This is a genomic window from Methanohalophilus sp. RSK, from assembly GCF_003722075.1.
Lineage (GTDB): Archaea > Halobacteriota > Methanosarcinia > Methanosarcinales > Methanosarcinaceae > Methanohalophilus.
Window position 1 is genome coordinate 1 of the sequence record NZ_RDSK01000004.1, and the last position, 46317, is coordinate 46317.

General features: G+C 42.0%; 37 protein-coding genes. 20 read left to right on the forward strand and 17 right to left on the reverse strand.

Features of this window, described 5'->3' with window-relative positions:
• Positions 1 to 72 precede the first annotated feature (72 nt).
• The 5 genes from EFE42_RS02305 to trxA are packed head-to-tail and all read right to left on the reverse strand — an operon-like array spanning position 73 to position 3018.
• Positions 73 to 504 (reverse strand): molybdopterin dinucleotide binding domain-containing protein, encoded by a 432-nt coding sequence (locus EFE42_RS02305; protein ID WP_370448647.1) that lies wholly within the window; start codon positions 502 to 504, stop codon positions 73 to 75.
• A complete protein-coding gene (locus EFE42_RS02310) occupies positions 501 to 1742 on the reverse strand; it encodes a formylmethanofuran dehydrogenase subunit B (RefSeq protein WP_123135738.1) in 1242 nt (413 codons plus the stop codon). The genes EFE42_RS02305 and EFE42_RS02310 overlap by 4 nt, the downstream gene beginning before the upstream one ends.
• 16 nt (positions 1743 to 1758) lie before the next feature.
• Positions 1759 to 2220 carry a (Fe-S)-binding protein gene (locus EFE42_RS02315; protein WP_123135739.1) on the reverse strand — a complete coding sequence of 154 codons (462 nt, stop codon included), beginning with the start codon at positions 2218 to 2220 and terminating at the stop codon, positions 1759 to 1761.
• Positions 2221 to 2255: 35 nt separating this feature from the next.
• A complete protein-coding gene (locus EFE42_RS02320) occupies positions 2256 to 2576 on the reverse strand; it encodes a ferredoxin-thioredoxin reductase catalytic domain-containing protein (RefSeq protein WP_123135740.1) in 321 nt (106 codons plus the stop codon).
• A gap of 16 nt (positions 2577 to 2592) precedes the next feature.
• On the reverse strand, positions 2593 to 3018 hold the full coding sequence (trxA, locus tag EFE42_RS02325; protein WP_123135741.1) for a thioredoxin: 426 nt from the start codon (positions 3016 to 3018) through the stop codon (positions 2593 to 2595).
• A 146-nt stretch (positions 3019 to 3164) separates the two neighbouring features.
• Here trxA and hdrA2 point away from each other — a divergent pair, with 146 nt between their 5' ends.
• From hdrA2 to EFE42_RS02360, 7 genes are all read left to right on the forward strand, one after another.
• On the forward strand, positions 3165 to 5519 hold the full coding sequence (gene hdrA2, locus EFE42_RS02330; RefSeq protein ID WP_123135742.1) for a CoB-CoM heterodisulfide reductase HdrA2: 2355 nt from the start codon (positions 3165 to 3167) through the stop codon (positions 5517 to 5519).
• Positions 5516 to 6829, forward strand: a complete 1314-nt coding sequence (locus tag EFE42_RS02335; RefSeq protein ID WP_123135743.1) for a 4Fe-4S binding protein — start codon at positions 5516 to 5518, stop codon at positions 6827 to 6829. Before hdrA2 ends, EFE42_RS02335 begins: the two co-directional genes overlap by 4 nt.
• A gap of 51 nt (positions 6830 to 6880) precedes the next feature.
• Complete coding sequence (gene gatE / locus EFE42_RS02340; RefSeq protein ID WP_123135744.1) at positions 6881 to 8782, forward strand: Glu-tRNA(Gln) amidotransferase subunit GatE; 1902 nt, start codon at positions 6881 to 6883, stop codon at positions 8780 to 8782.
• Positions 8783 to 8790: 8 nt separating this feature from the next.
• Positions 8791 to 9888 (forward strand): DPP IV N-terminal domain-containing protein, encoded by a 1098-nt coding sequence (locus EFE42_RS02345; protein WP_123135745.1) that lies wholly within the window; start codon positions 8791 to 8793, stop codon positions 9886 to 9888.
• A 95-nt stretch (positions 9889 to 9983) separates the two neighbouring features.
• Positions 9984 to 11081 carry a glutamine-hydrolyzing carbamoyl-phosphate synthase small subunit gene (carA, locus tag EFE42_RS02350; RefSeq protein WP_123135746.1) on the forward strand — a complete coding sequence of 366 codons (1098 nt, stop codon included), beginning with the start codon at positions 9984 to 9986 and terminating at the stop codon, positions 11079 to 11081.
• On the forward strand, positions 11081 to 14317 hold the full coding sequence (gene carB, locus EFE42_RS02355; protein WP_123135770.1) for a carbamoyl-phosphate synthase large subunit: 3237 nt from the start codon (positions 11081 to 11083) through the stop codon (positions 14315 to 14317). Before carA ends, carB begins: the two co-directional genes overlap by 1 nt.
• A gap of 51 nt (positions 14318 to 14368) precedes the next feature.
• A complete protein-coding gene (locus EFE42_RS02360) occupies positions 14369 to 15553 on the forward strand; it encodes an argininosuccinate synthase (RefSeq protein ID WP_123135747.1) in 1185 nt (394 codons plus the stop codon).
• Positions 15554 to 15567: 14 nt separating this feature from the next.
• Here EFE42_RS02360 and EFE42_RS02365 read toward each other — a convergent pair whose 3' ends face one another.
• The 8 genes from EFE42_RS02365 to EFE42_RS02400 all read right to left on the reverse strand — a co-directional run bounded on the left by EFE42_RS02365 (position 15568) and on the right by EFE42_RS02400 (position 25888).
• A complete protein-coding gene (locus tag EFE42_RS02365; RefSeq protein WP_123135771.1) occupies positions 15568 to 15891 on the reverse strand; it encodes a multidrug efflux SMR transporter in 324 nt (107 codons plus the stop codon).
• A gap of 663 nt (positions 15892 to 16554) precedes the next feature.
• Positions 16555 to 18987 carry a vWA domain-containing protein gene (locus EFE42_RS02370; RefSeq protein ID WP_123135748.1) on the reverse strand — a complete coding sequence of 811 codons (2433 nt, stop codon included), beginning with the start codon at positions 18985 to 18987 and terminating at the stop codon, positions 16555 to 16557.
• The gene (locus EFE42_RS02375) at positions 18987 to 20861 is read right to left on the reverse strand and encodes a BatA and WFA domain-containing protein (protein WP_123135772.1); all 1875 of its coding nucleotides are present in this window, start codon (positions 20859 to 20861) and stop codon (positions 18987 to 18989) included. The genes EFE42_RS02370 and EFE42_RS02375 overlap by 1 nt, the downstream gene beginning before the upstream one ends.
• On the reverse strand, positions 20861 to 21745 hold the full coding sequence (locus EFE42_RS02380; protein ID WP_123135749.1) for a DUF58 domain-containing protein: 885 nt from the start codon (positions 21743 to 21745) through the stop codon (positions 20861 to 20863). The genes EFE42_RS02375 and EFE42_RS02380 overlap by 1 nt, the downstream gene beginning before the upstream one ends.
• A gap of 31 nt (positions 21746 to 21776) precedes the next feature.
• Positions 21777 to 22745: a MoxR family ATPase gene (locus EFE42_RS02385; RefSeq protein ID WP_123135750.1), complete on the reverse strand. Its 969-nt coding sequence runs from the start codon at positions 22743 to 22745 to the stop codon at positions 21777 to 21779.
• 18 nt (positions 22746 to 22763) lie between these two features.
• On the reverse strand, positions 22764 to 23660 hold the full coding sequence (locus EFE42_RS02390; protein ID WP_123135751.1) for a hypothetical protein: 897 nt from the start codon (positions 23658 to 23660) through the stop codon (positions 22764 to 22766).
• 6 nt (positions 23661 to 23666) lie between these two features.
• On the reverse strand, positions 23667 to 24503 hold the full coding sequence (gene pheA / locus EFE42_RS02395) for a prephenate dehydratase (protein ID WP_123135752.1): 837 nt from the start codon (positions 24501 to 24503) through the stop codon (positions 23667 to 23669).
• 83 nt (positions 24504 to 24586) lie between these two features.
• The gene (locus tag EFE42_RS02400) at positions 24587 to 25888 is read right to left on the reverse strand and encodes a sulfatase-like hydrolase/transferase (RefSeq protein WP_158599178.1); all 1302 of its coding nucleotides are present in this window, start codon (positions 25886 to 25888) and stop codon (positions 24587 to 24589) included.
• A gap of 629 nt (positions 25889 to 26517) precedes the next feature.
• Between EFE42_RS02400 and mtaA the strand changes: the two genes are divergently transcribed.
• From mtaA to EFE42_RS02455, 11 genes are all read left to right on the forward strand, one after another.
• Positions 26518 to 27537 carry a methylcobamide:CoM methyltransferase MtaA gene (mtaA, locus tag EFE42_RS02405; RefSeq protein ID WP_123135754.1) on the forward strand — a complete coding sequence of 340 codons (1020 nt, stop codon included), beginning with the start codon at positions 26518 to 26520 and terminating at the stop codon, positions 27535 to 27537.
• 53 nt (positions 27538 to 27590) lie between these two features.
• Positions 27591 to 29222: a methylamine methyltransferase corrinoid protein reductive activase gene (locus EFE42_RS02410; RefSeq protein ID WP_123135755.1), complete on the forward strand. Its 1632-nt coding sequence runs from the start codon at positions 27591 to 27593 to the stop codon at positions 29220 to 29222.
• A gap of 18 nt (positions 29223 to 29240) precedes the next feature.
• Positions 29241 to 30314 carry a GTP-binding protein gene (locus tag EFE42_RS02415; RefSeq protein ID WP_123135756.1) on the forward strand — a complete coding sequence of 358 codons (1074 nt, stop codon included), beginning with the start codon at positions 29241 to 29243 and terminating at the stop codon, positions 30312 to 30314.
• 195 nt (positions 30315 to 30509) lie between these two features.
• Complete coding sequence (locus EFE42_RS02420) at positions 30510 to 33641, forward strand: PAS domain S-box protein (protein WP_123135757.1); 3132 nt, start codon at positions 30510 to 30512, stop codon at positions 33639 to 33641.
• Between the two features lie 69 nt (positions 33642 to 33710).
• Positions 33711 to 34475 (forward strand): methanol--corrinoid protein MtaC, encoded by a 765-nt coding sequence (gene mtaC, locus EFE42_RS02425; protein ID WP_123135758.1) that lies wholly within the window; start codon positions 33711 to 33713, stop codon positions 34473 to 34475.
• Between the two features lie 13 nt (positions 34476 to 34488).
• Positions 34489 to 35874 carry a methanol--corrinoid protein co-methyltransferase MtaB gene (gene mtaB, locus EFE42_RS02430; protein WP_123135759.1) on the forward strand — a complete coding sequence of 462 codons (1386 nt, stop codon included), beginning with the start codon at positions 34489 to 34491 and terminating at the stop codon, positions 35872 to 35874.
• A gap of 495 nt (positions 35875 to 36369) precedes the next feature.
• Complete coding sequence (gene mtaC, locus EFE42_RS02435; protein WP_123135760.1) at positions 36370 to 37140, forward strand: methanol--corrinoid protein MtaC; 771 nt, start codon at positions 36370 to 36372, stop codon at positions 37138 to 37140.
• A 13-nt stretch (positions 37141 to 37153) separates the two neighbouring features.
• Entirely contained in the window at positions 37154 to 38536 is a 1383-nt protein-coding gene (gene mtaB / locus EFE42_RS02440) for a methanol--corrinoid protein co-methyltransferase MtaB (RefSeq protein WP_123135761.1), read from the forward strand.
• A 219-nt stretch (positions 38537 to 38755) separates the two neighbouring features.
• Positions 38756 to 39352, forward strand: a complete 597-nt coding sequence (locus EFE42_RS02445; RefSeq protein WP_123135762.1) for an acetate uptake transporter — start codon at positions 38756 to 38758, stop codon at positions 39350 to 39352.
• A gap of 48 nt (positions 39353 to 39400) precedes the next feature.
• Positions 39401 to 40279: a cation diffusion facilitator family transporter gene (locus EFE42_RS02450; RefSeq protein ID WP_123135763.1), complete on the forward strand. Its 879-nt coding sequence runs from the start codon at positions 39401 to 39403 to the stop codon at positions 40277 to 40279.
• Positions 40276 to 42201, forward strand: coding sequence for a hydantoinase/oxoprolinase family protein (locus tag EFE42_RS02455; RefSeq protein ID WP_123135764.1), 1926 nt, complete (start codon positions 40276 to 40278; stop codon positions 42199 to 42201). The genes EFE42_RS02450 and EFE42_RS02455 overlap by 4 nt, the downstream gene beginning before the upstream one ends.
• Positions 42202 to 42237: 36 nt before the next feature.
• Here the strand turns inward: EFE42_RS02455 and EFE42_RS02460 are convergent, their stop codons facing one another.
• Both EFE42_RS02460 and EFE42_RS02465 read right to left on the reverse strand, forming a co-directional pair.
• A complete protein-coding gene (locus tag EFE42_RS02460) occupies positions 42238 to 43380 on the reverse strand; it encodes an MFS transporter (protein ID WP_233564691.1) in 1143 nt (380 codons plus the stop codon).
• 158 nt (positions 43381 to 43538) lie between these two features.
• Positions 43539 to 43760 (reverse strand): hypothetical protein, encoded by a 222-nt coding sequence (locus EFE42_RS02465; RefSeq protein WP_123135765.1) that lies wholly within the window; start codon positions 43758 to 43760, stop codon positions 43539 to 43541.
• A 143-nt stretch (positions 43761 to 43903) separates the two neighbouring features.
• Here EFE42_RS02465 and EFE42_RS02470 point away from each other — a divergent pair, with 143 nt between their 5' ends.
• Positions 43904 to 44245: a shikimate kinase gene (locus EFE42_RS02470; RefSeq protein WP_123135766.1), complete on the forward strand. Its 342-nt coding sequence runs from the start codon at positions 43904 to 43906 to the stop codon at positions 44243 to 44245.
• Positions 44246 to 44257: 12 nt separating this feature from the next.
• On the forward strand, positions 44258 to 44437 hold the full coding sequence (locus tag EFE42_RS02475) for a hypothetical protein (protein ID WP_123135767.1): 180 nt from the start codon (positions 44258 to 44260) through the stop codon (positions 44435 to 44437).
• Here EFE42_RS02475 and EFE42_RS02480 read toward each other — a convergent pair.
• Positions 44427 to 45788, reverse strand: coding sequence for a PFL family protein (locus EFE42_RS02480; protein ID WP_123135768.1), 1362 nt, complete (start codon positions 45786 to 45788; stop codon positions 44427 to 44429). The two genes, EFE42_RS02475 and EFE42_RS02480, sit on opposite strands and share 11 nt — an antisense overlap.
• A gap of 22 nt (positions 45789 to 45810) precedes the next feature.
• Positions 45811 to 46089, reverse strand: a complete 279-nt coding sequence (locus tag EFE42_RS02485) for an ACT domain-containing protein (RefSeq protein ID WP_123135769.1) — start codon at positions 46087 to 46089, stop codon at positions 45811 to 45813.
• Positions 46090 to 46317: the final 228 nt, after the last annotated feature.

The window sequence follows — 46317 nt, forward strand, 5'->3', positions numbered from 1 at the left end:
AGATAACTGTTTTAGTGAGAAACATATACTGTCATATTCACACGCAAAATATAAATATTTTACTGTGAATTATTAGACGCATTCCTCCCCTACCTCACGGAAGGGGACTCCTGCTTTATTAGTTGAACTTTCCTTTGATTTTTTCATTTTTGCTTCTATATACTTGAACGCAGGTACTCCTGTACCGCTTGTTTCAGCAGATACAAGTGCATTTACCCAGGGTCCATTTATCATATAAGCGGTACCCGGATGAGGTTCTTCATAGGTAGATTGGAGGGCTTTTACAACCACTTTCCCTGCATTGTTCTCAAGTGCTACAAGACTTCCTTCCTTCAGTCCAGCCTTTTTCATGTCCTGTTTATCAAGCCGTATTATTGCTGTGAGGTTTGCGTAATCATCTGAGAAACGGCTATCACTATTTGCTGCACTCTGGAAGATATCACGATGAGTGATAATGAGGATTTCCATTTCAGGAGATGAAAGGAACTTATCAAAACCCATCATATGGCCTCCATTATTTTTTCAACGATATCTGCATCGGTCATCTTGTCTGACTTTCGCATTTGTTTGAGGGTGACTTTAACCCCGTCCATCCGGATTGCTTCCCCTTTGCACTCCACACCCGTAACAGCTGCCGGGAGTGTCACATTTGCAGTTTGGGAAGTAAAGGTTTTACAGGGGTCAATTACAATGGTTGGAATTTCTTTGAGATTTGCAGCTATACTTCCGGGCAGGCTTGAAAGGGGGTCTGAACCGATGATAAGAGCAGCATCGACCTTTTCCCCTTTCAAAACTTCCACAACTGAATATTGGGGGCCATGACCTATGTCATCCCCTTCAAAACTTACCCTGTTAATATAGCCTGTTTGGTCAAACAGAGTATGGTTGAAGCCACGCATGTTATACTGCCCGACCATAGGCATCAAATGGAAGTCTGTCTTCTTGTTCAGTACTTCCAGAAGTTTTTCCATGGGTGATATATCAGGTATGGAATAGACCAGCCCCAATCCTGCAAATATAACACCGAATTCTGCCTTTTTCAGTACATTTGCAAGTTCAAGGATTTCTTTTGGTTTCATACCAAAGGTTACCTTCGGTACTTTTCCTGATAGGGCATCCGTCAGGGCGTGGGCAAATTCTGCATCTGCTTTTGGAGGAATCTGGTGAAAATCATCTTCACATATTATTGCTGTATCTGATTTGCGTACATCAATTGCTATTGCCGTCCTGTCTTCTTCCCACCCCCTCTGGCGCATTTTTCCCCTGGGGAAATAAGAATATTTAGAAAGATGCCTGGGATGGGAATTTGAAGGATCACATCCCCAGTATACAATTACATCAGCCTTGTCCCTTACCTCATCCAGTGTACAACTTTTGATTTTATCATTGAGAATTGCTTCAACAAAAGGACCCTGGCAGAACGACGAGGTATCATCAATGCAGGCATTGGTTTTTTTTGCCAGTTCAATAGCTTTTTCCTGGGCGGTAAGACTTGAATTTCCCATACCGAAGATGAGGGGATTTTTGGCATTTTTCAGAATTTCAGCTGCCTTTTCAATTGCATCCTGGGTTGTGGTATCTTTTGCATCCACAGTACACTCTAAAGGATGCTGGCAATTTTTTATCCAGGCAGCCCCTTTGCGACAGGCACTATCTATAATGGTCTTGTTTTCTACTTCCCTCAGTTCGATATCGTCACACAAAAGAGCGCATCCTGTACAAACATGGTATTTTCTTTCCAAAGGCTTCCTCCTAAAATCAGACAAATTCAATTGCTTTTGTGGGGCAGGTAACTATGCAACCGCTGCAAAGTCTTTTATTCTCTCCGAATCTGCGGCAATCTTCCACGTTGGATAGACGTACAATACCGTCTTCAACTTTCAGGATCACCCTTTCGTTAGTAGGTGCATTTCCACTACCTGCACCTTTAGGATCTTCTGCGACATTTACGGGACAGGCGACAACACAATTGCCACAACCTATGCATCTGTCCTCATGTACAATCATACCGGTTTCTGATGCTTGCTCTGCAGGTGAAACCAGGCCTTTAAGTTTTGTATAATTTTCACTGTATTTTTTCTCTTCCAGCATCGGAGTACATTCGTCAAGGTTTTTCTCCCGGGAAAGCAAGGCTGCAGCAAAGGCCATACATGAGGATTTGCCACATTTCTTGCAGTTAGTCTTCGGGAGAAGCTGGTATATTTCCATTGCATTGGCCATTGTTTCACCACTCTGGCGGGCAAAAGGAAATCTTATTAGTCTTCTGAATCATTTTGTTGCTCTTCTTTTGTCTCATTGTCTTCGTTTTGGAAGAACAGGTCACAATGACATGAACCATCTGTGGCAATTTCATCTTCATGGTAGATGCAGGGACAGATTATTTTCCTGTCTTCCTTCTCATCCCCTGAAGGTATTCTGCAGGGACAGTAACCTTTGGCATACTTTATTTTGTTGTTCACCAGCCCCTCAATTACCAGATCCAGCATTTCAGGATCGGGGTTTAGTTTGTACCCTTTCTTTTGAGCATATTTAGTAACCCATTTTTTTGTTTTTGCTTTGTCTTCTTGATTGACCATAGTTTTTTCACCTTAATCATTCAGATTTGATTTTGAATACATCTTCGATTGACACTTTAAGTTTATCTTTTGTGGTATTGCCTACCAGTTTTTCTTTTACTTCCCCCTTGTCAAAAAGCAAAAGTGTAGGAATCCCTACTACATGGTATTGTTTGGCAATATCCTTTGATTTATCGAGATCAATTATTACAAATTTGACCTGGTTCTCATATTCGGCAGCTACCTCTTCGAACATAGGGGCCATTTTCTTACAGGGTGCACACCATTTTGCGAAACAATCGACAACTACAGGAGTTTCTGCTTTTACAACTGCCTGTTCAAAAGCCAGGGAATTGACTTTATAAAGATTTGTATTTATGGTCTCTGTAACAGGCTCTGACGTTGACATTGTGGGTGCGCCTTTGCCGAAAAGTCCTTTGATAAAATTTCCCAGTCCCATCATTGATCACCTTCCAATGAGTTAGTTATATCTTTCTTCTATATTATTTCTTTTGTGCACAGTGTTCACACAATCCACACTACCGTTTTTTATATCCAAAGGTATATCATGTCTAAGATGAAATCAGAGAGCCACGAAGGGGCACTTTTATGAGAATAGGAGTATACATTTGTCACTGCGGGCTCAATATTGCGGGTGTAGTCGATATTGAAGTTCTTCTAAAACAGGTAGAATCCCTGGATGATGTTGTGATCGCATCCGATATCCAGTTCATGTGTTCGGACTCCGGGCAGGATAAAATTGCAGAGGATATTGAAGAACATAATGTTGAACGTGTGCTTGTTGCAGCCTGTACTCCTAAACTTCATGAAACTACTTTCCGCAACGTGCTGGAAAAATCAGGGATCAATCCATTCCTTCTTGAGATTGTTAACATCAGGGAACAGTGTTCCTGGGTGCATATGGATAATCCAAGGATGGCCACCCAGAAAGCTTTTGATCTTATCAAGATGGGGGTGGCAAAACTGAAGTTTCTGAAACCCCTCAAAATCCAGAGTACACCTGTTAGTAAGGAGGTGCTTGTAATAGGTGGGGGCGTGGCAGGTATTGAAGCAGCCCTGGATCTTGCAGATACGGGCTATAAAGTTCATATGATTGAAAAAGAGCCCACGATTGGTGGAAAGATGGCTCTTTTAAATGAAGTATTTCCTACAAATGACTGTTCCATCTGTGTCCTTGCCCCAAAGATGACTGAAGTTGTTAACCACCCTGACATCGAACTTCACACCCTTTCCGAAATTACTGCAATTGAAGGTTCGGTCGGTAACTTTGAGATTACCGGTACCACTCAGCCCCGATATGTATCCGAAGAAAAATGCAAGGGTTGTGTGGATGAATGTTCAAGGGTATGTCCTGTGGAAATTCCTTCCCGGTTTGATAGTGGACTTGGTAAAACCCGGGCAATCAATATTCCCATTCCACAGGCTGTTCCACAGGTTGCATATATTGATAGTGATTATTGTGTTGGCTGTGGCCTCTGTGCGCAGGCATGTCCTGCAGATGCAGTGGAATTTGAGCAGCAGACCATCCGATTCCAGCTGAACGTGGGAGCAATAATTATCGCCGCAGGATATCGCTTGTTTGATGCATCCAGGAAAGAGGAGTATGGGTATGGCATATATCCCGATGTTATTACAAATATGGAACTTGAGCGGCTACTGAATGCTTCCGGACCTACCAGAGGCAGGGTAACCTGTCCTTCAACAGGTGAGATTGCAGAGGAAGTGGCATTTATACAATGTGTAGGTTCGCGGGACGAATCTGTGGGAAATCCCTACTGTTCCCGGGTTTGTTGCATGTCAGCAATGAAAAATGCCCAGTTGCTAAAAGAGCGCTATCCAGATATTCGAATAACTATTCATTATATTGACATACGTGCCTCTGGAGAGATGTACGAAGAATATTACACCAAAACCCAGGCAAAGGGAGTGGATTTTGTACGGGGGCGAGTAGCTGAGATTGTGCAGGAGCATGATGATTCCCTTTCCCTGCGGTATGAGAATACCCTGGAATCCAGAATAGAAGAAAAAAAGTACGATCTTGTCATATTATCCACCGGTATGGAAGCTGACCCTTCCGCAAAACCAATTGGGAATATGCTGAAAATGGCAAACCGACCTGACAGGTTCTTTGCTGTGTCCCATCCCAAGATGAAACCTGTGGATTCACATATAAATGGTGTTTTCCTTGCAGGCTGTGCCTCTGGCCCCAAAGAAATCCAGGTTTCCATTGCACAGGGTAGTGCGGCTGCATCCCGGGTTATGAGACTGCTTCAACCCGGTGAACTTCGCACCGATCCCTTAAGTGCTCATGTGGATTCTGATACCTGTATCGGATGCGGTGTCTGTGCGGATGTTTGCGATTACGGTACAATCAAAATTAAAAATGGCAAGGCATTTGTTGATGAAGTTTCCTGTCATGGTTGTGGTACCTGCAGTGCAGCCTGTCCTGTGGATGCTATCTCAATGCATCACCATACCGACGAACAGGTAAGGGCACAGATCAAGGCAGCGCTGGAAGTAAAAGATGAGTTTCCCCTGATTGTTGCATTCCTGTGCAACTGGTGCAGTTATGCTTCAGCAGACCTTGCCGGAACATCCCGTATCCAGTATCCCACCAATGTAAGAATTATAAAGGTAATGTGTGCGGGCCGTGTAGATCCTGATTTTGTGATGGAGGCCTTCGAAATGGGGGCAGATGGCGTACTTGTTGCCGGTTGCCGTCTCGGCGAATGTCATTATGTGCATGGTAACTATCATGCACAAACCCGTATGGAAAACCTGGGAGAGGTTCTTAAGGAAGCAGGCTTTGATTCCGGCAGGTTGCGTGTTGAATGGATCTCAGCTGCAGAAGGGGAAAAATTTGCCAATACGATTGAAGATTTCGTTGATTACCTGACAGCCATCGGTCCGATAGGTTCGGAACTTGAGGAGGCTGACAGATGAGTGAGGAGCTGGAAGAAGAATGTGCTGTAGAACAATCTCTTTCCGTGGAAAAGGAAATGGATGTGGAAGGTAGTCACATACTGTATCGGCAAAAAACCGATAAAGGTACAAGAACTCTTGATTACGATTACAAAAGGTGTATTGGTTGTGGCCTTTGTGTCAGGATATGTCCCACCGAGGCCCTTGAAGCCGGCCCTATACATGAGATCGCAACTGGAATGGATGCCCCTCCTGTAATGCTGGATCTTGATAAATGCACATTCTGCTCCATGTGTGCCAACTTCTGTCCGGTAAATGCATTTCGGATGTCTGCAGAAGGTGATTTCCCGGAAGATGACCTGTTCCCTGTTTTGGAAGGAAAGGCAACGATAAATGAAAAATGTCTTCCATGTCTGCTTTGTGAAGCAACCTGTCCCGAGGATGCAATTGATCTCGAAATTGAAATGCAGACCAAGGAGGAACTTGCCCCGTTTAAGGAGGGCGAAGAGGGCGAGATCACCATTGATGAGAATAAGTGTACACTTTGTGGGCTTTGTGCACGTTTTTGTGATGCTTTCATGCTGCTTGAAAAGCAACCTGATCCGTTGGATCCCATGCCTTTTGAGCAACTACTTGTAGATGAGGACCAGTGTGATTACTGTGTATTGTGTGCAGACCTCTGTCCTGAAGATGCTATCGAGGTGAAAGGGACAAGACGCGGGGAAGCACCCGTAATAAGGGGCAGTGCCCGGATCGATCAGGAGAAATGCACTGTATGTGGTTGGTGCGATATTGTTTGTCCCTATGATGCAGTGGATATTACCAAACCCTTCGAGGGGGAACTGAAACTTATCGATGCAAACATAAACAAATGCGATCCTACAGGTTGCCATGCCTGTTTTAATGTCTGCCCCTCCCATCTCTGGTATATTCCTGAAAGCGGGCAGAAAATAGCTGCCAGGAATGAGCTTTGTACCTATTGTGGTGCCTGTGAAAACGCCTGTCCTGATAATGTAATGGAAGTGAGAAGGGATAAGGTACGCCATTCCCCGATACCCGATACCCCCTGGTCAAAACAATGGGAAGATGCTATTGATGCGCTGGTAAGCGGCAAACGTAAAAGGCCAAATACCTCCAGAGTACTGGAAATGCCTGAAGAAAAGGCAAAGGAGCACATTGATATCGAATTCCCTGAAATTGATGAAAGTTTACAGGAAAAAGTAAAAGAGAAAATGGAAGGGTTGCGCCCTGCCCTTAAAGATGTGAAATTAAGGCGCAAATGGGAAAAAAGGAAAGAAGGTACAGAGCAATTCTCAGATATCGAAAAATAACTATTTTATACCTTTACATGTTCTTGTTTAGCAGATCTTGGTGATATCCATATGAACGATGATGATTATTACAGGGAACTTGGCCTAAAGTGCGGACTGGAAATCCACCAGCAGCTTGATTCAAAAGAAAAACTGTTTTGCAGGTGCCCGACTACATTGCGTGAAACTGAAGAGTCCAATGTGGAATTTTACAGGTATTTAAGGGCCACTGAAAGTGAAATGGGTGAAAAAGACCGTGCTGCTGTGGAACAGACAAAGGTCAATCGTAAGTATGTTTACAAAGGCTATGATACTACCTGTCTTGTGGAATATGATGAGGAACCACCCCGCAAACTGAATTCCGAGGCTCTGGACATTGCCCTGGTGGTTGCAAAACTGATGAACATGCGACCTGTGGAGCAACTTCATGTAATGCGCAAAATAGTTGTTGATGGTTCCAACACAACCGGTTTTCAGCGTACTGCTTTTCTTGCAAATGACGGAACGATACCCACAAGTCTGAATGAGGTGGGTGTTGATGTACTGTGTATCGAGGAAGAAGCGGCCCAGAAGATTGAGGATAAAAGGAATAGCATTGTTTATTCCCTTGACAGGCTGGGCATCCCTCTTGTGGAAATTGGGACTGCTCCCGATATAATAACTCCTGCCCATGCCAGGGAAACAGCCCAGGTAATAGGTATGTTGTTGCGTTCTACCGGGAAGGTCAAAAGGGGATTGGGGACCATCCGCCAGGATGTGAATATCTCGATTGCTGAAGGTGCAAGGGTAGAGGTTAAGGGCGTACAGGCCCTGGATATGATCGAAACCATTGTAGGACTTGAAGTTGAAAGACAGGTTAACCTGTTACGTATCCGTGAAATGTTGCAACAGAGGGATGCGGGCGTACATAATGAAATATTTGATGTAACTGATGTTTTCAAGGATACCGAATCTAAGGTTATCAAACGTGCACTTAAAAAAGGAAAAGTCCTTGCAATCAGGTTAATCGGCTTTGATGGTATCATAGGAGAAGAAGTGCAGCCGGGAAGAAGGCTTGGCACGGAGTTTTCAGACCGGGCAAAACCTTCCGGTGTGGGTGGAATTTTCCATACCGATGAGCTCCCGAAGTACGGCATAACTGCAGATGAAGTGGAATCCCTGAGAAAAGCTGTGGGAGCTGTTGATGGGGATGCAGTTGTACTGGTTGCCGATTCTTACAAAAAGGCACACGGTGCGATGGAAAGTGTACTTATAAGAGCACAGGAAGCCCTGGAATTTGTACCCGAGGAAACCAGACGGGCTCTGCCTGATGGAAATACTGCCTATATGAGACCACTGCCGGGTGCTTCACGTATGTATCCCGAGACGGATGTCCCTGTAATTGATATATCTCCTTCTTACTTTGAATCCGTTGAAACCCCTGAACTTCTTATTGATAAAAGCAAACGGTTCACAGAAGAATACAACTTAAATGATGAACTTGCTGAAAAAATAGTTTACTCAAAGTACCTGCCCCTTTTTGAGAACATGATGGATCGATTTGCTTTAAATGACTCAATAGGTGCTACCCTGGTTGCCCGTACTTTTACAGGCAGGTTACCTGAACTTCGCAGGGACGGGGTTGATGTCGAAAAACTACAGGACGATCACTTTATTGCCTTGTTTGATGCCATAGGAGAAGGCAAAGCTGCCAAGGAAGGCATTGATGAATTACTACGCCTGCTTGCTAAAAAACCGGCTTTAAGTATAGATGAAGCCCTGGAGCAGCTTGGGTTTTCAGGTATAGACATTTCTGAAATAGAATCTTTTGCAGCCAATCTTGTCAGGGAAAGGGCTGATTTTGTCAATGAGAAGGGATTGGGAGCTGTTGGCCCCCTCATGGGGATTGTCATGGGCCAGTTCCGTGGAAAAGTTGATGGAAAGGTTGTAAGTGACATCCTGAAGCAAAAGATTGAAGAACATATAAATAGTTAATAAGAGTGATGAAAATGTTAAAAACAGGACCAATGGCGTTTTTTTGCCTGGTTCTTATCATTTATTCCGCAACACCGGTATTGGCCGAAATAGAGGTTGCGGATATATATCCTCTCACTGATGACTTTAGCAGTGATTCTCATTATCCTGCATGGAGTCCGGATGGAAAGCAGATTACTTACATGAATGATCAGGCAATCGGGATTATGGATGCGGATGGTAATAATTCCCATATTATTTATGACGGAATGAAATGGGACGGAGACCCCTGTTTTTCTACAGATGGGAAGGAAATTTATTTTGCATCAGAATCCCGAAAACCGTATTCTTCTACCTACATCAATCTTTTTAAGATGAACGCTGACGGGTCCAATATTACACAATTAACTGATGATACAGACCGCCGCTCGCCTTCCAACAGCCCGGAGGGTTCAATGCTGGCATATTTATCCAATATTGCAGGAAATTATGACATCTGGATAATGGATGTAGCAAACAAATCACATCGGCAGTTGACTTTTACTTCAGAAGATGAAGGTAAGCCCTCCTGGTCTCCTGATGGGGACGAAATAATTTACTCTTTAAAAGGTAATTTATGGTTGACAGATGTAGAACTTGATACATCCTGGCAACTTACTCATGGTACTTCCAATGATGTTGATCCGTTTTTCCTGCCATCAGGTGAAAAGATAGTGTTTATTTCTGATCGTGGAGGGGCAACCAATCTCTGGTTGATTGATATTGAAAACGATGAGATACAATTGCTTACCGATGACATAACCGTTGAGGGTTCTCCTGCAGTAGACCCTTATGGCGAAAAAATAGTCTTTGAAGCCAAAGCAAATGAAACTTTTGATCTCTGGATGCTGGAAATGGAAAATCCTGAAAGCACAGATGTGGTTTCCGGTATTAATGTAGAAGACACTAATGTGGACGTAATGGAGAATGAGGATATTTCAATAACCCCCGAAAACAATCAGAATATGGATGAAGGCTCCAGTGGATTGTTAGGTAAAATAAATAATAATATTGCTTTGTTTGCCGGAGGGCTTGTACTTGGCATAATTTTATTTTTGGTAGCCAGATTAATTTTCAAAAAAATGTAATTGTGTGCTTATATCTAATTGCACTTTGAATGAATCTTTTCTCTTCTCCATCGAAATACTTATAGCCTACTTTTTACATGTATAGGCAGGTTCCGATGATGAGTGCAGTAATTGGTTTGGAAGATGGGACAATTGTCACAGGCACCGGTTTTGGTGCCGAAGGTACAGTTTGCGGAGAACTCGTTTTTACTACTCAATATACCGGTTATGAGGAGGCACTAAGTGATCCTTCCTACAAGGGTCAGATCCTTATGTTCACTTATCCCCTTATTGGTAATTATGGTGTCAGTGATGAATGTTTTGAATCAGATGGTGTAAAGACCGAAGGCCTTGTAGTCAGACAAGCATGTCCTGACCCTTTTCATCACAATTCAAAACGCACCATTTACAAACTCATGGAAGATGAGGGAAAACCGGGTATTGCCGGGGTTGACACCCGGATGCTCACCCTGAATAATAGGGAGCATGGTACAATGAGAGCTGCCCTTATTAATGGAAGTGATGACGGCGAAGCAGCCGTGCAGCTTGCAAGGGAGCAACCCAAAATATCAGATATTGACTTAATTTCCAAAGTAACATGTAATGAAGCATATAGTGTAAAAAGCAAGATTAATACCTCTGATAAAAAACATATTGTACTTATTGATCTGGGTATGAAAGCCCATATTATGGATAGCCTGCTTGCAAGAGGTATGGATGTAACAGTAGTCCCTGCATCAACACCTGCTTCAGCAATAAGTGATTATGAACCTGATCTTCTTTTCCTTTCCAATGGTCCGGGAGATCCACAGAATGCGATAGAAGCCACAAAGGCTGTGAACTATTTTGCATCGGAATTACCCATTGCAGGTATATGTCTGGGCCATCAGGTTATTTCAAGGGCCATGGGAGCAGACACATACAAACTCAAATTCGGACACAGGGGAGCCAACCAGCCGGTAAAGGACCTTTCAAGTTCGATTGTACATATTACTTCCCAGAACCACGGATTTGCCGTTGATAATGATTCTCTTGATTCAACCGAGCTCTACACTACCGAGCTCAACACCAATGACAATACGATCGAAGGTGTGGCACACCGGGACCTTGATATCCTGAGTGTACAATATCATCCGGATGCGCATCCGGGACCACAGGATACTGAAAAACAATTCTTTGACAAAATTTACAAAATGGCAGGGGGCGATAAATGATGCCAATAAGGACTGACATAAAAAAGATTATGCTCATAGGTTCCGGTCCAATTATGATAGGACAGGCTGCAGAATTTGATTTCTCGGGAAGTCAGGCCTGCCGCTCCCTGCGTGAAGAAGGATTTGAAGTCGTACTTGTAAACTCCAACCCGGCAACTATAATGACAGATCCGGAGATGGCGGATTCTGTTTACATTGAACCTCTGGAAGCCCCGCTAATCGGTGAAATCATTGAAAAAGAGCGGCCCGATGGTATAATTGCCGGATTGGGTGGACAGACGGGTCTTAATGTTACAAGTGAACTTGCAGAGCTGGGTATTCTTGAAAAATACGGCGTAGAGATGCTGGGTACGCCTCTCGACGCAATCACAAATACCGAGGACCGGGAACTTTTCAAGCAGACCATGGAAAACATCGGGGAAAAAGTTCCCCGCAGCAAGGCTATTTCCTCTTTGCAGGAAGCAGAAGAAGTGATAGAGGAACTTGGTCTCCCCATTATTGTCCGCCCGGCCTATACCCTGGGAGGTGCAGGCGGGGGAATTGCCCATACAAAGGAAGAACTATTGCAGATCGTGGATAGGGGAATCCGGCTAAGCCGCATTAATCAGGTACTCGTGGAGGAAAGTGTCCTGGGCTGGAAAGAATTTGAGTATGAAGTGATGCGTGATTCCAATGATACCTGCATTGTTATCTGTAATATGGAAAACATTGACCCCATGGGTGTCCATACAGGCGAGTCAATAGTAGTGACCCCTTCCCAGACACTTAATGATGAAGAGCACCAGATGCTCAGGACCGCAGCTATCAAGATAATCCGGGAATTGGGTATTGAAGGTGGATGTAATATCCAGTTTGCAACAAAGGATGGCGAATATCGTGTAGTTGAGGTCAATCCCCGTGTGTCCCGTTCCTCGGCTCTTGCCTCCAAGGCGACCGGTTATCCGATTGCCCGGGTAACCGCCAAGATTGTTGTGGGAATGGCACTTGATAAAATCCTTAATGATGTCACAAAGAAAACTCCTGCATCCTTTGAGCCAACCATTGACTATGTAGTTACAAAGATACCCAGGTGGCCTTTTGACAAGTTCGTAACTGCAGACAAGACACTTACCACGGCCATGAAGAGTACCGGTGAAGTCATGGCTATCGGAAGGACGATTGAAGAGTCCATTCTAAAGGCCATCCGTTCCCTGGATAACGATATGGACTTTGAAATCAAGGGCAGGGATGACCCGGAGACTGTCACATTACTTAAAACGCCGACAAGCGAGCGTTTTTTTGTTATCTATGAAGCCCTGAAGAAAGGTTACTCCATTGAACAAATTTCTGAATATACGGGCATGGATCGTTTCTTCCTCCAAAAAATGGCAAACATTGTAAACATGGAGTCACAGGTTGCAGAACAACTATTCCAAAACGGAGAAGCAGATATCGATCTCCTTCTAAAAGCCAAGAGGATGGGATTTACTGACAGCAGGATAGCCAAATGTTGTTCAAAGACCCGGGAAGAAATAAATGATATACGCAGGGACGGGGCCATCACTTCCACATACAAGATGGTGGATACATGTGCGGCAGAATTTGCTGCAGCGACTCCTTATTATTATTCATGTTACGAAACGATGTGTGAATGTAAGCCCACAGACAGGAAAAAGATCCTGATTCTGGGTGCCGGTCCTATACGTATCGGGCAGGGAATAGAGTTTGATTACTGTACGGTGCATGCAGTCCAGGCCCTACGTGAGGAAGATATAGAAGCCCATATCATCAATAACAATCCTGAAACAGTTTCTACTGACTATGATACTTCGGATAAGTTGTTCTTCGAACCCCTGACACTTGAAGATGTAATGAATGTCATTGAAAGGGAAAATCCGGACGGGGTGCTCGTACAATTTGGTGGGCAGACTTCGGTTAATCTTGCAATCCCCCTGCAAAAGGAACTTGCCAGGCGCACAGACCTGAAGACGAAGATAATGGGAACTTCCCCTGAAAATATGGATGTGGCAGAAGACAGGGAAAAATTCAACCAGCGTCTTGCAAAAATGAAAATCAATCAGCCGGATGCAGGTTATGCAACGTCCGAAAAAGAAGCCCTTAAGGTTGCAACTGATATTGGTTATCCGGTCCTTGTACGTCCCTCCTATGTACTTGGGGGGAGGGCAATGGAAATCGTTTATGATTCCGCAGATCTGGAACGTTACATGAAAGAAGCTGTCAGGGTATCACCCGAACATCCCATCCTTATTGATGATTTCCTCGAAGGTGCAGTGGAAATCGATGTGGACGCTGTGAGTGACGGAAAGGATGTCCTGATCGGTGCTATCATGGAACACATCGAAGAAGCGGGAGTACATTCCGGTGATTCTGCCTGTGTGATTCCTCCCTATGACCTATCTGAGGATATCCTTGAGACAGTTCGGGATTATACCAGAAAGATTGCTATGGCACTTGAGGTGAAGGGTCTCATAAATATCCAGATGGCAACCAAGGATGGCGAAGTTTATGTACTGGAAGCAAATCCAAGGTCCAGCCGTACTATCCCCTTTGTATCAAAGTCTTCCGGGATTCCCCTGGCAAAGATCGCTGCACAGGTTATCATCGGCCACAGTCTCAAGGACCTTGGTTACCTGCAGGACAGGGAGCCTTCCCTGAATCATTATTCTGTCAAGGAAGTCCTCCTTCCGTTTGACAAATTGCCCGGTGCAGATCCGGTGCTTGGTCCTGAAATGAAGAGTACCGGTGAAGTGATGGGTATTGATTATGATTTTGGAAGAGCGTTTTTCAAGGCCCAGTTAAGTGCTGATAATCTCCTTCCGCTGAATGGAAAAGTATTCCTGTCCATCAGGGAGCGAGATAAGGAAGCGATTGTAGAAATTGCCCGCAGGTTGCAGGAAATGGGACTTGAACTTATGGGTACAAAGGGTACTGCAGGCTATCTTTCCGATAAAGGTATCAACATGGAGGCTGTCATGAAAGTGCATGAAGGCAGCCCCAATGTAATTGATATGCTCAGGAGAGGCGATGTTGCCTTTATCATAAACACCCCGACATCCCGCCAATCCAGGAAAGATGGTTACCATATACGTAGGGCAGCGGTAGATTTCAAGGTTCCATATATTACAACTATACAGGCTGCACGTGCTTCAGTTGAAGCCATTAAAGCAATGGCTGAGGGCAGCAGCACGATTAAATCAATTAACGAATATCATGAAGAGATCCGCCGTAACAATTAAGTTTACGGCTGATTTTATTCCTTTTATATTGTTTAGGTTGAGGTATTAATAATGGTCAAAAAGGCAGTACTGGCTTATTCAGGTGGTCTGGACACTTCAATATGTGTTCCCCTGCTTAAGGAAAAGTACGATTGTGATGAAGTAATAACCGTAGCAGTGGACGTAGGCCAGCCGCGGGAAGATGTAGATAAAGCTACCGAAAAGGCCCAGGACATCAGTGATCTGCATTTTACCCTTGATGTCAGGGAAGAATTTGTAAATGATTATATTTTCCCTCTCATAAAGGCAAACGGGGATTATGAAGGGTATGTAATGGGAACATCCATTGCCCGTCCCCTCATTGCTAAAAAGGTCGTGGAAATCGCAGAAAAAGAAGGGGCTTCAATGCTTGCCCATGGCTGTACCGGTAAAGGTAATGACCAGCTGAGATTTGAGGCAGTGTTCAGGCTTACCGATATGGAAGTAGTGGCTCCGATGCGTGACATGAACCTGACACGTGAATGGGAGATAGAGTATGCAAAACAACATGGCATTCCTGTCTCTGTAACATCTTCCAAACCCTGGAGTATCGATGAGAATATCTGGAGTCGCAGTATTGAGGGCGGCAAACTGGAAGATCCGGGTTACATTCCGCCGGAAGAGATCTACAACTGGACTGTCGACCCGGCCCAGGCACCGGATGCACAGACCATAGAAATCGGTTTTGAGGCAGGTGTCCCAGTATCCCTTGATGGTAAAACCATGGAGGGTGTAACTCTTATAGAGGAGATGAACAGGATCGCCGGTTCCCATGGTGTCGGAAGGACCGATATGATAGAGGATCGTGTGCTGGGATTGAAAGCCAGGGAGAATTATGAGCACCCTGCAGCAACAGTTTTACTGACTGCCCACAGGGATCTGGAAAAACTCGTGCTTACCCGCTCTGAACTCAAGTTCAAGGCTATGGTCGATGCTGAATGGTCCGAACTTGCCTACCTGGGCCTTGTGGATGAACCCCTGTATGAAGACCTGAATGCCTTCATAGATTCCACACAGCAGCGTGTTATAGGTACTGTAACTGTGAAGTTGTACAAAGGCAATGTCTACATTATGGCCAGGACTTCACCCAATGGTTTGTATTTCGAGGACCTTGTATCCTTTGACAGCAAGGTCATCGACCAGCAGGATGCTGAAGGTTTTTCCAAATACCATGGCTTCCAGGCACGCCTGTATCGCAGGTTTGTTGTCAATAAATAATTTTAGTGGAGGGCTTAATGTCCTCCCAAATTTAGATTGAGGCCTACCACTCCAATTACTACAAACATTATGGATACCATTTTTACCGCTGTGGCAGGCTCTTTGAACCAGAAGATTCCAATAGCTGTAATCATTGTGGTTCCCATTCCGGCCCAGATTGCATAAGCTATGCTTACGTCTATTCCTTTCAGGGCAATCGTAGACATTGCAAAGCTGATTCCGTAAAACAGGAATATACCGATAGAAGGCAATATATTGGAAAAACCCTCAGATAATTTCATGCATGTGGTGCCAAACACTTCAAAAATTATGGCTCCTACCAGATAGATATAACTCATATATTCTATTTTGGAGTTATACCTTATAAATAGACTCATTCCTCTAAGTGTATAAGGATTAATAGAGAAGGCATAGGTATCCTTTCCTATGCCTCCATTATCGTACCCCACCGATTATAAACCCGCTCGGGTCCCACCCCGTCAGGTTATGTCGAGAGAAGTTTTCTCCCAATCACCACATACTCTCATATGACGTTGATATATATAATATAACCCCATCTGATTTTCAAATACAGATTTAATATTATAATCCCATTGAAAATTACAAAGGAATATTATATTAGATGCAGGAAATATATATGAAAAAATAATTTATAAATAATTATATCTTCGGAAACAATATGGAATGCAACTACTGTTTTATCATATAAATAGTTATTGGTTTAAAAAAGTTAATTTATAAATGAAATAATAGCTAAACCATCTTTACGGTAAAAGTAGATTGAGAACATGGATGCCCACCCATGCTCTCATTTAATACCCCACTCCATGTATCAGCCGTAGTCCCCAACTCGGCTGATCCAGTCCGGAACAATGCTGCACAAATCCCGGACAATTCCTACATTCTCATGGATAGATATAACACAACCGGATTGAAATCCGCTAACGGCTCCTGATATTTGTATGTGCTTAAAAATTTCAAAGCCATATTAATGATTTATCTCATTCTTGCTTCCTGGATTCAATAATCTCCAGACTGCGACGAAGCATCACTTCTCCCAGGAAAAGCAGCAGGGCAGCCAGGATGAAATACATCTTCCAGCTGACAGGTTCCATGCGGCTTTGGAGGGAGTTCTGCCGGGCATCTGCAAGGAGATTTGCTCTGGCTTCCTTTTGGCTGTAGGCCCTACCGCCATTTCCGGTAATCAGAGAAGGTAATTTTTCATTGAGGCCAACATCTCTGTACTCAATGGCATAATTCACAGCAATTGGATAACCATTCACATAATGCATCCCGATTGTTTTCGGGAATATCTGGGCTTCATAGGTGTTTTTCCCAACAAAAGCCAGTTCCAGTTCATCACCCATGTATGTAAGTTCAGGAACTTTCTCATCATACATTGTAAGAGTGATTGTGGCAGGTAATCCGTACCATGTGTCCGGTGCTTCAACAACCGCACCTTCTTCAGGTTGCGGGTTGGCTATAGCCCAATTTAAGGTTGCTGAAATCAGCTGTGAGTTGTTACCGGAATACATCTGTGAACTCCAGCCTCCATCCTTGCCATTGTCTGTGGTGATCGAAGATACTCGTCCAAGGCCGTATCTCCATGTAGTTACAACAGGTTTCCCATTAGAAGCAACAACAAGCCGGTTGGCTCCGGGTTTTGGAGTCACATCATTGTAGCCGGTTATATTTGCTTTCACATTTGAGTTCTGGGTTATGAAATGTGAGGGATTGAATTCGAAAAGCTGGTAAGATGAAGTGGATTTATTTTCATCTAATGGTGGTTCAGTGGTTTCATCTGAGATTATATTGGCCCGTTGCCCTGCATCCAATTTGAAGTAATTATTGGTTGTACCTTCTACGTTTTCAACAAGTTTTTCAGCATACACATTACCTGACTTATCTTGCTGGGAGGGGGCTGAAGACCGAATATGAACAAAATAGAAGTTCACATTATCTTCCTTCAGGTCTTTGGCTATGTTTAGGCTTTCTTCATAGGAATCTTTTATACCCCCGTCAGAGATTATTACCAGATCCAATGTCCCGGTTTCTGTATTAAGCCATTCCTGTGCAACTCCAAGACCCTGATGGAGCAATGTTTCACTTGTGGTACTTGGTCGCAATTGGCGTATTTCTTCTTCCAGAAATTCTCGGTTGCCTGCCGTACCAAGATACTTCAATCCACCAGAAATATCATGTCCCTCCTTACCAAAAGCAATAACTCCCATATAGGCCCCTCTTAGTTCCTCCTTCTGGATCAGGTATATCGCATTACCCAGTATTTCTGGAAGAGTGCCGTATTTTTCAGTACTAGGAGAAATATCAAGTACAAGGACAATATCCCTGCCTCCTTTCCATTGTGTCGGTGTGGAAGTTACCGGTAATAAATCCTCAATTGAAGAATTCAGGTAATCCCCATATTCGTAAGATCGCTCTCCTCCAGTTACAACAACTCCTCCTCCATTGGATACATATTGTTGCAGAATTGCCACATCTGATTCGGATATCCTGTTGCCGGGCATATTATCGATTACCACAGCTTTTTGTGAATCCAGATCAGATATGTTGGAATTGGTAGAGGTGTCATAAAGATTGTACAGGATATTGGATAGCGGAGAGTCCGGTTCATCAGTTATGTACTGTACTTTAGGTTTCGGTACCACATATACCGATTTAAGGAAATTATTATTGATATTATCGGCCTCATCTGCCTGTGTGCTCAGCTCAATTTTGATCTCATGTGCACCGAGCTCATTGAATCTATAAGGGATTTGATAACTGCGTTGTCTGCTGCTCTGTGTGAAGGTGCCGCTACGTATCAATTCATCATCTGCATAGGCGTTGAATGTATATTCCACAGGTACTTCTTCAGCCTGTGAAACAATTATTTCAAACCGGTATTCATTCCCTTTTACTGCGGTCTTGTCACCCTTTACCTGAATACTGAGATCGTTTGATTCAATTTTCGGTGTAACTGCATATACAGTGGACCCTATATTTTGTGCAAAAACCAACCCTTCTTCAAGGTCTTTGCCGTAATTATTGTTCCCATCCGTCACCAGCACGACCTGGTTATCACTGCTGGCATACTGCACGATGGCATCTCCCAGAACAGTCTTATCGCCTGTCAGTCTGACAAGGGTGGTCGGGGTTTTGGTGGTAAGGCTTTCATAGAGTTCATCGGCCACACCTTTCTCAAAGAGCTGCATACTTCCCGTTTCATCCGAGATTATTACAAGTTGCGGGTTTTCCTGCTCTGTTACCTGACTTACCAGAGTAAAGGGGGAGGCAATGGCAACTATCAACAGGGACAGGACAATTGCCCTGGAAATAAGCAGTTTTTTGTTACCACCCTTAAGCATAAGGTATAGAGCGCCTGCCAGCACGGGTAGTATAAATGCAAGTATAATGGGTTGTTCAAAGGAAAGCATCACAGTTCACCCCTGTTGCGTATAATCAGGATTTCAAGTATAGCCAGTAGTATAGCCAGGATTATCAGGTAATTGTCCAGATAGTTCTTTGCCTCATAACTATCCTGACGGACGATGTCGGGGCTGTCCCTGTTCTGGTCTGAAACACGTTCCATTACCTCTGATCCTTGCCTGGTAGTATCCGATTCACGGTCACTGTACAGGTTGACCGCCACGGTGCGTCCTCCGATCCTATATGTCCCGACCTGTTCGAACAAAACCTTCTGGGTGGTTATTGTATCGGTGGGTGTCTGTACTGTCATTTCCCGAGCAAGAGAGGTGATATCCCCGGTCTCATGGTTATAGTCACTTATATCCCCGCTGCCACCGAGCCAGGCTGTAAGCCGTGCCCAGAGCACCGGATATTCGGGCAGGTTGTGGAAATTGTTCCAGGGCTCACCCAATTCATCATTGAAGCCGAAATATACCAGTGTCCCGTCTCCCACAGACCAGTGAGCAAGTAAAGGGTCTCCCTGCTCAGTTGCAACCAGCACAGTTGCATCATTGCGAGGTGTGGCATTGAGGTATTTATACATGGCAATCTCGTTGAATTTCACATCATCTGTCAGGCTTGAGGACTGGACAACTTCCAGATCGATACCCAGGATATCCTGTGCTTCAGCCACATCACCGGGTATAACCGGAAGCATGCCCTGGAACTGGTCTGTGGCATTGCTGCCTGCAAGCATCTGGCTGGCTACAACCACAACCCGGCCGCCATTGTCCAGGAAACTGTCAAGCCTTTCCACCTCACTGGATGTAAGGGAGCGGTTTTTCAGCCCGATGACCATTATCCTGTAATCATCGGTAGCAGAAGGAATTCCCTCAGCCGTAGAAATATCCACTGAAGCCAGTGTAGAAAGTGCAATCTTTGATGGTAACTTCCCTTCATCCGAAATAAACAAAGTTTTCGTATCCGATTGGGTTGGAATTACAACATATGCATTATTGTCCGCAGGCAGATTATCCTCATCTGCGATTGATATTGATGTAACTCCGGAAGATAGGGGATTCACACGAAACTGGGCCGTATCCGAGGGTCCCACATTAAGAGAGCGCTTTACTGAACCAGCCGGGTTTTCAATTTCTATATCAACCCTTTCGGTAAAGTCATTGTAATTCTTGACAACACAGGTATACACGTAATTACCGTCTTCGGTGTCTATCCAGCCGTCTATGATTCCCACATTGCCCACTGCTGAGCTTACATCAACAAAAGCAGTGTCAATCCCATAGGACTGGGCAAGTTGTTTTGTAGATACCGGATCTTCTCCTTCCCAGCTGGCAAAATCGGACACCACAACCATTGTACCGCCTCTCTGTGAAAGCAATCTCATTCCTTCAGACATTGCCCCTGAAAGGTCAGCTATCGTGGCGCTGGGCTCGATATTTTCAAGCGCATCGGATGCTTGCGAAGAACCTGTGTTCTCAACAACAATTTCCGGACTGCTTTTAGCCAGTATTATACTGTTCTTCTTGCTGAGATATCCTTCAGCCAGGCGTGTTGCATCGTCAAACCGATTGCCTGCCTGCATACTTGCGGAAGCATCAATGATAATTACAGTATGTTCATCGCTCAGGTCTTCCTGTGACGTGTAAAATGGTGCTGCTGCAGCGGTGGAAAGCAGTATGAGTACAAGTAACTGGATAAGAAACAGTGGATCTTTGAGCAGTTTACGGATTGATGAAAAACGCTTTTTCTGTTTTTCCACCTGCATTAAGAACATCAGGGAAGGTATACTAAGCTGGACAGGTTTGGGTCTTAGAAGATAAATTATTATTAAAGGGATCACACTGGCAAGAGCTGCAAGGGCCATTGTGTTATCAAAGGGCATTACCATCGCCTCCTGCTGCTCAGTGTTTCAAGGAAAGCCTCAAAGATTGGCTTATCGTTTGAAAACTGGTAAAAATCCGCACCTACATGATCACACGCTTCCTGTATCCTGTAGACATGCTCATTGAGCAATTCCTGATAATTCTTCTGGAAATTCTTGCTGACATAGGTTTGCAATTCTTCACCACTTTCCATATCAGTCAATTTTACCAGACCATCAATTTGTAGATTCTTTTCAGTTTTATCCATTACCTGTATCACAATAAGTTCATGGACTGAAAGCCTGTATATAGCGGATTCAATGGATTTTGGATCGTCCAGGAAGTCAGAAATTATTATTACAAGGGAACGGGAATGTATTGCTTTTTCGTATTGTTTAACACATTCTTCGATAGATGTCTTGCCCCCGGTTTCTGCTTCTGCCAGCCTGTCGATAGCCCTGAGCAGGTATTTCCTGCCACGTTTTGGCTGACTGAAGCTAACATTGGTGGCAAAGGTGGAAATTGCGAACTTGTCATTATCTTTTGTTACAAGATAAGCAAATCCGATAGCAAGCATCGCACCATATTCGAATTTGGTAGGCCCGTCTGATGAATATTCCATGCTGTTACTTGCATCCAGCAGGATATGGTTTGTCAGGGATTTACTTTCCTCAAATTCCCTTACATAGAGTTTTTCGGTACGTGCATAGGCATTCCAGTCAATAGTCCTTGGTTCATCACCCCAGTGATACTCCCTGTATCCTCTGGTATCCAGTCCCTTTCCACTGTGGATTGAGCGACGGCTACCGGCGTATGCGCTGGATACTCGCTTGCGTACCATAAAGGAAAACCTGTCAAGTTCCTTCAGGAAACTAACATCAATGCTATGTCTTTTTTCAGTCATTGAAGGGCCCTTTGTTATTTGTGGGAAAAGCTCATTCAGTTCTTTTGATGATCTCACCAATAACTTTGTCCGGAGTAATTCCCCTGCGCTCGGATTCGAATGTCAGCATTATACGATGCCTGAGTATTGGATAAGCCATTGTATCCACATCTTCCTTGCTTACATAATTACGCCCGTGAATAAGTGCGCGGGCCTTGGCTGCAAGTATCAATCCTATAGAGGCACGTGGGGAAGCACCGTATTCCAGGTGTTCTTTCCAGTTACGTGTTGTCATGACGACTTTGATAGCATAGGCCTTTATGTCCTCGGCAATCGGTACTTCCCGGGTCAGGTGTTGCAGTTCCAGCACCGAACTTTTCTTGAGGACCCGGTTTACTTCAGGTATATCCACCATGGTGTAACGGCGCACAATTTCCTTTTCCTCATCAAAAGAGGGGTAATCCAGCAGGATCTTGAGCAAAAACCTGTCCAGCTGGGCCTCGGGTAGAGGAAATGTACCTTCCATTTCTATAGGGTTCTGGGTTGCCAGAAGGAAGAAGGGTTTGTCCAGGATAAATGTATCATTCCCAACAGTTACCTGTTTTTCCTGCATCGCTTCCAGCAGGGCGGATTGGGTCTTTGGTGATGCCCTGTTTACTTCGTCTGCAAGCACGATATTGGCAAAAACAGGTCCTGCTTCGAATTTAAATTCCTTATGCCCGCTGTTTTCCTCTATAAAATGAGTACCTGTAATATCCGCAGGCATCAAATCCGGAGTACACTGGATTCTACTGAATGTCAGGTCCATAACCTTTGCAATCGTGGATATTGTAAGGGTTTTTCCCAGACCTGGATTACTTTCCACAAGTGTATGCCCATTACACAGGATAGACACAATAATCTGTTCCACTGTTTCTTTCTGTCCCACAATTACCTTTGAAATCTCATTGAAAAGATTGCTAAAAATATCACTGGTATTACGGTAGATATCCGCTTCACCTGATTGAGAACTTTCGTCCATATAATTACTCCTGCTATATTATCTGGTTAATTCTTCAAAATATGATTTTATGATTGGCTCATATCCTTCCGGCAGTTCTTCACTATAAGCCGGAGCTGTCATCTGTCCGATTTCATAGGAAGAAGAGGGTTCAAATTCCGGCTGGGTTTCATCTTCCTGCCCGGTAGGTGTAAAGCCGGATTCTGATCCCGGTGGTATGCTCAGGTCTACTTCTTCACCTTCCACCACGACGACCACAGGTTCACCTGTAATATTTTCCTTTCCTGCCTCATTCCCGTCTCCATCAGAGGGGAAATAATTTTCAGGCGTATCGCCATTATCGGGAATCCCGGGGATGTTGTCTATTACTTCTTTCATTCCTTCGGGAGTTATGTCTGTGCGAAAATCCGAATAAATAACTATACCCAGGGCCGAGGTAGTGAAAATCAAAAGGATAAATATGACCTTGAGTTTTTTCCTGTCAAGAAAAGCAGATGAATGAATTTCCTTTGTAGCTTCCAGCACTGAATATATCAAATCATTGATTATAACATTGTTCAGATTGCGGTTGTCGTAGGCTGTCCTGAGCCTTTCTTTCATGACCGGATATTTCTCTTCTGCCAGTAAGATAACTGAGGTGTTCTTTTCTCTTCTATAGAGCAGCAAAGTTATTATTAGGGAAATTCCAATCGAAATAAGAAGAAGTGCAATAGTTGAAAATGAAATTGTCAATGAAGCAACATCATAACTTTTATCGGCATATAATTCCAGTGCTCTTACCAGTCCAAATGCGTTTTCCATATTTACCAAAAGCAGGACGGTATAAATGGCAAGGGTCAGGATGACAAATTCTGCCAGTTTAAACAATCGCTGATATTTGCGAACAGCATTATCCTGCCGATGAATGAATTGTTCAAGATCCTCTGCCCCGGTCATTGGATTTCACTCTTCCATGTAACTCTGGTAGGAACCCAGATTCTTTAACATATAAACGTTTTGATTCAAGTTATCAAGTGCTTCTTTTACATCGAGATCTTTTATACTTCCATTCATATCGATGTAGAACACATAATCTCCCAGGGACATTTTGGAAGGACGTGATTCAATCCTTGTCAGGTTGATCCCTCTTGTAGCAAGTTCCCCCAGCATCTCATAGAGGGCACCCGGGTGGTCCCTGTCAAGATAAACTATAATTGAAGTTTTACAGTCATGTGTGCAGGTTTGAATCCTCTGGTCTTGCTTTCTGGCAATTACTACAAACCGGGTGAGATCGGGTTTCCAATCCTGTATATCTTCTGCAAGAATGTCAAGCCCGAAACTCTCAGACGCCTTTCTGGACGCAATAGCAGCCATTTCCGAAAACTCGGTTGCAAGTTTGGCAGCATGTGAAGTACTTCCTGTAGTCCTGATCTCCACATCCGGGTAATTCTTCCGGATGAAATGGCGGCATTGTGCCAGTGCCTGAGGATGGGACAGAATTATTCTTATATCCTCTTTCTTCCCCCTTGAAAGCAGGCAGTGATGGATATGAACCACAACTTCCCCGATAATTGAAAATTCATGCTCCAGCAGCAGGTCAAGGGTAACACCGACAGATCCCTCTATAGAATTTTCTATTGGTGCAACACCATAGTCTATGGAATTATCCTGGAGAACTTCAAACACTTCTGAAATATCCTTCATATATGAAATATCCGGATTAGTTCCAAGCTGGGCTTTCCATATATTTGCAGCTTTTTCAGAATATGAACTTTGAGGCCCCAATATGCCGATTTTCATTGACTTTTATAGATGACTGATATTTAAAATAATTTGTGATAAAATAGCATATAGATAGCTATCCTCAACTCCTGTAAGAGACCTCAATTGCGCATTATCCTGAAAATCATTGTCAGGCCTGTGAGATTGATAACTCCTATCAAAATCCCTCCCACAAGGTGCATGTTGTTTTCCGGAGAAGTATTAGAGTCCTGATTTTCATCTTTTTCCTTTATTTCAATCACCCTATCGTTCTCGATAGATAGTGTATCCTTGTATGTTTCACCACTGCTATCAATCACTGTTTCCAGAGTGTATTGTTTATTCTTTTCCAGACCGGTTATGTAGTACACGGAATCATTGCTTCCAGAACAAACTTTTTTACCACTACTGCTAAGTTTCATGCTTGTAATTTCCGGTGACACGACTTTTAGCACTGCATATTCTTTCAGGTTCTTTTCCTTTCCCTCGCAAAAAGCAGGCCTATCCGCAATGCCAAGCGTACTCAACAGAATTGGTGCTATATCTTCCTGGCCAATAGTTTCCCTAATTCGTTGTTGTTTAATGTTGGGGGACAAAATTATCAATGGTACATTGCGAACCTCATTTGCAGAAGCATACTTCTCTGATTTTGCCCCACCTCTTGATTCAGCATCAGGAAATGCCATACCATGGTCGGACGTGATAACCAGTGCCAGATTGTTTTCCTGACATGTTTCATAAAGGGGTACTATCATGGAATCAAGGTTTTCAATACACTGGCTATAACCTTCATAGCCCCTGTAGAGTCCTGCTGTGTCAAGCGCGGCAATATTGACGGTTATGAAGTATTTTCTATCCCTGCCTTCATTTTCAAGGATATTGATAGAGTCCATTGCTGCATCAAGGGCCAGTTCATTGTACGTATAATATCTCTGGATTGTGCCGGAAGGCGTACTCTCAACTCTGGATAGTGCCCGGGATGCATGTGTCTCAAACTCTGTTGTAAGAAGCGGAAGGGCATCTATATCCTTATTTCCGGATACCGAAACCTGTATTACAGGTTCATTTATGGAATTGGTTGTGTCATGGAGAACAATATCATGCTCCGCAACTACTTCTTCGGAGTCACCTCTCTCCAGTACCCCAACTGTCAAGTATCCATGTTTCTTTACAACGTCATAAATACTGGCATTATCATAACCTACCATTGTGTCATCTGCATCTCTGTTACCTGTCATGATCACATTGTGTCCGCTATTGCCTTTAAGTTCAGGGACATAAACAGAATCGAAAATCGCAGCCTGATTATATATTTTTGGAAGATTTGACATCCCGGGTTTTTTGAGAATGGAACCATCAATTGCTTTTACATCCAGCTCCGGATTTATGTATCCATTGCCAAGGCCATCAACTATCAGTACCACTACACCATCAGGAGTATTTGTGTCTCCTGCTTCAATAAATGTTGCGCATCCGGCCGGATTTATTGTTATGCATAAAAATAATATGAGGAGAAGTATTTTCCCAATCTGCCAAATTTGCTTTCTGGAATATATCATCAAGAATAAAAATATTGTTTCATATTAGTATTTTATGCTATGGTTTTTATTTTTATGTTGATTGTTACTTTCGAGTTTACTACTATATAAATATATCCCCTTTTCTTGAAGCAGATTGAACATTGATGTTTTGTTTGATAAATAATCGGCATCAATAAGCATTTTATTTTTATTAATTGCATGATGTAGATTTGAAATAACAATTATTTTTATATATAAGTTTATAAGACGCCAATTTTAACTATGATATATAAGTATTTTTACTACATTTTGTCTTTTAGTATCTAATATACAGGCAATATTATTTAAAAATAAGAAACAAGATACATGTTTTTTGATAATATAAACTCTTTATTTCTGAATTGGCATTTACAAAATCTATATATATTACATATAATAAATACAAACACTTATATATAATAAAATTGCAAATTTAATTGATCATAACGTGCCCCAAACCATGGCACATACTCATAGATTGGAGTGTTGAAAGTATGTCAGAACTGACTCAAAAAACCAGATTAACGAATGCTTTAAAGGGCGAGTCTGTAGACAAAGCCCCGGTTGCCTCTGTTACACAGACTGCAACAGTAGAGCTCATGGAAATGACCGGTGCATCCTGGCCCGAGGCTCATTCAGATGCTTCCAAAATGGCAAAACTGGCATTGGCATCTCACACTGAAGCCGGTTTGGAAGCTGTAAGATATCCATTTTGCCTAACGGTCCTGGCCGAAGCCATGGGTTGTGAAGTGAACATGGGTACCCAAAACAGGCAACCCTCAATAACAGAACATCCCTATAAAAAAGGAATTGACGATCTCAAAATGCCTGATAACCTGGCTGAGCTGGGAAGGATTCCGGCAGTGGTTGAAGCTACAGATATCGTAAGGGATAGTGTAGGCGAAGATGTGCCTATTATAGCAGGAATGGAAGGGCCGGTTACCCTGGCCTCCGATCTTGCCAGTGTCAAGAAATTCATGAAATGGTCTATCAAAAAGCCTGATGATTTTAAAGCCATCCTTGATTTTGCAACTGATGCATGTATCGAATATGCCAATATACTTCTGGATAGTGGAGTAGATATGATATGTGTGGCAGACCCGGTGGCTTCTCCTGACCTTATGAATCCGGCCACTTTCAATGATACCCTAAAACCCTGTCTTGCAAAATTTGCAGAAGCGGTTGATTGCATTAAAATACTCCATATATGTGGAAATGTAACACCTGTCCTGGATATGATGGGAGATTGTAAATTTGAAGGCTTGAGTATCGAGGAAAAGGTAAAGGATGTAAAGGAGGCCAAAAAGACAGTTGAAGGTCGCGCTACTCTTGTTGGTAATGTGTCCAGTCCTTTTACAATACTCAGTGGAACTCCTGATAAAGTAAAAGAAGAGGTTAAAAAAGCCCTGGATGATGGAATCTCTGTAGTTGCCCCTGGCTGCGGTATTGCTCCAAATTCCCCTCTTGAGAATGTAAAGGCACTGGTTGAAGGAAGAGATGAATACTTTTCCTGATTGTATAAGGGATGCCTGATTGCATCCCTCTTTTAATCAAAAGAGGTGGTTATATGAAAGTGGGAGTTGCTATTGATCTTGGAACCAGTGGTTTCCGGGCCCAGAAAATAGATATCGAAAGTGGTGAGATCCATAAAACCGTGATTACCATGAACAACCCCCTTCCGGGAGCCAATGTCATGGACCATTTGGATTTTGCCATGAATTATGGACAGGATCTTGCCCATGAACTGGTAATAGGTGCATTCCGGAATATTCTTGAGGAACTTGGGATTCATTCATCTCCTGATAGGATCGCAATTTGCGGAAATCCTATCCAGTTATCCCTGTTTCAGGGAATACCAATTGATGATCTTGCATATGCGGGACAGAGAAAAAAAGCAAAATATAACATAAAAGAACAGGAACGCAAAGCAGCTGTTGTAAAAAGTATCTTTATTCCGGGTCTTGAGGATCTTGATGATTGTATTGTTGTTATTCCTCCTGCAATTAAACATGAAGTGGGAGCTGATGCTCTTGCACTTATTGTTAAATCTGGTATGCTGGACAATGCAGACATTTCAATTGCAACGGATTATGGAACAAATGCCGAGATGGCTTTGAAAGTAGGAAATGTAATATATACAGGCTCAGCTGCAGCTGGACCGGCCCTGGAAGGACAGGAAATTGCAGATGGTACGATTGCCCGGCCTCATGCTATATCTGATGTGTCCTTTGAAGATGGAGCACTACGTAACTATGTCCTTAATGATGAAATGGATACTGTACAGGGTGACCTCGTAAAACCAGACGATGGTACAGTAATGGATAAAGGAGACATAGAAGCACACGGTATCACAGGAACAGGTGTAATTTCTCTAATTGATGAATCTATCAATAATGGTCTTGTAGTACTCCCAAAGATCAACCTGAAAAATAGCGTTATCCAATTGCAGGATGGAATAAAGTTCAACGAACATGATCTTGTAGAAGCTGGCAGGGCGATTGGGGCTATAAGAGCAGGTCATATAACTCTTTGCAATGCTGCCGGAATAGGAATGGAGGACATACAAACTGCGTATATGTCAGGTGCTGCAGGAACCTATATGGATGCTATTAAGGCGCATAATATTGGCATGATCCCTTATGATGTAGGTCAAATTAGCCAGATTGGGAACACCTCCCTGATAGTTGCCAAAGAAATTTTGCTCTCTGAGGACAGGTTATGGGAATTGCAGGAAATTGCAGAGGAAATAGTCGGAACTCATGTTATGTTTGCTACGGATGACGCATTTAAGGAGGCTTACATTCTCGAACTTTCCTATTGGGGAGAAGGTATGCCTTTCAAAGTTCTTAAAAAATACCTGAAGAAAAAGAAACTACCTACAATAGATGTTGTAAAATCTGTTCCTGCTGCTGAAAAGCGTGTTGTGAAAGATATTCCTGTACTGGGAGAAGAAGGTCTTCACGTTCTTGATAAGGTTGGCACGTATCTTACAATGGTCATCGAAGGCTGTGAAACCTGTCATAAGTGTGTCCAGGTCTGTCCTAATGATGCCCTTTCAATGGAAGATAACAGAGTATTGATACGTACGGATCTATGTGATGGTGCTCACTGTCAGAAATGCATACATGCTTGTCCCCATGATCTATTTAAATGGGAAAATCTGGATGTTATGATGCAGGAACCATCAGAGGAACAATAAGATATGGAAGGTCTACGAATGAAAGTACTCGTTGTGGGAGGATTTTTAGGAAGTGGGAAAACCACTACAATCCTCCGTATTGGGAAATACCTTGGAGAAAAAGGCCAGAAAGCTGCCATTATCGTAAACGAGATTGGGGAGGTAGGAGTTGATGGCGATATTATTTCCAGTTACGGCTTTGACTCAATCGAACTTACGAATGGATGTATTTGTTGCACCCTAAAAAGAGATTTGAGATATACAGTATCACAGCTTAAAAAAGACTTCGATCCACAAATATTGATTATTGAGCCTACAGGCATAGCTTTTCCTGCTACAATCAGGGATGAAATTATGCTGATGAATCTGGATGATGTGGATTTTGCTCCACTGGTTACACTGGTTGACGGAAGCAGGTTCAAAGAGGTAATGAAAGAAACAAAACAGTTTTCCCAGAGGCAAATAATTGATGCTGAAGTTCTCGCAATAAATAAGATTGATTTAATTGAAGACCTATACATACCTGTAGTTGAGTCCTCAATAAAACAACTGAATCCAGAGGCAGAAATTGTACGTTTTTCAGCAAAAGCAGATTATGAGGAATTATCCGGGTTTATTGAGCAGTTACTGGGTGATGTAGTTTATCCAAAGCTTACTGAGAGAAAAATGAATGCCGATAAGGAGCTGAATTCCATACAGTGTTCCAACATGGCCACTTATGCATCTGAATACAGTCTAAATCATGATTATCTTGAGTCTGAAAAAGCCCAATCAATAGTCTCAAACTTGATGGAAGGTCTAAAGAAAGAGATAATCGTGATGAATCCGGAATTTGTTGGTCACATGAAAGTGATTTTGCAAGCCGGTACTGTAAATGTACGTTCCAGTGTCACAGGAGCCGAAGAAAAACCTCAAATTGAAACTATAGAATCATATTCTTCTAAGCCTTCTGTAAAGATTCTCTCTGCAGTTTCAAATGTTTCCCGTTCAGAATTAATGGAACTTGTGGACTTCTTTGTCAAGGAAATTTTCACAAATCATGGTGTTAAAATAGTGAAAACTGCTATCCATCAGCACAATCATGACAGTCACAACCATTCAGAAGGTGTGTAAGATGTAATTATTGGTAAAAGATATGCTCACATCTTATGAACACGATTCATCGATTGGAGTGAAGGAAGCGAGTCTTAGATGTGAGCATATTACCATTTGAAAGAGGATACATATATTAATTACGCAATCCTCTTATAGATATGAGATTGATTTGCATTGTATAATATTAATTGTCGATGCATTGGCGGAAACATTATGGAAAAACCTGCTTTAAAAGAAGGGCAAATTAATCTTGAGCCCGCCTTAGACTTTCTGGATACCGGTATTCTTTTACTTGATAGTAAATTTAACATAATATATGTAAATTCTAAAATCAGTCGTTTTTTAGGAATTCCAGAAAACCTTTGTGGTAAATCCGTTTTTGATATTGAAACATGGCCCTTTAACAAAAAAGAAATTGTTCATTCCCTCAAGAATATCTCCTCACAAAATGAACCAACGATTCATTCCATTGAAGACAGTGCAGGTGAAACCTACAATTTTACAGTTCATTATTTGAATCCGGCTTTGCCTGATGCACCTGCATTTATGCTCACACTTGAAAAACATCCTTTTTCTGAAAACGAAACTGAAAAATTTGAAGATCTGCTCTCCATTTTCACATCGGGCATTTCTGAAGGAATAATCATAATTCAAGATGAACAAATCCAGTTTGCAAACCGCAAATTTGGAAAAATAGTTGGTAAAAAATGGGATGAAATAAAAGGCACACATTTCCTGGATTATTTTCCGGTTCAATATCGCCGAATGTTATACAAAAAATATACCAAACGTATTGGAAAAAAAATATACAGGGAAATGACATATGAGGTCGAATTACTTTCAACATCAGGTAAGGTTACTCCTTTCGAACTGTCCTCATCACTTGTTGAGTATGGCAATCGGCCTGCAGTAATGGTCACATTTCGGGATATTTCGGCTAAAAAGGAAGCAGAAGAGCATCTCAAAGAAGCTGAAAAGAAATATCGGTCAATTTTTGAAAAAACGCCGGTTGGGATTGTTTATTTTGATAGGAGAGGCAGAATAAGCAATTCAAATGAAGCCTTCAATTCTATATTTAAGACTATTATTGATGAAAAGAAAGAACCTGAAATTTTTGATTATATTCCCGATAAGGAAGTGTCTGGCCAGATAAAAAAGGTGCTTTCCGGAAACGCCCTTTCTTACAGAGGAGAATACGAGGTTAACACTCAATATTCATCCAAATCTATAAAAATTACATGCAATTCCTTGCTTCTGGATGGAGTTTTACAGGGTGGAATAGGCATATTTGGAGATATTTCTCTGCAAAAAAGCGCTGAAGCCACTCTTCTAATGAACAAATCCCGACTTGAAGCCCTTGTAAAATTAAATCGGCTGGAAGTTTTTTCTTTCGATGAAATAGCTCGTTTTGCCCTTGAACTTACAGTTGAATTTACAGACAGCGATTGCGGCTACCTTTGCAGGATGGGAAAGGATGGCAACCCTGAAAAAATACTGTATACTCCTGATACAGAAGATCTGGAATCATTTATTTCTGAAAAAATTGGAAATTTTGATTTCAAAGACCGAAAGTCCAATGTTATGGATACTGGAAAAACCATTGAAATACCTCTTTTTGAAAAAAAGCAGCTTGTAATTGTTGCAGGTTTTAGCAGGAATGTAGCCTTCAAAGAAATGGAAATAAATCAATTAGAACTTTTTGTACAGGACATATGGACTACTATCAAACATAAAATGGCCGAGAAATCGTTACGGGATTCTGAAATCAAATATTCTTCCCTTGTGGAAAACGGCAATGATGCAATAGTAGTAATTCAGGATGGTAAACTTAAATTTGCAAATTCGATGTTTTGTGAATTCGTGGGCAATGATTGTGATTCAATACTTTATACAGATTTTAGGAATTACGTTGCTGAAGAATATCGCCGTATGGTGGCCAAAAAAAACCAGCAGTATATACAGCAAAAGGAAATGTCTCATTCCAGGGATGAAATTGAACTTGTTACAAAAAAAGGCAATAAAATACCTGTAATGGTAAGCACATCTGTAATTGACCATGAAGGTAAACCCGCAGTAATGGCATTTATAAGTGACATTACACAACAAAAAGAAAAAGAAAATAAACTTCTTGAAACTTTTAAAGTACTGAAAGTACTTCAATCTGTAATTCGCACCAGTCCTGCAATAGTTTTCTTTTGGGCCCCGGAAGAAGATTGGCCGGTGGAGTTTGTATCTGAAAATATCGAAAATTTTGGTTACAGGGCCGAGGAATTTACTTCCGGAAAATTACAGTATGGGGACATTATACATCCCTCTGATCTCGAGTATGTCCATCAGAAACTTGCAAAATATTCAGATGAAGAAATGTCAGATTACAATATTGAATACCGTATAATCACAAAAAAGGGAGACGTACGCTGGGTTGAAGAACGAGGTTCCATCCAATATGAAAAGAATGAAATAAGCCACTACCAGGGTATAATTCTTGATATCACTGAAAGAAAAAGAGTAAATCGCTTTTTAGATATTGATACTGATATTGGGAATTTCCTGACACCCACCGGTGATCTGCAAGAAATGTTTGATCAGCTACTAGAGTTGGCTCTTCATATTGAAGGTGTGGATGCAGGTGTCCTTTATATTGTTGACAAATCCAATAATGACCTTAATATTGTAGCTCATCGCAATATTTCCGATGATTTTGTTGGAAAACATGCTACAATTGAAAAGGATACACTTAGAGGAAGATTCCTGTCAGTACAGTATCCCGTGTATAAACTTTATTCTGAGATATATCCCTTCTCTAAATCCAAAAAAAGCAAGGATAGCCTCCTGGCAACAGCCATTATACCTGTAATAACCAATGATAATTTATCTGCAGTACTGTTTTTGGCATCCCATAAAAATTATGAGATTCCATATTCTATACGTAACTCGCTTGAAACTGTGGCAAACCAGATAGGTTCTGTGCTTGACAGGATTGAAAAAGAGGCGGGTATCCAGAAAAGCCAGTATGATTTACAGGTGCTCTTTGACACAATATCTGAGCTGATTTTTGTGGTGGATCCGGAAGGCTGTATCCTTTATTCCAATCTTAATGTTGCAAAAACCCTGAAATATTCCAAACAGGAAATAACAGGTATGAATTTTATAAAAATTCATTCCCATACTCAGGTACTTGATGCTGCAAAAGCCTTTAACGAAGCACTTAATGGTAACAAGCAGAAACATTTGTTCACTTTGATGGACAAAAATAGTGATCTAATAAATGTTGATACTACAATGCAAAAAGGGGAATGGAACGGTAGTGATGTGGTCGTCGTTGTCAATAGAATTGTTGAATGACGATAAATTCATAAATTATTAATGCAGATGCATAGTAAACTAAAGGAAGGCAAGTAAAGTGGGGCAAAAATGATAGATATCAATCCTAAAAATACTTTGATACGCTACAACATATTGGTTGAAAGCGATATGGCTCCTGAAGAAATGGCAGAAAAACTGTACCCCACAGACCCCCATATTCGCCAGATCGCCAAAGCTGTTTTTGAAGGCGATGAGGATGAAGTTGTCGCTGCTTTGCAAAATACAATTGATTCCGGAGTAGATCCCCTTTCACTTATAAACGATGCCCTGATGGCAGGAATGGAAGTAGTGTCTACTCTATATGATTACGGATTGTTGTACCTGCCGGATGTTATTATCTCTGCCCAGGCAATGATTGAAGGAATAGAATACTGTAAGGAACAATCCAAACAGGTTCATGAATCAAAGGGTAAGATCATTTCTTATGTTGTAGAGGGAGATATTCATGACATCGGAAAAAAGATTGTAACCGTTCTTTTACGCGCCAATGGTTATGAGGTTATTGACCTTGGAAAAGATGTGCCTGTTGAAGAAGTTGTGGCCGCAGTCAAAAAAGAAAAACCTATCATGCTTTCTGGAACCGCACTGATGACCACTACAATGCATGCTTTCAAAGACGTGAATTCGCGGCTGCTTGCAAGTGACATAAATGTACCTGTGGTCTGTGGCGGGGGTGCTGTTACCCAGGACTTTATTTCCGATTATGACCTGGGAGTATATTGTGAGGAAGCTGCAGACGTACCAAAAATTGCAGATTCCATCCTGCAGGGGTTGGATATAAGGAAATTAAGGGATACTTTCCATAAACACTAAGGAGATCCGTATTATGTCTGTTAAACGTTATTCTTCAATGGAATATGACAATTTTGAAGACCTTCTTTTTGGCCACTCTAAATATCCTGTGAAAACCGGTCTTGATCTGGAAATCGGTGCTGGATATACAACTGCTGAAATCAATTATGCCCCCCGGCCGAATGCGGCTGAAAATCAGGCAACGCTTGTAAACGAATACGAACGTATTACCCGCGATATAATGGAAAGGATGGTTCAGGTTGGCTTCCCATCAGTCGTACTTGAAACCGAACATGTGCAACAGATGACACATAACCCTGAATGGGGGGCTGATATTGCAAATGCACAGAAAGCCATTATGGAAGATTACCATGATGAATATGGCATCAAATGTGCCCTCAGGCATACGGTGGGTGATGTCAGGGGGGATAGGGAAAAAATTGATCTGCGGGGAGATGCTTATTCCCGGATTCTTGAATCATTTGATCAAGTCGCTTCTTCAGGAGCGGATATGTTGTCGATTGAATCCCTTGGAGGTAAAGAAGTATTTGATCATGCTATCCTGAGGAATGACATGCGGGGAGTTATCTTTTCAGTTGGTATACTCGGCGCACTTGATGTTGAATATATATGGCAGGACATCTGCAATATTGCAAAGAAAAATAAAGTAGTACCTGCGGGCGATACGGCCTGTGCACAGGCAAACACTGCAATGTTTGTTGCAGGGGGACTGCTTGACTTCAAGCTGTCCCATAGTATGGCATCTGTTGTAAGGGCAATTTCTGCGTCACGGTCTCTTGCTGCATATGAAGCAGGTGCAATTGGTCCGGGTAAGGATTGTGGTTATGAGAACAATATTATTAAGGCAATTACCGGTTACCCCATTTCTCAGGAAGGGAAAGGCTCTACATGTGCCCACTCGGATCTGATGGGCAACATGTCCATGCAGTGTTGCGATCTCTGGTCCAATGAATCTGTGGAATACCGGGGGGATTTTGGAGGAACCACTGTACAATGTTGGGGAGAAACTCTTTCTTATGATTGCAGCATGATGAATACGGCATTGGAAGCCGGAGTTGGTAAAACCCTGCGTGATGTGCTAATGGTTTCGGATAGATACAGGGATCCACAGGCATTCATATTATCATATGATAATGCGTATCGCATTGGTGAAGTAATAACTGCCCATCCGGATGATTTGTACCTGAGAGCAAAAGAGGCAGGCATGAAAGCTTGTGAATTAATAGAAAGTGGTTCCGCAGGATTCCTGGAATTATCCAAGTTTGAAAAAGCTACAATAAATAAAGCCTGGAATGACCTGAAATCATTAGACGAAAATAAGGAATCTTTTATTTGTAATTGTCTGGATACTTATTCATCTGAAGTGGATACATTTAATACATCAAATTATGGCCTTTAATTTCTGTGATTTTAACTACTAATATTGTTTTTCAGATTTCTCATATATATAGTTATTCCTATTCATTATATTATAATTTAATTGTTTTGAATGTTTTTTTGAAAACGCTATGCTGCAACGTATGTATAGTTATAGTTATTTTGTATATGCATTTGATAGTAATTATCTATTTATAATATCTATTCAGCCCGTCTATTTTATTATAATATATAAGTATTATTGCAATTGATAATATTTATTTTTTGAAATCAAGCATATATGCTCAAAAAAAAGCAACCAATAAGCGTTTTTTATACTGTATAAAAATATAGATGCATCTGCAAAATAATAAGCAAACTTTATATATTAGCATTTAATAATAGAAATGTTTATATATAATTATATCTCACTTGAATATGAGGTTTGATTAAACCTCGCAATAGATTGGAGTTGGGCCAATCGCCATCAGGCATTGTCCCTGAATATATTTGAAACAAATATGGAAGGAAGTGTAGAATGACCAGTTTGGACGTAGACCCCAGTGAAATTCTGGAAAGATATAACGTCAAAATGGAAAAAGCAATGACGCCGGATGACGCGGCAGCAGAACTTTATCCAAAAGACGAGCTGATTCGCCCGATTGCAGAATCAATTTATGAAGGCGAAGAAGATGATACAGTAGAGGGCCTTAAGAAAGCAATTGATGCCGGCAAGGATCCAATTGCCTTAATCGATGATGCCCTGATGGTGGGAATGGGAGTGGTATCAAAACTCTACGATGAAGGTATAATTTTCCTGCCAAATGTAATGATGTCTGCAGATGCAATGCTTGATGGTATTGATTTCTGTAAATCCCAGGCCAAAGAAGCACCTGTATCCAAAGGTAAGATCGTATGCCACGTTGCAGAAGGTGACGTGCATGACATCGGTAAGTCCATTGTCTCAGCCCTCCTGAGAGCAAATGGTTTCGATGTGGTAGACCTTGGACGTGATGTACCGGTAGACGAGGTTATTGAAACTGTGAAGAAAGAAAAGCCAATAATGGTGACAGGAACTGCCCTTATGACTACCACAATGTACGCTTTCAAAGCTGTCAATGACAGGCTTCTTGAAGCAGGTATTAAAGTTCCATTCCAGTGTGGTGGCGGTGCTGTAAATCAGGACTTCGTATCTACCTATGAGCTCGGAGTATATGGAGAAGAGGCGGCCGATGCACCAAAGATGGCAGAGGCAATTCTTGCAGGCGCAGATCTTGGCAAACTCAAGGAACAATTCCATCTACACTGAAGAGGTGAGCAAAATGACAGTAAACAGATACACCAAGATGGCATATGCCAGCGCAGACGATATGATTTTTGGGAACTCTCCCAATCCTGTAAAAGCAGGGCTGGACTTAGAGATTGGTGCCGGTTACACCACACCTGAAGTAAACTATGCACCCAGGCCAGAAGCCGGTGAGACCAAAGAGAAACTTGTAAAGGAATATGAGCGTATTACCCGTGACATAATGGAAAGGATGGTCCAGGTAGGTTTCCCGGCAGTTGTACTGGAAACCGAGCACGTTCAGCAGATGACCAACAATCCAACCTGGGGTGGAGAGGTCGCAAATGCACAGAAAGCCATTATGGAAGATTACCATGATGAATACGGCATCAAATGCGCTCTGAGACACACCCCTGGTGACATTCGTGAAGACCGTGATTACCTGCAGCTGAGGGGAGAAAAATACAACACCCTTATGGAATCCTTCGAGGAAATCGCAGCAAACGGTGCAGATCTCTTATCCATAGAAACTATGGGTGGTAAAGAAGTCTTTGACCGTGCAATTCTGAGAAACGATGTTCCAGGTATGCTCTTTGCAATTGGTTGCCTGGGTACTATGGATATGGAATACATCTGGCAGGACATTACAAAAATTGCCAAGAAGAACAATGTTGTATCTGCTGGTGATACTGACTGTGCACAGGCAAACACTGCAATGTTTATTGCAGGTGGACTTCTTGACAAGAACCTGGCCCACACCCTTGCAATAATTGCCAGAGCTATATCCGCACCACGTACCCTTGCCGCCTATGAGGCAGGTGCAGTTGGTCCGGGTAAAGACTGTGGTTATGAGAACACTATTGTGAAGGCTATTTCCGGTGTGCCGATTGCCCAGGAAGGTAAAACCTCCACCTGTGCTCACTCCGATGTAATGGGTAACATTGTAATGCAGTGCTGTGACCTCTGGTCCAATGAATCCGTGGAATACCATGGTGAATTCGGTGGTACAACCGTACAGTGCTGGAGTGAATCCCTTGCATATGACTGTGCACTGATGAATGTCTCCCTCCAGACAGGTCAATCCAAAAACCTCAGGGACATGATGGTCCTCTCCGACAAGTACAGGGACCCACAGGGATACATCCTGGCCTATGACAATGCCTACAAGATTGGTGAAGCAATTGTCAAGGATTCAGACGACATCTATCTCCGTGCAAAGAACGCTGCTGTAGAGTGTGTGAACCTGCTTGAAAATGCAGATCCCAAACTACAGATGACCAGATTCGAAAAGAACGCACTTGCTGATGCTAGTGAGGCTCTGGCTGGACTTACTGATGATTCAGATAAGTTCCTTAGTGACTCCCTTGAACAATACAAAGACGAAGTCAAGGTCTTCAGGCCGGAGAACTACGGTCTCTGAACAGCAAACATACAGACGTTTAGCTGTGGGCTCCTTTAAGGAGTTCACAGCCCCAATCACCTTGTAATCTTCTATGTAGCTAAACAAGGAGGGGATATAAAAGCAATGCAATACTTACAACCTCCCTTTACTCCTATTTTTTCAGATTAAGTTAATTGTGAGTTATTGTAACTTTTGGTCTGTATCGATCTATTAATTCAAATGATAAAGGTGATATTTATGGAAGGAAATATTCAAATGGTGCAAGCCGAAGTAGCTGATAAAACGGCCAACCCTGCACCACTTGGTTTCACTGGACTTGGGCTTTCAGCAGTTTTGCTAAGCCTGACATATGTAGGTTTATTCCCACTTGATTCAATGGTAGTTTCAATGGCAATCTTCCTGGGAGGATTTGCCCAGGTATTTGCAGGGATAATGGCATGGAAAAAAGGAGATGTCTTTGCCGGAACTGCTTTTAATGCATTCGGACTTTTCTGGTTCTCACTTGCAGGACTGATTATACTGCAGTCTCTTGGATGGGCCGCTGCTGCTGAACCAATATCAATGGCCACCTATCTCTTCATATGGGGTATTTACACTTTTGTGATGCTTATAGGTACCTTGAAAATGTGCAATGGCAGCAAAGCCATACAGTTTGTGTTCCTTACCCTGTTCATCCTGTTCATCCTGCTTGCATTTATCAATGCTACAGGAATGACCGGTTTACTTGTTATTGCAGGTATCGATGGACTTCTACTCGGATTTGGTTCACTATATGCAGCTCTTGCTATGGTACTGAATGAAATTTGTGAGAAACCTGTGGCTCCAGGTATTTAAAGCAACATATTGGGATATACTTATATTATTTATGTTGGAGGAGCAGAAATGTACAGGAAAACCTTGTTGGAAAAATATTTTTTCATTTTTGTTTTCCTGATTTTTTTTATTTCCATACCAAAGATATTGTATGGATATTTTTATGATATAATCTATCTGGAGACCAGTGGATATTATTCACTACTAAGAGGATTTTCAATTGTGTTTATTGCTGGTAGTTTTTATGTCACTTCCCTTTCACCCAATTCCCTGCATCCCTATGGTTATTCTAAATATGCAAAAATGGGTCAGTTTCTGGTAGCTCTTGGAATTGGAATAATTTCTTTGCTTTTAATAGGCCATTCACTGATAGCCAAATATAGTTATCACAAAGTTCCGTTTATCGATATATCCGGATATATTATAGTCCTGCTTTCTATCATATTTTATCTTCTGTTAGTTCATTCCATGAAAAAGGTCCAATTCCCCTTGCAGGAAGAAAAAAACTATAATAGTTCTGACAATATCAAAAGAGAAGTGGCTTTAACCATTATTACATTAATAGGTCTGGTAGGTATTGAACATGGATATTTTTTCCTGGATGTTGTCCTTTCAATCTTTTTCTTTTCATTTTTGGTTAAAGAAACCCTTTCTGTAATGTGGGAGAGCAGCATTTTTTTGAGTGATCGATTTAGCCTGGATGAAAAGCAAATCTGCAATCTTGTAAATTCAATAGATGGGGCCAGCGAATGTCATAATGTAAGGGCACATGGAACTGATTCAGAGCTTTATGTTGACCTGCATGTACGTATGGACCCTAAAATAAAAATCATTCAGACCAAACCAATAGTTGAACAAATAGAATCGTCCTTAAAAGCAAGTTATTCAGCAGTCAGGGATGTTACTGTACATATTGAACCTAAAAAAAAGAAGGGAGGTTTTACATGAAATATAGTCTGGGCATAGATGCCGGGGGAACTTATACTGATGTAGTCATTATTGAAAACAATTCAGGAAAAGTAGTCAGTTCAAACAAGGCACTTACAACATATCCTGATTTACTTGAAGGCATCGAAAATTCAATTGATGGGCTTGATTTTCAATATCTTGAAGATATTGCAGTGGTTTCTGTCTCTACAACCCTTGCCACAAACACGGTCCTTGAAAATACAGGATATCCTGTAGCACTTATACTGATTGGGGAACACGGAAGTGAAAGGGAAGGTTTTCCTTCCCGGCATATATTTCATGCAAAGGGTGGCCATGATCACAAAGGCCTGGAAATGCAGGAACTTGACACAAAATCCATCGAGTCCTTTGTTAAGGGTATAAAGGATAAAGTATCTGCATTTGCGATTTCATCCCATTTCAGCATACGTAATCCGGATCACGAAATAAAAACAAGAGAACTCATTCAAACAATTGTTGATATGCCAGTTGTTTGTGGTCATGAACTCTCCCAGGACATCGGAGCTTATGAAAGGGCTGTAACAGCTACACTGAATGCACGGCTTATTCCTGTAATAAAGCAATTTATTGAAACTATAGTTAAAGACATAAGAAGAAGAGGAATAAGTGCCCGACTTCTGATGCTTAAATGCGATGGCTCTGTAACAGGCATTGAAGATGCGCTCAAAAAACCTATAGAAACCGTATTTTCAGGGCCTGCTGCAAGTCTTATCGGGGCCTCCCATTTAAGTGGGAGGCATACCTGTATCACAATAGATGTGGGAGGTACAAGTACCGATATTTCTTCTATTTCAAAAGGAGTGCCTGAACTAAGTGAGTCCGGTGGAATTGTAGGGGGGTGGAAAACCAGAGTACGTGCAATTCATATGGAAACCTCTGCAATGGGAGGAGATAGTGGAATCTGGACGCGTAAAGGCGGGCTTTTCATAGGACCCCGGCGTGTAATTCCTCTCTGTCTTGCAGCAGAAATGTACCCGGGATTTTTATCGAAATTAAAAAGTACTTCCCATCCACAAAGGGACCTTTGTGATGAAAATATCCAGCCAGCCAGATTTTTCGTTAAAAATGGCTCTGGAAAACATGAGTTAAACGCCACTGAAAGAAAAATACTTGACGTACTTGGCAGTGAACCGATGTCTTACAGGGAACTGACTTCCCTCTCCAGGAGCCACATTTCATCAAATATGCTGGATTCCCTTATAAGCAAACGATTTATCCGTGTTATAGGTTTTACTCCGACAGATGTATTACATGTATTGGGAGATTATGAACAATGGAATGTAGAAGCCGCATCAATCGGGGTTGACATTCTTGCAAGATTTGCTTTTAGCAGTAAATTTGAGATGTGTGCAACACTGAAAGAAAAATTTGCTCTCAATATGGCATATGACCTAATATGTTTCGCCCTCCCAAATATCGAAAAAGAGAGTATAATGGAGACCCTAACCGGTAATTATCCTACTACTTTTAAAATGAAATTACCTGTAGTTCTTATCGGTGGCCCTGTAGCCCCCTATGTAAAATCACTTGGAAAAATTGTAGACGCTGACATCATTCTCCCGGACCATGCAGGTGTAGGAAATGCAATTGGGGCCCTATATGGTAAAGGAATAAAAAGACTTGAATACCTTATAAGGCCTGCATCTTTATCCGAACCGGATCAGGATTTCCTTGTTTTTTCCCAAAATGGAAGAAAGAGTTTTAAAACTTATACGCAAGCCTATGATTATTCCATAGATAACGGCAAAAATGTGCTATTCGAATATATGAAAAGTTGTGGTATCAAAAAAGACCAAGTATCCTTCAATATAAAGGAGAAGAAAATAATTCCTGAAGGGTGGAAACATCCTCCTATGGAAACACAATTGACAATTATGGGAATAGGTACATCCCCACTTTAATTTCAGAATGTCGTATCGATGGGAAAAATATCTTTTTCAACCTATATAAGTTTTATTTGACCTTATTTTATAATTAACAAAAAGGGTCAGGAAAAGGAGAATTGCAAAAATCGCAAATATCATTTCCAGTCCTACAAATCCCGACAGGCCTCCTGCAAATAGAGGCATGATTGCAAGACCCCCATAGGTATATGTGCTGTAGAGGCCCATTGTGATACCTTTGTTCTTACTCATGGATGCCAGCAGTGTTGGCAATCCGACCATCGCAAGTCCCGAACCGGATCCCAGCAATGCAAATCCTACAAAAGGCAACCATATGGTCGCCAGGGTTCCTGAAGCTGCTACCACAATACCTATATTGATCATTTGTTTTGATTCCATGGATGTATGTGATATCCAAATGGAAGATACCATTGTACTGATATAGCTTACAGCAATGGCAATTCCCAGTTCAGCTTTGGAAAGCATGCCTGTACTGTAATCAGGATACAATGCAAGTAAGACACCATTGGTACCTATCAGTACAAAAACGATTATCCAGATACCCATATAAGATTTGTCTACCAGAAATCCAGAGGTTGTGGAGATCTTTTGCCGGATTTCAGCAATAATTGGAGATTGTAATTTTTCTTTATTCCGGCCATTTTTGTACAGGTATCCCATTCCCGCAATAAGGGTCAAGAAGGATATAACTGTAAAAGCCATGATACCATACTTTAAGCCCATGGTAGCCAAAAGACCGCTCAAAGCAACACCTGCAGCAAGTCCTGCGTTTAATAGAAAATTAAATTCTCCCATATACTGTTTTCTCTTGCTGAATGAACCAAGGTAAGAAAATGCCGCAGGGAAAAATGCACCACAAGCAGTCCCTTCCATCAATCTTGCAAGGATCAGCAGATGAATTTCATTGGTAAAAAGCATTATAGCTCCTGAAAAAAAAGTTAGCACCAGGCTGATTGTCACAAATCTCATAAAGCCATATCTTTCTGCCAGTATTCCAAAGGGCAGCATCGTAAGCAGAGCTCCTATAAAGTAGGCAGAAAAAAGAAGACTTGACAATTCGACTGCATGATTCCCGGATCCAATTCCTGCAAGTTCAGGAAGAATAGGTATCACTGCATTGGACAATCCCATTATAGTAAATATCGATAAATAAACAAGTAACCTACCTTTTTCCATCCATCTACCGCCTGTTGAACTGACTGCATAATGGAAGAGTATATTAATAACAGTTGCTATTGCTATCTGAAAATATTATAACAATTAGAAATCCTCAGAAAAATGAATATCCAAAATGGTCGGAATATGCTCGAAAAGTTAGGTTAATAAGCCCTTTGTCAACGCAGGACCCGGTATTTTCGCAAGAACATCGAAGATTTAAGTACAGAAACGGTCCCATTATTACGTTTGACGATATAATCGCCCGCTTTGCCGTTTACGGTTCCTCTCTTTGTTTCCACACTGAAGTCTGTCAACATCTTTAAAGCGTGACCCACCGGGTTTTTTTTATTTGTTTCCATCATTTCTGAAACTATAGTCTCTTTGCTTAGTTCACTCATATTGAAACCTCCCTAGAATAGACCCGAAAATAATTATGATACTATAACGTATATACCTAACCGATGAATTAAAAATTTTAACTAGCAAATATTCATTAATTTCAAACATTGCATTTATCCCTAAATAAAACCAAGTGATATGTATGATCATTACCCTAATTGGAATGGCTGGTGTCGGAAAAAGTACCATTGGCAAACTTCTTGCCACCCATTTAGGTTATAGCTTTGTTGATGTGGATGACTTGATAAAGCAAAGAATAGGTGGACAGTTACAGGATTATCTTGACGAAAAAGGAGATTCAGCTTTTATTAAAGTTGAAGAGGACGCCATACTAAATTTGGATTTAAAGGACAAAATGGTGATCGCTACGGGTGGTAGTGCAATCTACTCAGAAGCTGCAATGGAAATCCTTTCTGAAAAATCTATAATAATACTGCTTGATGATACTTTTCCCAATATAAGAAAAAGGATTTCCCATCCCTAGAAAAGAGGGCTGGTGGGTTTCCGGGAAAAGGGAATTAAGAAATTGTATTTGGAAAGGCTGCAATTGTACCGGAAATATGCAGATATTGTTGTTGACATCAATGGAATGGCAAACAAAAAGAAAGTTGTAAACAATATTGTGGAAAAGAGTAAAGAACTCTATAATTCCACTTTTGACACTTTCAATTTGTGAGTGCCTGTATTGGCGCCGGGATACGCCCTGCTTTTTTAACAAACTCTTCAGAACTGAATTTGTGGACAGGCATGACCGGACAGCTTCCAAGCAATCCTCCATACTCAACCATATCTCCTGTCTTTTTGCCCGGTGCAGTAATGATGCGCACTGCTGTTGTTTTCCTGTTTATCATTCCTACAGCCATTTCATCGGCCATAATTGCCGAAATCGTAGAGGATGGAGTGTCTCCGGGAACTGCAATCATATCCAATCCCACCGAACATACAGATGTCATTGCTTCGAGCTTATCCAGTTTCAGTGAACCACGTTTCACGGCTTCTATCATTCCTGCATCCTCACTTACAGGTATAAAAGCCCCACTTAGTCCGCCTACAGAAGATGATGCCATTGCACCGCCTTTCTTCACCGCATCATTCAACAATGCAAGAGCAGCTGTGGTTCCGTGGGTGCCACAGCTTTCCAGCCCCATTGCCTCAAGGATAGCTGCTACACTATCACCAACTTCAGGTGTGGGTGCAAGTGAGAGGTCCACAACTCCAAAATCAGCTTCCAGTCTGCGGGACACTTCCCTGCCGGTCATCTCTCCCATTCTTGTGATTTTAAAGGCGGTTTTCTTTATACACTCAGCAATTTCCCCCAGGTCAGGATTATTCAGGTCCCTTATAGCAGAATTCACAACACCGGGACCGCTCACGCCCACATTTATGACACAATCAGCCTCGCCGACTCCGTGAAAAGCACCAGCCATAAAAGGATTATCTTCCGGGGCGTTTGCAAAAACTACGAGTTTAGCACAGCCAATACCTTCCCTATCCCTGGTAAGGTCTGCAGTTTCTTTAATCACTTTTCCCATAAGCTTCACAGCATTCATGTTTATGCCGGCTTTCGTAGTTGCTACATTAACAGAAGAACAAACCTTTTCCGTAACTGCAAGAGCCTCAGGGATTGCATTAATAAGTCTTCTGTCACCCGCTGTCATCCCTTTATGGACAAGAGCGGTGAAACCACCTATGAAATCAACTCCAATCTCATTGGCTGCTCTGTCAAGAGTTTTTGCAATGGAAACTATCTCTTCCTGTGTGTATGTTTCTGCAATTGTGGCAATTGGTGTAACAGATATACGTTTATTGATTATGGGTATGCCATACATTTGTTCGACTTCGTCTGCAACATCAACCAGTTTGCTGGCGCAACGTGTCATTTTCTCGTGAATGTTGTCATTGAAAGTCTCAATATCAGGATGAACACAATCTCGCAGGTTGATTCCCATTGTGACAGTTCGTATGTCAAGGTTCATGCTGGAAATCATATGAATGGTTTCCATTATTTCTTCAGGATGAATGAACATTTATACCACCTCTTTTGGGAATTCAGATACGGTGCATGAAACGGAATACATCGTCTTTCTGTACCTGGATCTCAACACCAAGTTCATCTCCAGCAGCATTTATTGCATTCTGGAATGCATCAATGTCAAATCCCTTTTTTTTTGTCTCTGTCAGCATTATCATGGTGAACAAATCTTCCATTATAGTCTGGCTTATATCCACAATGTTCACCTCGAATTGGGCCAGTATATTTGTTATATGTGCTACTATCCCGACTTTGTCTATTCCAATTACAGTGATAACAAAACGTGTGGATGTCATAATCAGTTCTCCTCGATATGTAGAATACGGTGGAACTACGATTTCATCATATTTAATAATGCATCAATATCTAATAATGCTTCAAGTTACATAGCGAAATAGTGAACTACCACCCTATGAATAGGGTGGCTTCCTGCTTCATTATTGAACCTATTGGTTCAATTCCACAGGCTTAAACTGTAGTTCCTACAGCACGATTCAGAATATTAATGGCAGCATTATGGTCGC

Bases quoted from the DNA above. Each gene is read 5' to 3' on its own strand.
- EFE42_RS02480 (WP_123135768.1), bottom strand. From the start codon at position 45,788: ATGTTCATTCATCCTGAAGAAATAATGGAAACCATTCATATGATTTCC.
- EFE42_RS02450 (WP_123135763.1), top strand. From the start codon at position 39,401: ATGTACAGGAAAACCTTGTTGGAAAAATATTTTTTCATTTTTGTTTTC.
- EFE42_RS02375 (WP_123135772.1), bottom strand. From the start codon at position 20,861: ATGCCCTTTGATAACACAATGGCCCTTGCAGCTCTTGCCAGTGTGATC.
- pheA (WP_123135752.1), bottom strand. From the start codon at position 24,503: ATGAAAATCGGCATATTGGGGCCTCAAAGTTCATATTCTGAAAAAGCT.
- carB (WP_123135770.1), top strand. From the start codon at position 11,081: ATGCCAATAAGGACTGACATAAAAAAGATTATGCTCATAGGTTCCGGT.
- EFE42_RS02415 (WP_123135756.1), top strand. From the start codon at position 29,241: ATGAAAGTACTCGTTGTGGGAGGATTTTTAGGAAGTGGGAAAACCACT.
- EFE42_RS02370 (WP_123135748.1), bottom strand. From the start codon at position 18,987: ATGCTTTCCTTTGAACAACCCATTATACTTGCATTTATACTACCCGTG.
- EFE42_RS02315 (WP_123135739.1), bottom strand. From the start codon at position 2,220: ATGGCCAATGCAATGGAAATATACCAGCTTCTCCCGAAGACTAACTGC.
- EFE42_RS02320 (WP_123135740.1), bottom strand. From the start codon at position 2,576: ATGGTCAATCAAGAAGACAAAGCAAAAACAAAAAAATGGGTTACTAAA.
- trxA (WP_123135741.1), bottom strand. From the start codon at position 3,018: ATGATGGGACTGGGAAATTTTATCAAAGGACTTTTCGGCAAAGGCGCA.
- EFE42_RS02390 (WP_123135751.1), bottom strand. From the start codon at position 23,660: ATGACCGGGGCAGAGGATCTTGAACAATTCATTCATCGGCAGGATAAT.
- hdrA2 (WP_123135742.1), top strand. From the start codon at position 3,165: ATGAGAATAGGAGTATACATTTGTCACTGCGGGCTCAATATTGCGGGT.
- mtaB (WP_123135761.1), top strand. From the start codon at position 37,154: ATGACAGTAAACAGATACACCAAGATGGCATATGCCAGCGCAGACGAT.
- EFE42_RS02305 (WP_370448647.1), bottom strand. From the start codon at position 504: ATGATGGGTTTTGATAAGTTCCTTTCATCTCCTGAAATGGAAATCCTC.
- mtaC (WP_123135760.1), top strand. From the start codon at position 36,370: ATGACCAGTTTGGACGTAGACCCCAGTGAAATTCTGGAAAGATATAAC.
- EFE42_RS02485 (WP_123135769.1), bottom strand. From the start codon at position 46,089: ATGACATCCACACGTTTTGTTATCACTGTAATTGGAATAGACAAAGTC.
- mtaA (WP_123135754.1), top strand. From the start codon at position 26,518: ATGTCAGAACTGACTCAAAAAACCAGATTAACGAATGCTTTAAAGGGC.
- EFE42_RS02410 (WP_123135755.1), top strand. From the start codon at position 27,591: ATGAAAGTGGGAGTTGCTATTGATCTTGGAACCAGTGGTTTCCGGGCC.
- EFE42_RS02470 (WP_123135766.1), top strand. From the start codon at position 43,904: ATGATCATTACCCTAATTGGAATGGCTGGTGTCGGAAAAAGTACCATT.
- gatE (WP_123135744.1), top strand. From the start codon at position 6,881: ATGAACGATGATGATTATTACAGGGAACTTGGCCTAAAGTGCGGACTG.
- EFE42_RS02455 (WP_123135764.1), top strand. From the start codon at position 40,276: ATGAAATATAGTCTGGGCATAGATGCCGGGGGAACTTATACTGATGTA.
- EFE42_RS02335 (WP_123135743.1), top strand. From the start codon at position 5,516: ATGAGTGAGGAGCTGGAAGAAGAATGTGCTGTAGAACAATCTCTTTCC.
- carA (WP_123135746.1), top strand. From the start codon at position 9,984: ATGATGAGTGCAGTAATTGGTTTGGAAGATGGGACAATTGTCACAGGC.
- EFE42_RS02380 (WP_123135749.1), bottom strand. From the start codon at position 21,745: ATGACTGAAAAAAGACATAGCATTGATGTTAGTTTCCTGAAGGAACTT.
- EFE42_RS02445 (WP_123135762.1), top strand. From the start codon at position 38,756: ATGGAAGGAAATATTCAAATGGTGCAAGCCGAAGTAGCTGATAAAACG.
- mtaC (WP_123135758.1), top strand. From the start codon at position 33,711: ATGATAGATATCAATCCTAAAAATACTTTGATACGCTACAACATATTG.
- EFE42_RS02345 (WP_123135745.1), top strand. From the start codon at position 8,791: ATGAAAATGTTAAAAACAGGACCAATGGCGTTTTTTTGCCTGGTTCTT.
- EFE42_RS02365 (WP_123135771.1), bottom strand. From the start codon at position 15,891: ATGAGTTATATCTATCTGGTAGGAGCCATAATTTTTGAAGTGTTTGGC.
- EFE42_RS02420 (WP_123135757.1), top strand. From the start codon at position 30,510: ATGGAAAAACCTGCTTTAAAAGAAGGGCAAATTAATCTTGAGCCCGCC.
- EFE42_RS02360 (WP_123135747.1), top strand. From the start codon at position 14,369: ATGGTCAAAAAGGCAGTACTGGCTTATTCAGGTGGTCTGGACACTTCA.
- EFE42_RS02385 (WP_123135750.1), bottom strand. From the start codon at position 22,745: ATGGACGAAAGTTCTCAATCAGGTGAAGCGGATATCTACCGTAATACC.
- EFE42_RS02460 (WP_233564691.1), bottom strand. From the start codon at position 43,380: ATGGAAAAAGGTAGGTTACTTGTTTATTTATCGATATTTACTATAATG.
- mtaB (WP_123135759.1), top strand. From the start codon at position 34,489: ATGTCTGTTAAACGTTATTCTTCAATGGAATATGACAATTTTGAAGAC.
- EFE42_RS02465 (WP_123135765.1), bottom strand. From the start codon at position 43,760: ATGAGTGAACTAAGCAAAGAGACTATAGTTTCAGAAATGATGGAAACA.